General features: G+C 61.1%; 44 protein-coding genes. 32 read left to right on the forward strand and 12 right to left on the reverse strand.

Going from position 1 to position 52190, the window contains the following annotated elements; genetic code table 11:
* Positions 1-132: 132 nt before the first annotated feature.
* The 3 genes from VFO93_RS20325 to VFO93_RS20335 all read right to left on the reverse strand — a co-directional run bounded on the left by VFO93_RS20325 (position 133) and on the right by VFO93_RS20335 (position 3228).
* The gene (locus VFO93_RS20325; protein WP_325136228.1) at positions 133-1260 is read right to left on the reverse strand and encodes an HlyD family secretion protein; all 1128 of its coding nucleotides are present in this window, start codon (positions 1258-1260) and stop codon (positions 133-135) included.
* Positions 1261-1367: 107 nt separating this feature from the next.
* Entirely contained in the window at positions 1368-1757 is a 390-nt protein-coding gene (locus VFO93_RS20330; protein ID WP_325136229.1) for a universal stress protein, read from the reverse strand.
* A gap of 109 nt (positions 1758-1866) precedes the next feature.
* Positions 1867-3228 carry a TolC family protein gene (locus tag VFO93_RS20335; RefSeq protein ID WP_325136230.1) on the reverse strand — a complete coding sequence of 454 codons (1362 nt, stop codon included), beginning with the start codon at positions 3226-3228 and terminating at the stop codon, positions 1867-1869.
* Between the two features lie 193 nt (positions 3229-3421).
* Here VFO93_RS20335 and VFO93_RS20340 point away from each other — a divergent pair, with 193 nt between their 5' ends.
* The 6 genes from VFO93_RS20340 to VFO93_RS20365 all read left to right on the forward strand — a co-directional run bounded on the left by VFO93_RS20340 (position 3422) and on the right by VFO93_RS20365 (position 13163).
* A complete protein-coding gene (locus VFO93_RS20340) occupies positions 3422-5584 on the forward strand; it encodes a sigma 54-interacting transcriptional regulator (RefSeq protein WP_325136231.1) in 2163 nt (720 codons plus the stop codon).
* Between the two features lie 354 nt (positions 5585-5938).
* Positions 5939-7486: a TlpA disulfide reductase family protein gene (locus VFO93_RS20345; RefSeq protein ID WP_325136232.1), complete on the forward strand. Its 1548-nt coding sequence runs from the start codon at positions 5939-5941 to the stop codon at positions 7484-7486.
* 63 nt (positions 7487-7549) lie between these two features.
* Positions 7550-8737, forward strand: coding sequence for a PQQ-dependent sugar dehydrogenase (locus VFO93_RS20350; RefSeq protein WP_325136233.1), 1188 nt, complete (start codon positions 7550-7552; stop codon positions 8735-8737).
* 120 nt (positions 8738-8857) lie between these two features.
* Positions 8858-10255 (forward strand): DNA repair protein RadA, encoded by a 1398-nt coding sequence (radA, locus tag VFO93_RS20355; RefSeq protein ID WP_325136234.1) that lies wholly within the window; start codon positions 8858-8860, stop codon positions 10253-10255.
* Between the two features lie 186 nt (positions 10256-10441).
* Positions 10442-12004, forward strand: a complete 1563-nt coding sequence (locus VFO93_RS20360; RefSeq protein ID WP_325136235.1) for a TlpA disulfide reductase family protein — start codon at positions 10442-10444, stop codon at positions 12002-12004.
* A gap of 133 nt (positions 12005-12137) precedes the next feature.
* Positions 12138-13163 (forward strand): SPASM domain-containing protein, encoded by a 1026-nt coding sequence (locus VFO93_RS20365; protein ID WP_325136236.1) that lies wholly within the window; start codon positions 12138-12140, stop codon positions 13161-13163.
* A 190-nt stretch (positions 13164-13353) separates the two neighbouring features.
* On the opposite strand, the gene VFO93_RS20370 is transcribed toward VFO93_RS20365, so the two are convergent.
* From VFO93_RS20370 to rsmI, 6 genes are all read right to left on the reverse strand, one after another.
* Entirely contained in the window at positions 13354-13695 is a 342-nt protein-coding gene (locus VFO93_RS20370; protein ID WP_325136238.1) for a hypothetical protein, read from the reverse strand.
* Positions 13696-13808: 113 nt separating this feature from the next.
* Positions 13809-14000: a FeoB-associated Cys-rich membrane protein gene (locus tag VFO93_RS20375; protein WP_325136239.1), complete on the reverse strand. Its 192-nt coding sequence runs from the start codon at positions 13998-14000 to the stop codon at positions 13809-13811.
* Positions 14001-14067: 67 nt separating this feature from the next.
* Positions 14068-15120, reverse strand: coding sequence for a TlpA disulfide reductase family protein (locus VFO93_RS20380; protein WP_325136240.1), 1053 nt, complete (start codon positions 15118-15120; stop codon positions 14068-14070).
* A gap of 26 nt (positions 15121-15146) precedes the next feature.
* On the reverse strand, positions 15147-15965 hold the full coding sequence (locus tag VFO93_RS20385; RefSeq protein WP_325136241.1) for an inositol monophosphatase family protein: 819 nt from the start codon (positions 15963-15965) through the stop codon (positions 15147-15149).
* A gap of 127 nt (positions 15966-16092) precedes the next feature.
* Entirely contained in the window at positions 16093-17817 is a 1725-nt protein-coding gene (gene lnt, locus VFO93_RS20390; protein WP_325136242.1) for an apolipoprotein N-acyltransferase, read from the reverse strand.
* A complete protein-coding gene (gene rsmI, locus VFO93_RS20395; protein ID WP_325136243.1) occupies positions 17792-18553 on the reverse strand; it encodes a 16S rRNA (cytidine(1402)-2'-O)-methyltransferase in 762 nt (253 codons plus the stop codon). Before rsmI ends, lnt begins: the two co-directional genes overlap by 26 nt.
* Positions 18554-18720: 167 nt before the next feature.
* Here rsmI and VFO93_RS20400 point away from each other — a divergent pair, with 167 nt between their 5' ends.
* From VFO93_RS20400 to tatC, 6 genes are all read left to right on the forward strand, one after another.
* Entirely contained in the window at positions 18721-19242 is a 522-nt protein-coding gene (locus VFO93_RS20400; RefSeq protein WP_325136244.1) for a hypothetical protein, read from the forward strand.
* 50 nt (positions 19243-19292) lie between these two features.
* Complete coding sequence (locus VFO93_RS20405; protein ID WP_325136245.1) at positions 19293-19463, forward strand: hypothetical protein; 171 nt, start codon at positions 19293-19295, stop codon at positions 19461-19463.
* A 47-nt stretch (positions 19464-19510) separates the two neighbouring features.
* Complete coding sequence (locus tag VFO93_RS20410) at positions 19511-19723, forward strand: hypothetical protein (protein WP_325136246.1); 213 nt, start codon at positions 19511-19513, stop codon at positions 19721-19723.
* Positions 19724-19798: 75 nt separating this feature from the next.
* Positions 19799-20506: a metallophosphoesterase family protein gene (locus tag VFO93_RS20415; RefSeq protein ID WP_325136247.1), complete on the forward strand. Its 708-nt coding sequence runs from the start codon at positions 19799-19801 to the stop codon at positions 20504-20506.
* A 93-nt stretch (positions 20507-20599) separates the two neighbouring features.
* A complete protein-coding gene (glyA, locus tag VFO93_RS20420; protein ID WP_325136248.1) occupies positions 20600-21913 on the forward strand; it encodes a serine hydroxymethyltransferase in 1314 nt (437 codons plus the stop codon).
* A gap of 283 nt (positions 21914-22196) precedes the next feature.
* Complete coding sequence (gene tatC, locus VFO93_RS20425) at positions 22197-23081, forward strand: twin-arginine translocase subunit TatC (RefSeq protein ID WP_325136249.1); 885 nt, start codon at positions 22197-22199, stop codon at positions 23079-23081.
* 87 nt (positions 23082-23168) lie between these two features.
* Here the strand turns inward: tatC and VFO93_RS20430 are convergent, their stop codons facing one another.
* Complete coding sequence (locus VFO93_RS20430) at positions 23169-24593, reverse strand: hypothetical protein (RefSeq protein ID WP_325136250.1); 1425 nt, start codon at positions 24591-24593, stop codon at positions 23169-23171.
* A gap of 232 nt (positions 24594-24825) precedes the next feature.
* Here VFO93_RS20430 and VFO93_RS20435 point away from each other — a divergent pair, with 232 nt between their 5' ends.
* The 20 genes from VFO93_RS20435 to VFO93_RS20530 all read left to right on the forward strand — a co-directional run bounded on the left by VFO93_RS20435 (position 24826) and on the right by VFO93_RS20530 (position 49404).
* Positions 24826-25218: a ribosome-binding factor A gene (locus tag VFO93_RS20435; protein ID WP_325136251.1), complete on the forward strand. Its 393-nt coding sequence runs from the start codon at positions 24826-24828 to the stop codon at positions 25216-25218.
* A gap of 117 nt (positions 25219-25335) precedes the next feature.
* Positions 25336-26145, forward strand: coding sequence for a class I SAM-dependent methyltransferase (locus tag VFO93_RS20440; protein ID WP_325136253.1), 810 nt, complete (start codon positions 25336-25338; stop codon positions 26143-26145).
* Positions 26146-26311: 166 nt separating this feature from the next.
* A complete protein-coding gene (locus tag VFO93_RS20445; RefSeq protein WP_325136254.1) occupies positions 26312-26782 on the forward strand; it encodes a GxxExxY protein in 471 nt (156 codons plus the stop codon).
* A gap of 175 nt (positions 26783-26957) precedes the next feature.
* Entirely contained in the window at positions 26958-28190 is a 1233-nt protein-coding gene (locus VFO93_RS20450; RefSeq protein WP_325136255.1) for an ABC transporter permease, read from the forward strand.
* Between the two features lie 107 nt (positions 28191-28297).
* Positions 28298-31297 carry a DEAD/DEAH box helicase gene (locus VFO93_RS20455; protein ID WP_325136256.1) on the forward strand — a complete coding sequence of 1000 codons (3000 nt, stop codon included), beginning with the start codon at positions 28298-28300 and terminating at the stop codon, positions 31295-31297.
* A gap of 8 nt (positions 31298-31305) precedes the next feature.
* Positions 31306-32418, forward strand: a complete 1113-nt coding sequence (locus VFO93_RS20460; RefSeq protein WP_325136257.1) for an AAA family ATPase — start codon at positions 31306-31308, stop codon at positions 32416-32418.
* A complete protein-coding gene (locus tag VFO93_RS20465; RefSeq protein ID WP_325136258.1) occupies positions 32415-33035 on the forward strand; it encodes a hypothetical protein in 621 nt (206 codons plus the stop codon). The genes VFO93_RS20460 and VFO93_RS20465 overlap by 4 nt, the downstream gene beginning before the upstream one ends.
* 201 nt (positions 33036-33236) lie before the next feature.
* Positions 33237-34550, forward strand: coding sequence for a hypothetical protein (locus VFO93_RS20470; RefSeq protein WP_325136259.1), 1314 nt, complete (start codon positions 33237-33239; stop codon positions 34548-34550).
* A 15-nt stretch (positions 34551-34565) separates the two neighbouring features.
* The gene (locus VFO93_RS20475) at positions 34566-34976 is read left to right on the forward strand and encodes a hypothetical protein (RefSeq protein ID WP_325136260.1); all 411 of its coding nucleotides are present in this window, start codon (positions 34566-34568) and stop codon (positions 34974-34976) included.
* A 145-nt stretch (positions 34977-35121) separates the two neighbouring features.
* Positions 35122-36606 (forward strand): hypothetical protein, encoded by a 1485-nt coding sequence (locus tag VFO93_RS20480; RefSeq protein ID WP_325136261.1) that lies wholly within the window; start codon positions 35122-35124, stop codon positions 36604-36606.
* 179 nt (positions 36607-36785) lie between these two features.
* Complete coding sequence (locus VFO93_RS20485; protein ID WP_325136262.1) at positions 36786-40247, forward strand: hypothetical protein; 3462 nt, start codon at positions 36786-36788, stop codon at positions 40245-40247.
* A gap of 9 nt (positions 40248-40256) precedes the next feature.
* Entirely contained in the window at positions 40257-41618 is a 1362-nt protein-coding gene (locus tag VFO93_RS20490) for a hypothetical protein (protein WP_325136263.1), read from the forward strand.
* 158 nt (positions 41619-41776) lie between these two features.
* Positions 41777-43288: a hypothetical protein gene (locus VFO93_RS20495; RefSeq protein ID WP_325136264.1), complete on the forward strand. Its 1512-nt coding sequence runs from the start codon at positions 41777-41779 to the stop codon at positions 43286-43288.
* Between the two features lie 2 nt (positions 43289-43290).
* Entirely contained in the window at positions 43291-43992 is a 702-nt protein-coding gene (locus VFO93_RS20500) for a hypothetical protein (protein ID WP_325136265.1), read from the forward strand.
* A 19-nt stretch (positions 43993-44011) separates the two neighbouring features.
* On the forward strand, positions 44012-44455 hold the full coding sequence (locus tag VFO93_RS20505; protein WP_325136266.1) for a hypothetical protein: 444 nt from the start codon (positions 44012-44014) through the stop codon (positions 44453-44455).
* A gap of 96 nt (positions 44456-44551) precedes the next feature.
* On the forward strand, positions 44552-45769 hold the full coding sequence (locus tag VFO93_RS20510) for a class I SAM-dependent rRNA methyltransferase (protein WP_325136267.1): 1218 nt from the start codon (positions 44552-44554) through the stop codon (positions 45767-45769).
* 39 nt (positions 45770-45808) lie between these two features.
* On the forward strand, positions 45809-47308 hold the full coding sequence (gene crtD / locus VFO93_RS20515) for a 1-hydroxycarotenoid 3,4-desaturase CrtD (protein ID WP_325136268.1): 1500 nt from the start codon (positions 45809-45811) through the stop codon (positions 47306-47308).
* A 77-nt stretch (positions 47309-47385) separates the two neighbouring features.
* The gene (locus tag VFO93_RS20520; protein ID WP_325136269.1) at positions 47386-48057 is read left to right on the forward strand and encodes a carotenoid biosynthesis protein; all 672 of its coding nucleotides are present in this window, start codon (positions 47386-47388) and stop codon (positions 48055-48057) included.
* A 71-nt stretch (positions 48058-48128) separates the two neighbouring features.
* Complete coding sequence (locus tag VFO93_RS20525; protein ID WP_325136270.1) at positions 48129-48743, forward strand: hypothetical protein; 615 nt, start codon at positions 48129-48131, stop codon at positions 48741-48743.
* Positions 48744-48819: 76 nt separating this feature from the next.
* Positions 48820-49404, forward strand: a complete 585-nt coding sequence (locus tag VFO93_RS20530) for an arylesterase (RefSeq protein ID WP_325136271.1) — start codon at positions 48820-48822, stop codon at positions 49402-49404.
* Positions 49405-49487: 83 nt separating this feature from the next.
* On the opposite strand, the gene VFO93_RS20535 is transcribed toward VFO93_RS20530, so the two are convergent.
* Positions 49488-51170 (reverse strand): alkaline phosphatase family protein, encoded by a 1683-nt coding sequence (locus tag VFO93_RS20535; protein ID WP_325136272.1) that lies wholly within the window; start codon positions 51168-51170, stop codon positions 49488-49490.
* A gap of 134 nt (positions 51171-51304) precedes the next feature.
* Positions 51305-52138, reverse strand: coding sequence for a tyrosine-protein phosphatase (locus VFO93_RS20540; RefSeq protein ID WP_325136273.1), 834 nt, complete (start codon positions 52136-52138; stop codon positions 51305-51307).
* Positions 52139-52190: the final 52 nt, after the last annotated feature.

A 52190-nucleotide genomic window follows, 5' to 3' on the forward strand; every position in this document is an offset into this window, starting at 1 on the left:
GGAGCGCAGCGAAGTCGAAGCATCTCTACCGCTTCATGGCTAGCGGATAGAGTTAGTTCACCGATAGAGATGCTTCGACTCCGCTGCGCTGCGCTCAGCATGACGGCCTTTTTTTACGCTTGTAGCCCAGGGCTACTTCACTTTCACAATCGCGTTCACGCTCATGCCGGTGCGCAGCGGGTGCTCGGGGTCTTCTTTGTTGAGCACGATTTTGACGGGCACGCGTTGGGTTACTTTCACAAAGTTGCCGGTCGAGTTGTCGGGGGGTAGCAGGGCGAAGCGGGCGCCGGTAGCGGCCGAGAGCGACTCGATGTGGCCCTCAAAGTCCTCGTTGGGGTAGGCGTCTACCTCCAGCTTCACGGGCTGGCCTACTTTCATGTTTTCGAGCTGGGTTTCCTTGAAGTTGGCTACCACCCAGGTTTTGCCGCTGCTCACCAGGCCGATGAGCTGCTGGCCGGGCTGCACCACCTGGCCGGGCTGCACGCTCTTGCGGCTTACGATGCCATTGGCGGGGGCCACGAGCGTGGTGTAGCTAAGCTGGAGCTTGGCGTTGTCGAGGTCGGTTTGGCGCTGCTTCACCACGGCCTGGGCCACGGCTACTTGCTGCTGGGCCTGGGCTACCTGCTGCTGCGCGGCCGTTACCTGGTTGCGGGCCACGCTCACCTGGTCCTGGGCGGTGCTTTGCTGGGCGCTGGTGGCTTTCAGGTTGGCCGATACGGCGTCGTACTCGCTTTGCGGAATGATGTCCTGGTTGCGCAGCTTGGTGCTGCGGGCCAGGTCTTGCTGCAAGCGGGCACGGTTGGCGGCGCTCACGCCGATGGTCGTTTGGGCGGTCCGCACGTTGGCCTGGGCGGTGCCTACGCCCGCCTGGGCGGTGCCCACGCCGGCGCGGGCGGCCGTTACCTGGGCCTGGGCGGCGAGCAGGGCGGCCTGGGCGGCGTTCACGCGCTGCACGTAGTCGGCCTTGTCGATAGTTACGAGCGTGTCGCCCTTCTTCACTACCTGGTTGTCATCGACATACACCTTCACGACCGGACCGCTCACGCGGGGCAGCACGGGGTACACGTCGCCTTCTACCTGGGCGTCGTCGGTGCTTTCGTGGGCCTTAGAAAACTGGTAGCGCGTCCAGCCATAGTAAGCGCCGGCTAGCAGCACCACGGCCAGAATAATCAGCACCAGCGGATTGCGCTTCTTTTCGGGTTCGAGCGGCTCGGCCACGGCGGTGGGAGGAGCGTCTTGGAGAGTTGATTGAGTAGCCATTGTCTGTATGAGCTGTTAGCTTTTAGCTGCTAGCTATTAGCCTTTTAGGGAATGGTAAGGAAAAACGTAAAAAATAAAGCTGAGAAGCTAACAGCTTAATATAAAATCTATTCGCGCACCAGCATCGTGGGGCAGGGCGCGGTACGCACCACTACCTCGGCGGTATTGCCCATCAAAAAGCGGCTGAGGCCCGTTTGGCCGTGCGCCCCGATGACGATGAGGTCGGCGTGCTGGCGGCGCGCCTCGGCCACGATGGCCGGGGCGGCCTCGCCGCGCAACGTGGAGGTGCTCACGCGGCTGGCCCCGGCCGCCTGCGCGGCGGCGCGGTGGGCGCTCAGCTCGGCCTCGACGCCCGCCGTGGCGGGCACGGCGGGCTCCTGCACGTAGAGCAGCCGCAGCTCGGCCCCGGTGCCCACCGCCAGCGCGGCGGCATACGCCACCAGCGCCGCCGAGGCAGCCGAAAAATCGAGCGGGCAGAGAATGGTGGTGAGGGTCATTATTAGTAGCTGTTAGCTTATAGCTGCTGGCTTTTAGCTTTTTAGATTATGCTGGCCGTGGCCTTGTGAGGAGCCAACAGCTAGCAGCTACTAGCTAACAGCCAAAAAATTATTGCCAAATCTGCTCGCCGGTGGCGCGGCGCAGCTGGTACTGGCCCAGCGTGTAGTTGTACATGGCCTGGGCGCGGGCCAGGCGGGCCTGGGCGAGCTGGGTTTCGGCGTCGAGCACGTCGAGGTTCTGGCCCACGCCGTAGCGGTAGCGGCCCTGGGCGCGGTTGAGGGCGTCACTGGCCTGGGCTATCTGCTGCTGCGCATTGTCGTAGCGCGCCTGGCTGAATTCGAGGTTGTTGGCGGCCTGGCGCACGTCGGCGCGGATTTGCTCCTGCGTGTCCTGGGTTTTGGCCTGGGCGGCGCGGTAGTTGGCGGCAGCTTCCACGCGCTGCTTTTTGTTCTTATTGCCGTCGTAGATGGGCACGCTCAACTGGGCCACGCCTACCGTGTTGAAGCGCACGCGGTTGATGTCGGGCAGGATGTAGCCGTTTTTGCCGCCTACCTGCGCGCCCACGCCCAAGCTGGGCAAGTTGCTTTTGGCAATGAGCTGGGCTTGCAGCTCGGCGGTTTTCTCGGCATCCTTCGAGAGCTTCACCTCGGGGCGGTTTTCGGCGGCCTTGGCCAGCTCGCTTTCCAGGTTCACGGGCTGCGGGTTGTAGTCGAGGCGGCCTTTCACCGGAATGTCTGCCTGCGCAGGCTTGTGCAGCAGGCGGGCCAACTGTACCTGCTGATTGCGCAGCTGGTTTTGCAGGTCGAGCCGGGTGTTTTGAGCCTGCGTAATGCGCACGTCGGTCGTCGTTACGTCAAACTTGGTGCTCACGCCGGCTTCCACCCGTTTCTGCATCTCGTTGCGGTGCGCCACCAGCGAGGCTATCTGCTGGTCTTGCACCCGAATGCTTTCGCGCATAAACAGGATGTTGTAGTACACCTGCGCGGCGCTAAAGGCTAGGTCGCGGCGGGCCACCACGATGTTGTCCTGCGCGGTTTGCACCTGCGAGCGCGAGAGGTTGGTACTCGCCTCGCGCTTACCAAAATCGAGCAATTCGTACTGCGCCGTAATGTGCGCGTCGAAGTTGTTGTTGGGCGCAAATTGCAGCGTTTCGCCGTTGAACGGCAGCTTCACTACCGGGTCGATGCGCGTGTAAGTAGCCGTGCCCGTTACGTAGGGCAGGAAGCCGGCCTGGGTCTGGCTCAGGCGGCTGCTGGCCGCGTTGGCCAGTTCGGTGAGGTTGGTAATGCCGGGGTTGGCGTCGAGCACGGCCTGCACCGTGCCGCCGAGCGTCAGCGAGTCGCTGGCCAGCCCGATGGGCTGGGCGGCGGCCGGAATGCCGGGCTGGTTTTGGGCCAGGGCGGGCTGCGCCAGCAGCGCCCCCGCCAGCGAGAGCCCCGCGAAACCAGCTAATTTATATCGTGAGAACATAAGCCAAGTGGCGTAGTAGTGTTGCCCTCCCCTTACCGAAAGTTGTGCCAATAGGTTATCGACGGGTTTACTTAAAGCAGAGCGCTATGAGTCAGCCGCTTATTTTTATTCCAGCTTATTTGAAAGGTAGCAGAAACAATGTGCAATCACTAGGGTTTCCTTAAATAACAGGAATTATCCTGCTTGCGCGCCCATGTCTACTTCCAAAACCGACGACCTGCTACTGTTGCATCTCAACGAAGCCATCGCCACGATTCGCGATAAAGAGGAGCTGTTTCAGATTATCGCCCGCAAGCTGCGGCTGATTTTTCCCTTCGATATGATGGGTATCAGCATCTTCGACGAGGAACTACTGAATAAGCGGCTGTTTTTCAAGAGCTATACTACGCCTAGCCAGCCCGTGCCGGTGCCAGCCGACTTGGTCAGCTTCACGCCCATTGCCGGCTCGCCGGTCGAGCTGCTGTTGCAAGACCCACGCATTCAGCACATCGAGCTGCAAGACTACGTGCGCCAATACGCCGATTTTGAGCCCTTCCAGCGGCTGCTGCGCCAAGGCATTCAGCACATGACGATGGTACCCATGTGGCTTAATGGCCACCTCACGGGCTACCTCATTCTGGCCACGGCGCGGCCCCCGGCCTACTCGGCAGCCGACGAGCAGCTACTCGAAAAAATAACCTCACTGGTGGCCGTGGCCGTGCGCAATACCCTTGATTTTGAAGAAGTAGCCCGCCGCGAGCAGCAGCGCACCTTGCAGCTCAACGTCACCAACGCTCTACTCAGCATCAAGCAGCGCGAGCCACTCTTTCGGGCCATTGCCGAGGAGCTAACCCAGGTGGTGCCCTTCGACTACTTTGGCATCCGGGTGCAGCGGCCCGGCGAGCGCCCCGCGTTTGAGGGCTTCGCCGAGTTTGCCCGCCCCGACGACCCCAGCGGCGCGCTGCTGGCCCTCGACCCGCAGCGCCACCAGCCGGCGCAACAGCAGGAGATAACCGCCATGTACCAGCAGGTCGGCGGCCTGCTGCAAGCCGCCGGTCTCTACGCGGGCGACGATTTTCGGCAGCTCGCCGTGCGCTACCCGGCCATGCGCTACGCCTACGACGAGCACCACGTGCGGGCCATGCTGGTGGTGCCCATCTGGCAGCGGGCCGAGGGCGCGGCCGTGCTACTGCTGGCCTCGCCCAGCGCCAACGGCTTCACGGCCAGCAGCCTGGCCACGGTGCAAAGCCTGGTGCCCCAAATCACGCTGGCTCTCGAAAACCTGTTTGCCTTCGAGCAAATAGAGGAGCTGAAAGCCCAGGTCGAGCAGGAGCGCACCTACCTGATGGACGAAATCAACACCGACCGGCCGGCCGCCGACGGCCTCATCGGCAGCAGCCCGGCCTTGCGGCAGGTGCGCCAGCGCATCGGGCAGGTGGCCGGCACCGATGCCACGGTGCTCATCACGGGCGAAACTGGCACCGGCAAGGAGGTAGTGGCGCGCGCACTGCACCACGCCTCGCCCCGGCAGGCGCGGGCGCTGGTCAAAATCAACTGCGCGGCCCTGCCGGCCCAGTTGATTGAAAGCGAGTTATTTGGGCACGAAAAAGGCGCTTTTACGGGGGCCGTGGAGCGGCGCATCGGCAAGTTTGAGCTGGCCGACGGTGGCACTATTTTCCTGGATGAGGTGGGCGAGCTGCCCCTCGACCTGCAAGCCAAGCTGCTGCGCGTGCTGCAAGAAAAGGAGTTTGAGCGCCTGGGCGGCAACCGCGTGCTGCACACCGATGCCCGCGTGCTGGCCGCCACCAACCGCGTGCTCGAAGACGAGGTGCGCGCCGGCCGCTTCCGGGCCGACCTCTACTACCGCCTCAACGTGTTTCCGATTCAGCTGGCACCCCTGCGCGAGCGCCCGCAGGACATTGCGCCGCTGGTGCAGCACTACCTGGGCAGCCTCAGCAAGCGCCTGGCGCGGCCGGTGCGCGCCGTGCGGCCCGCCGACCTGGCCGCTCTGCAAGCCTACCCCTGGCCTGGCAACATCCGCGAGCTGGAGCACGTGCTCGAGCAGGCCATCATCGTGAGCCAGGGCCAGTGGCTGGAGTTTGGGGGCTTTATGGCGGCCCCGGTGCTGCGGGCGCTGCCGGCCGCGCCAGTGGCTACTGCGCCCGCGCCCGAAGCCCCTACCCCACCCACCGACGACCACGCGCCCCTCAAAACGCTGCGCGAGCAGGAGCGCGACCACATTTTACTGGCCCTGCGCCGCACGGGCGGGCGCGTGAGTGGCACGCAGGGCGCGGCCGCGCTGCTCGACATCAACCCCAAAACGCTGGAAGCCCGCATGAAAAAGCTCGGCATTCGCCGCACGGTAGTAGCTGACTAGCGCGGTTTGGGCGGTGCCTATGCAGGAGTTTCGGGCCCTACTGGCGCACTAGCGGCTGCCCTACGGCCTGGTTTTCGTCGGCCTCAACCTCACTGCCCAAAAATCGACCTGCTAGCGGCAGTCCTGCTGGCACCGTGGCTCGCAGTCGCCCTGTACCAATTGAAAAGAGACGCTCGCAAAGTGTCTCTTTTTTTAGCTAAATGAGTATGCGTAGTACAATTTTACTAAATAATTAAACATTTTGTATATTTGCACAGTATCTGAGGCTATTTATCCTCTTTGAGAAAACGCAGCAGCGGCGCGGCCACCCCTGGGCCAGCGCGGCGGCTGGCTTGGCTAGCGTGGCTTATGGACTTGAAATCACTACCAAAGCACGCCTTATTGCTGGCCTTGTATTGTCTGCTGGGGCTGGCGGCCCGAGCTCAGGTGCCCGCGGCCCCGGCGGTAGCCATCGTCACGGGCTACGTCCGCAACCCGACGCAGGACACCATCGCGGTGTCGGTGCGCGATAATTTTCTTGATACCCAGGAGCGTATTATTTACACCCGTCTTAGCGCGGAGGGCGCATTTCGGCTGGCGGTGCCGGTAGCGGGGGCTACCCTGGCCGACCTCGTGTATGGCGACGATGTGGCCGACCTGTACCTGGAGCCCGGCGCGACGCTCGACGTGCGCTTTCGGGGCCGCGACATGGCCCGCTCGCTACGGTTTGGGGCCGAGGGCCTGCCGCGCAAGAACACGGCCAAGGCCAGCAGCCGCCTCACGGCCGGGCAGCGCCGCTACCAGCAGCTGGCGAATGCGAACACCTACCTGGCCGAGTTTAACCTGCAATTTATTCTGAACGAGGGCTTTCAGGTGCTGCCGGAAAACATCGCGCTGGGCGAGCGGGAGTTTGTTTCGTTTCTGGATTATCGCCTGAAGGAGCAGCGCCGGTTTTTGAAAGACCACGCGGCGGCCGAGGCGCTGGCGCCGGCTTTCTACGACTACGCCCAGGCCGAAATAACCTACGCCGACGCCAACGACCGGCTCACGTTTCAGGACTTGCGCGAGCAGGTGATTCGCACCGAGCCGCGCCTCAAGCTGGCGCCCGGCTACTACGGTTTTCTCAGCGACTCGCTGCTGCTGAAGGGCCCGCACACGGCGCACAGCGAAAGCTTTCAATACTTTACGCTCAATTTTATTTACTTCAGCGCCGCCCGGCACCACGCGCGCACCGACCCCGGTTTTTACCCCTACTGCTACCGGCTGGCCAGCCGCTACCTGCGGGGCCCGGCCCGGCTGCTGGCGCTGGGGCGCATCTTGCAGGAGTCGTTTCGGTTTGGGCACGTGCGGCAGTCGGAGGCGCTGCTGGCGCACTACCGCACGCTCGATACGCAAAGCCGCTTCTGGCCGGCGCTGGCTACCGAGCTTACCCGGCCGCACACGCCCGACATCGGAGAGACTGCCCCCGGGCTGCGCCTACCCACCACCACCCACGACACCCTAAACCTGAGTGACTTGCGCGGCAAGCTGGTGTATTTAAGCTTCTGGAAATCGACCAGCGGCCCCTGCCTCTACGACCTGGTGTATCAGCAAGACCTGGTGCAACAGTTTGCGGGCCAAGACATTGTGTTTGTGAGCATCAACCTCGACGATTCAGCAGCGGCCTGGCAGCGCGTGGTGGCGCAGCGCCAGCTGGCCGGCGCGCAGCTGTGGGCCGCCGGGGGCTTGCAGTCGGCCGCCGCCCGGGCCTACGCGGTGCAGGCCGTGCCGGCCTACGTGCTCATTGCCGAAGACGGCACCATCCTGGACCCGCGGCCCAAGCGGCCCAGCAGCCGCGCCGCCGTAGACGACCTGAACAAGGCCTTCGGCAAGGCCGCCCGCTACCGCGCCACGCTGCCGCTGCTAGTAGAAGCTCAGCCCTGACGCGCCGCGCAACCCCCGGCCGCTGAATGCAGTTGAACAGCGCAGTTTATACGCCCTGTTCTTATGACTTCTGGTTTCCGCCTCCTGCCCGCCGCGCTGCTCGTGGCCTGCTCGGCCGCTGCCCAAAACGTGCCGCCGCCCGCCACGCCCTTCAAGATGACGGGCAACATCTACCTGCCCAACAAGCTGCCCGCTACCGACGCCCGCGTAGCCGCCCTGAAGGTGCCGGCCGGCTTCACCATCAGCAAGTTTGCCGAAGGCCTCGACATGCCCCGGATGCTGGCCGTGATGCCCAACGGCGACCTCTACGTGAGCAACCGCGTGAAAGGCACCATCACGCTGCTGCGCGACGCCAACCGCGACGGGAAAGCCGAGGTAGTGCGCCAGGTGGCCCAAAAGCCCCACCTGCACGGCCTGGCCTTGCAAGGCAATAAACTTTATATCAGCGCTATCCGCGAAGTATACGTGGCCGACGTGCAGCCCGATGGCAGCCTGGGCGAGCTGAAAGAGCTCTACCACGACCTGCCCGACGCCGGCCAGCACGCCAACCGCACGCTGCGCTTTGGGCCCGATGGCAAGCTCTACCTCTCGGTGGGCAGCACCTGCAACGCCTGCGACGAGGACAACCCCGAAAATGCTACTATTCTGCAACTTAATACCGATGGCTCGGGCCGCCAGGTGGTAGCCCACGGCCTGCGCAATACCATTGGCTTCGACTGGCACCCGGCTACCAAGCAGCTCTTTGGCATGGACCACGGCATCGACTGGCTCGGCGATGAGGACCAGCAGGAAGAGCTGAACCAGATAAAGCCCGGCGCGGGCTACGGCTGGCCGTCCATCATCGCCGATGGCAAGCACTACCCCGCCAACAAGCCCAAGAGCGGCGAAAGCTACGAGGCCTTCGACGCTAAGAATCAGCGCCCGCTCCTCTTATATAAGGCCCACTCGGCCCCGCTCGGGCTGGTGTTTAACGCTGGCAAGCAGTTTCCGAAAGAGTATCAGAACGACGCCTTCGTGACCATGCATGGCTCCTGGAACCGTGCCCAGCCCAGCGGCTACAAGCTGGTGCGCGTGCATTTCAACGCTCAGGGTCAGCCCGAGAAGTTCGAGGATTTCATCACCGGCTTCCTGGTCGATGGCGACAAATCGGAGTTTGGCCGCCCCTGCGGGCTGGTGCAGGCCCCCGATGGCTCGCTGCTAATGGGCGACGACGACAACGGCGTGATTTACCGCGTGGCGTACAAAAAGTAAAGCCAAGCTCCAGCTTGGTGAATCGTCGGTGCGCGCTCAACGATTCACCAAGCTGGAGCTTGGTGTTACGGCAACTTTTTCGCCGTTTTCCGCCTTATTCTTGCGAAATATTTTAGCAAAATGGCGAAGGCAAGAACGGTTTTTTTCTGTCAGAACTGCGGCGCGCAGTCGGCAAAGTGGATAGGGCGCTGTCCCTCGTGCGGCGAGTGGAACACCTACGTAGAAGAAGTAGTGCAGAAAGAGGCGGCCCCGGCCGCCGGCACCTGGAAGCCCGCCAGCACCGTGCCGGGCGGCAACCTGCAAAAAGCCGCCAAGTCGCGCCCCTTGGCCGACATCCGGCACGAAGAAGAGCCGCGCATCCTCACGCCCGACGGCGAGTTGAACCGCGTGCTGGGCGGCGGCCTGGTGCCGGGCTCGCTGGTGCTCATCGGCGGCGAGCCAGGCATTGGCAAAAGCACGCTGATGCTGCAAATCGCGCTGGCGCTCAAGAAGCTCAAGGTACTGTACGTGAGCGGTGAGGAAAGCGAAGCCCAGATAAAGATGCGCGCCGAGCGCCTGGCCGACGGCCAGCACCCCGGCTGCTACATCCTCACCGAAACCGGCACTCAGAATATTTTTCGGCAGATAGACCAGGTGCAGCCCAACGTGGTGGTCATCGACTCCATCCAGACGATGCACTCGACGCTGGTGGAAAGCGGCGCGGGCTCGGTGAGCCAGGTGCGCGAGTGCACCGCCGAGCTGCTGAAATTTGCCAAGGAAACCGGCACACCGGTGCTGCTCATCGGCCACATCACGAAGGACGGCAGCATCGCGGGCCCCAAGATTTTGGAGCACATGGTAGACACGGTGCTGCAATTTGAGGGCGACCGGCACCTGAGCTACCGCATTCTGCGCACCATCAAAAACCGTTTTGGCTCGACCTCTGAGCTAGGTATTTATGAGATGCAGGGCAGCGGCCTGCGGCAGGTCAGCAACCCCTCGGAAATCCTCCTTTCGCAGCGCACCGAAAGCCTCAGCGGTATGGCCATCGGGGCCACGCTGGAGGGCAACCGCCCGCTGCTGGTGGAGGTGCAGGCCCTCGTGACGCCCGCCACCTACGGCACTCCGCAGCGCAGCAGCACCGGCTTCGACGCCAAGCGCCTGCAAATGCTGCTGGCCGTGCTGGAAAAGCGCGCCGGCCTGCGCCTGGGCCAGCACGACGTGTTCCTCAACATCGCGGGCGGCCTGCGCCTCGACGACCCCGCGCTCGACGCGGCCGTGTGCGCGGCCGTAGTTTCTTCGCTGAATGATTTGCCGATTCCGGGAAATATTTGCCTGGCCGCCGAGGTTGGCCTCAGCGGCGAGATGCGCGCCGTGCCGCGCCTCGACCAACGCCTCTCGGAAGCCGAAAAATTGGGCTTTAAGGAGATGTACGTATCACAATTCAATGGAAATAACCTGGCAAACCAGGACCGCAGCAACTTGCGCGTGCAGCCCGTATCGCGCCTGGACGAAGTTTTGCAAGGTTTGTTTGGCTGATAAGCTCGGCGGCCCGCGCATTTTTTCGCGCGGGCCGCACTAGTATTATTCGTAGCAATTGCAGTTTAGTGCGCCGCGTCTGCTATCTTCGAATCGGGAATTGACTTTTCCCGCGAATTCGATTTGCTAACTACGTTATTTTTCCGGGTGGTCTAACGGGTACTACCTCGATTTATTAGGTGCGCTATGACTATTAAGTTTACTTCTATCCTTACGTGGGCAACCGGGCTGCTGCTGACCAGCGCGGTACCGGCGGCGGCCCAGGCGCCGCAAGCAGCTGGCGTTGCTATCCTGACCGGCCACATCAGCAATCCGCAGCAGGATACCGTGGCCGTTACGATTAAGGACAGCCCCTTCGACGCCAAGGAGCGCATCACGTATGCGCGCATTGACGAGAAAGGCGACTTCCGGCTCAGCGTGCCAGTAACGGCTTCTACCAGAGCCGATTTGGTGTATGGCGACGATGTAGCGGACCTCTACCTCGACCCTGGCACCGACATGGATGTGCGCTTTAAGGGCAACGATATGTCGAGCACGGTGAAGTTCAAGGCCAATGACGTACCCACTGGCTTTGGCACCAAGCTACGCAACGGCGGCAACCTCACCGACGAGCAGCGCCACCGCCAGCAAATGGCCAACGCCAACAACTACCTGTCGGAATTTGACGCGCAGTTCGTGTCGAACGACGGTTTCCAGGTGCTGCCCGACAATATTCAGCTCTACGAAGCGCCGTTTATTTCCTTTATTGAGTACCGCCTCAAGCACGAAAAAAACTTCCTGGAAGACCGCGCCGCCAAGCAGTCTTTTACCATTGATTTTTATAATTATGCCAAGGCAGAGGTTACGTATTCCAACCTCAATGACCGCCTGACCTTCCAGGACCTGCGCGAGCAGGTAGTGAACACCGAGAGCCGGCTCGCAATGACGCCGACCTACTACGACTTTCTGCGCGACCCGCTGCTGTATACCGACCCCACGGCCGCGCAAAACGAGCAGTTTCAGGAGTTTTTGCTCAATTACATTCACCACACCGCCGCGCAGCAGAAGCATCTGCGCTCCGACCCCGACTTTTACCCGTTTTGCTACGCGCTGGCCAGCAAGCGTTTCAGCGGCATGGCCAAGCTCATCACGCTGGGGCGCATTTTGCAAGAGTCGTTCCGGTTTGGGCACATCCGGCAGTCGGAGGCCATGCTGGCCGACTACCGCGCCCTCGATACCAAGCAGCGCTTTCTGGCTACGCTTGAAAACGATTTTAGCAGCCACCGTGCGCTGGCCATCGGCGCGCCCGCCCCAGATTTCCGCCTCGTGACTTCCAACGGCGACACGGCCAGCCTGCACAGCTTTCAGGGCAAGCTGGTGTACCTGAACTTCTGGAAAACAACCAATGGCCTGTGCTTGCGCGACTTGGCCTACGCCCAGGATTTGGCCAAGCGGTTTGAGGGCAAGAACATCGTATTCGTAAACGTGGCCCTCGACGATGTGGAGCTGCCCTGGAGCCAGCTCGTGAAGGTGAAAAAGCTGCCCGGCGTGCACATGCGCCTGGTGGGCGGCTACCAGTCGGCCACGGCGCGGGCTTATGGCTTGCAGGAAGTACCGACCTACTTGCTCATCGGTGAAGACGGTACTATTCTCAATCCCAAGCCCAAGCGCCTGAGCAGCCGCGCAGCGGTAGATGAGATTAATCAGTCGTTTGGCAAGGCCAGCACCTACACGGCGGCCATTACCCAGCTTTCGACGGGCGGGAAGTAGTCTTTTTCAGAGCCAGCTGCCTCGGCAGCGCTACCGGCGGCAGTTGGTGGCGCTGCCGAGGCTTTTTTTTAGGGTTGTGGTACAGCCCAAAACATTCGGCGCTCGCCCGGGCTTACCGACCTTTACGACCGTGATGCGCCTTTCCTCTTTCCGCGATGCCCGCTCCTTTATGGGCAAGGCCACGCCCCGCCGCGTGGCCAATGGCCTGCAAGTGGTGGCCAGCTACATCGTGAGCCGCCTCACGGGGCGCGCCCGCGCCTGGGGGCTGCCGGTGGCCATGTCGTTTGAGCCTACTACCAGCTGCAACCTGCGCTGCCCCGAGTGCCCGAGCGGCCTGCGCTCCTTCACGCGGCCCACGGGCATGCTGCCAGCCGAGCTGTTCCGCCGCACGATGGACGAAGTAGCGAGCCGACTGTGGTATCTGATTTTTTACTTTCAGGGCGAGCCGTATTTGCACCCCGAGTTCCTGGATTTGGTAAAATACGCCAGCCAAAAAGGCCTCTACACGGCCACCAGTACCAACGCCCATTTTCTCACCGACGACAACGCCCGCCGCACGGTAGAAAGCGGCTTGGACCGCCTCATCATCTCGCTCGACGGCACTACGCAGGAGGTGTACCAGCAGTACCGCGTGGGCGGCAAGCTGGAGAAAGTGCTGGCCGGTACCCGCAACGTGGTGAAGTGGCGCAAGGAGCTGAAGAGCAGCACGCCGCGCATCATCTTCCAGTTTTTGGTAGTGCGCCCCAACGAGCACCAGATAGAAGATGCCAAAGCCTTGGCCGACGCCCTCGGCGTAGACGACGTATGGTTTAAAACCGCCCAGATTTACGATTACCAGCAGGGTTCGCCGCTCATCCCCACCATCGACTACTACTCGCGCTACCAGAACAACGGCAATGGCACCTTCAGCCTCAAAAACAAGCTGGTCAACGGCTGCTGGAAAATGTGGCACTCCTGCGTGGTCACCTGGGATGGCAAGGTAGTGCCCTGCTGCTTCGACAAAGACGCCGAATATCGGCTGGGCGACAGCCAGCACGAGAGCTTCAGCACTTTATGGCACGGCCAGAAATACCAGGGATTCCGCCAAGCCCTGCTCAAAGGCCGCGACCAAATCGAAATGTGCCGCAACTGCACCGAGGGCACCAAAGTGTGGGGCTAAACCTGACCGCAGATTCGAACGGATTTGTCGGATTAAACGGATACGCCCGCTGCACGGGCTGACTACTCGAACGCAGGAGCGGCTTTGCCGACTCATATTATGGTTAGCCGAAGGCTACCCTGCGTTCGAGTAGTCAGCCCGCGCAGCGGGCGTATCCGTTTAATCCGACAAATCCGTTCGAATCTGCGGTCTATTTGGTGCCTTTTACCAGGTTTTTACCCAGCGATTCTACTTTCAGAATAAACTGGTCAACATCCTCATTGGCATAGGTGCCATAAGCCGACGAGATGGTGCCCTTGGTGCCGTCGGCCGTTTCGATGGCGTAGAGAATGGCCATGTCATCGGGGTTGCTTTCGCCCTCAAAGCGGAAGTAGTCCACAATAGTCGTTTCCTCGGGGTCGAAGGAGCGGGCGCTGTCGTTGTCCATCGTGGTGAGGCGGCCGTCCTGCACGTTGAAATCGTGGGTGTAGCCCTGGCTTTTCAGCTTTTTCTCGACCGTGGTCATCGACGTCATTTCTTCTTTGTCCTGCATGGCGGTGGTGTTTTCTAGGTGTGTTGGGAAAGGGCCAAAAGCAGGCCGCCCCGGCTATACGGGGCCGGGGCGGAAGTGGGTTATGGTCGGGGTTAAGTTTTGTAAAAGCTGGGCTACCGGCCCGCCGCCCGCGCCTCAATCGTGCGCTGCAAGGCATCCACATCGAGCGCCGCGCCGCAGGCCCCGCCGCAGCCTTTGGCGCAGCCCGCCTGGCTCTTGGCGGCGAAGGTCAGCCACACGCGCCGGCCCAGGTAAAAGGCCGCAGCGGCGCAGAGGGCGATGATAATGAGCAATTGAACGTCCATGATATGGGGAGAACTACGGGCGCAACAGGAAAGTTTGGCAGTTGGTCGCTCCTATCGCTCGGCGGCGCTACAAGGGCCCTAGGGCCACTAGTTTTTTAGCAATATCGTCCATGTCGTTGGTACGCAGCACTAAGGCACCGGCAGGGTCGAGTAGCATGTAAGTTGGAAATGCAGTAACATTATAGCCCGAAATAACCGGCCCAGTATCCTGTTGCAACTCCGAGAGCTGCAAGCCTGGTACCTGATGCTGGCGAATGGCTTTTTTCCACTTTGCCGCGTCGCGGGCGTCTTCCATTGCCAGGCCAATAATGGCCACCTTAGCCGCGTACTGCTGGTGCAGCGCCCGCAGCTTGGGCATCGAACTGATGCAAGGCCCGCACCAATGGCCCCAAAAATCGAGTAGCACGTATTTGCCCCGGTAAGTAGCCAGCGAATGCCGGACGCCCGCCGTGTCGGCCACCGTAAAATCGGGTACCGGGCGACCCACGGTGGGCTGGTTTAGCAGGATGAGCAGCCGCTTGGCCATCAGCTGGCCCGGTGGGCTTTGGCGCACGGCGGGCGTGAGCTGCTGCGCCAGTGCCGCGTATTGCGCCACTGGGTACTTTGGCTGCGTCAGCAGCTGCCAGTAGAGTTCGTAGGCGCTGGTGCGGGCCGCCGGGTGCGCCTTGATAAACTGCCGGGCGGCTTGGCCATTCAGCTGGCGCACCGAATTGTAGGCCGCGCTGCTTTTGGCGGGTGTGGCATCGTACCGCCAGTCTACGGTGCGGTTATACTCGTAGAGCAAGTCGTTTTCGGGCGTGCCCGTCACCCGGATTTTGCCGGGCCGCGCGGCGTCGCCCTGCACCCGCATCGTGCCCGGCTCCACCCAGAATAAAATATAGCGCGAAGCCCCCGCCACGTAGAGCGAGCCCATGCCATCGTCGCCAGCGGTGGCCAGATGCGTAAACTGCCCGCCCGCCGCTACTTGCACGGTATCGGCCAAGTGCTCGCCTTGCCGCATGTAGCGATACAGCAGCGGCTTATTACCTAGCCCGGTAATAGTACCCACGAGCTTACTGGTTTGAGCGAAGGCAGGGCTGGCCAGCAGCGCGGCCAGCCCTAGGGGTAGCAGACTTTTCATGAAGCGCGCATTAAGTGCGCCCCAAACTACGACCGAAAGCCTTCCCGCCAATGCCGCTTCATCACGGCCTGCATCTGGTCGTGCACCAGGCCGTTGGTAGCCAGCGTTTCGCGGCTGAAAACCGGGTCGCCGTCCTTGAGCCACTGCGTGACGCGGCCGCCCGCCTCGCGCACCAGCAGGATGCCCGCCGCCACGTCGTAGGCGTTGATGTTGAACTCGAAGTAGCTGTCGAAGCGCCCGCAGGCTACGTAGGCCAGGTCGGTAGCCGCCGAGCCCCAGCGCCGGATGCCACGCGAGTGTTGCGCATACTCGGTGAGGATGGCCATGTAGGCGTCCATGTGGTCGAACTTATAGAACGGCAAGCCCGTGGCAATCAGCGTATCCTCGGTGCTGGCGGCAGCGCTCACGCGGATGGGCTTGTCGTTCAGGAACGCGCCCTGACCCTCGGCCCCGCGGAAGCACTCGTCGCGGCTCACCTCGTAGACTACGCCCAGCACGGGCACCACGCCGCGCGCCAGCGCCACGCTCACCGCAAAGCACGGCAAGCCGTGGATGAAGTTGGTAGTGCCGTCGAGCGGGTCGATTATCCAGCGGTATTCCACGCTGTCGTCGTCGTTGGCCACGGTGCCTTCTTCGGTCACGAAACCCGCTTCGGGGAACAGCTTTTGCAGGCCTTCGACCAGCATTTTTTCCGACTCCTTATCGACGTAAGAAACGAGGTCATGCAGGCCTTTGGTGATGATTTTTGACTGGTCGAACTGGCTTACTTGCTCACGGATGAACGCGCCCGCCTGGCGGCAGAGGTCGGCTACGGATTGTGAAAGCTGGAGAAGGTCGGGGGTCATTGGTTGGGTATTCAGTTGAAAAAGAAATCGTGTGTCATGCTGAGCTTGCCGAAGCATCTCTACCGCTTCATCCAGACCGTTCGACGGTGCGGTAGAGATGCTTCGGCAAGCTCAGCATGACGGTTAGTTATGGCTTGCGCACCAGCGGCCCCACCACCGCGCCCAGCAGCAAGAGCACCGCCAGCGCTTGCGCGCCGCGCCCGATAACCTCGCCGTGGCGCACGTAAAAGGTCTGCTCGTCATTGAGATGCACCACGCCACGGCTGGCGGTGGGCACCCAGGTAGGCGCGAGCTGCGTGATGTCACCTTTCTGGTTGATGAAGCCGGTATAGCCGGTGTTGGCGGCGCGGGCCAGGTCGCGGCGGGTTTCGATGCAGCGCAGGCTGCCGTAGCGCAGCAGCTGGCGGTAGCCGGGCGAGTCGTGCCACCAGGCATCGTTGGTGCTGAGCGTGAGCAGGGTAGCGCCGTTGGGTACGTACTCGCCCACGAAGTCACCGTAGATGCTTTCGTAGCAGATGAGCGGCGCGGGGCGCAACGCCGGCGCGCCGGCCGGGGCCGCGTACACGGTGCGCTCGGCCTGGCTGCCGTAGGAGCCCACGTAGCCGCCCAAATCGATGTTACTGAGCACGCTGCTGAGGATGGGCGGTATTTTCTCGACGCCCGGCACCAGCCGCGACTTGTGGTAGAGCGCCACCGGCGCGGTAGCATTGGCGAAGTAGGCGGTGGCGTTGTATACGTCGTAGTAACCCAGGTCGTCGCGGTAGCGGGCGGTTTCGCTGGCCGCCTCCTTGTTGGGATAAGTGCCGATGGTGGTGATGCCCGTGAGCAGCGCCACGCCGGGGTGCTCGCCCAGCCACTGCCGAATGCGCTGAATATCAAAGCTTCGCTCGATGGTGCTTTCCCAGTGGTTTTCTTCCAGCGCCGTTTCGGGCCAGACAACGAGGCGGGTTTGGGGGGTGAGGTATTGCGCCGACAAAGTCAGCATCCGATTCAGTTGCTCGGGGTAGGGCACGTAGCTCGGGCTACCCGCAAATTTCTCCGCGTAGGGGTCGAAGTTGGGCTGCACTACCACGACCTCGGCGGCCGGGCCTTTCTCTTTATAGAGCGAGCCGATGAGCTCCGACCAGCCCAGCGGCAGCACCACCGCCAGCACGGGCAGGGCAAACCACAGGTTTACCTTCACCTTAGTGCCCATCACTTCCTTTAAATTCTTGGGAGCCAGCGTATCTACCAACCCGTTTTGGGTGTTGGTATAATACTCAAAAACTGCCTGGCGCTTCATCCAGGCCGTGAACACCAGTAGGTTCACCACCCACACCCACAGCGAGCCACCCAGAAAGCCCGTGTACTCGTACCACTGCACCCACTGCGGCGCGGCGGCAAAGCCGTTGCCCAGCGTGAGCCAGGGCCAGGTTACGTCCCAGTGCAAATGCAGCTGCTCGAAGGCTAGCCAATACACCGGCAGCGACAGGTAGCCGATGCGGCTACCCAGCCGCTCCTTAGTGCGCCGGAAGGCCATGAGCGGCAAACACATAAGCGCGGCATTGAGCACTACCGCCGCAATGCCGCCGCCCAGCGTACTGTAGCTAACCCACCAGGTAGTGAGCGCATTCCACAGTACCAGCATGAGGTAAGTGGTGGCAAAAACCCGCCCCTTGCGCGCGCCTTGCCGCGTAAGCTCTTGCTCCAGCAACAGGTAGGGCACCCAGGCCACGAGCAGAAGCAGCGACGGCAAAGCCACCGGGTGCGGCAGCCAGCCGCAGCTCAGCAGCAGCGCGCCGAGCACGGCCAGCGCGGGCGGCGACTGCCCCAGCCGCCCCAGGGCGCTAGTCGGCGTCGTTGTCGTCGGCATCGGTTGATTCGTCGTCGGCGTCATCGTATTTGTTGCGGCGTTCGGGTTTTTCCAGTTTAATGCCTTCTACTACCAGCACGATTTCGCCCTTAACGGCGGGGCGGGCGGCCAGCGTGGCGGCCAGCTCGCCGAGCGGAGCGGTGAGGGTTTCTTCAAAAAGCTTGGTCAGCTCGCGGCTGACGGAGGCCGGGCGCTCAGGACCAAACACCTCAGCCAGTTGCGCCAGCGTCTTCACGATGCGGTGCGGCGACTCGTAGAAGATTAACGTCCGCGTCTCCTTCGCTAGTTCGCGCAGGCGGGTCTGGCGGCCTTTTTTGGCGGGCAAAAACCCCTCGAACGAAAACCGCTCGGCCCCGAAGCCCGACTTGAGCAAGGCCGGCACGAAGGCCGTGGCCCCTGGCAGGCACTCCACGCGCAGGCCGGCGGCCAGGCACTCGCGCACCAGCAAAAAGCCGGGGTCGGAGATGCCCGGCGTGCCGGCGTCGCTCACGAGGGCCATGCGCTCGCCCTTGGCCAAACGCTCGAGCAGGCGCGGCACCTGCTGGTGCTCGTTGTGCAGGTGGTAGGCTTGCAGGGGTTTCTTGATTTCCAGGTGCTGCAAGAGCCGGCCGCTGGTGCGGGTGTCTTCGCAGAGGATGAGGTCGGCCTCTTGCAGCGTGCGGATGGCCCGCAGCGTAATGTCTTCGAGGTTGCCGATGGGCGTGGGCACAAGGGTCAGGGCAGCGGCTTCGGGCATAGGGCAAAGGTAGCGGCTGGTGCTTAGTGCTTGGTGCTTAGTGCCTAGGCTCGTATAGCCCCTCGAACACTAAGCGCTAAGCACCAAGCACTAAGCACTACTCCAACAACCCAAACGGGCGAACCTAAGTAAACTCCCCTACCAATTTGCTAAGCTCCTCCCCCACCATGTCTGTCGACCCTAATAACCGCCCCATCCGCGTCATCAACGACGATACGACTGAAGAAGAATTTGCCGCTGGCCTGCGCATTCCCAATGCTGACCCGCCCAAGAATGAGGCCGCCCGCGGCGGCTTCGGTAACCGCGAAGGCAAGGAAGGCTACGGCACCGACAGCAGCGAAGGCGTAACGGCCGTGGCCATGAACGCCCGCACCGACGCCCCTGACGACCAGCAGCCCGGCGACAACATGCGCCGCGCCGACGAAGGTGCCGACCAGCGCCGCAACCAGGACCTGCCCAGCCCTGACGACGAGCGCGACGAAGACGGCCGCCGCCCCCAGCGCGGCCCCGTCGATGAGCTCGAAGCCGACGACCTGCGCCAGGGCCCCGATGAAATGGAAGACCCCCACTCGCACGTAGGCATGGGCCAGATGGCTCCCAAAACCCCGAAACCCATCACCGGCACCGATACCAACGCCGAGCTCACCGACCCCGGCGCGCAAGATTCGGCCATCGACCAAGGCTATTAAGTGAGTTATGAGTTTACTCTTAGCTCAAAACTCTCAACTCCCCTATTCTCATGGCAGACCATAAAACCAACAAGCAAGGCGAATCGCACCAGGGCGGCCCCAGCGTAGCGCAGCAAAGCGCTGGCACCGGCGAAACCAACGACGCTGGCCGCGACGAAAAAACCGAAAAGCGCCTGCGCGAAGAAGCCCAAGACGCGCCCCACACGCACCCCAACCGCTAGCGCTCGTCACCCGGCGCGCTGTTTTCACTCTCTAATTTCCTTTTCCAATGGCTACCCACCACACCGAGCAGAACCAAGAGTCGCAAACCAATAAAAACCAGCCCGGCCTGCCCGAGCAGCACAAAGCTGACGCGCTACCCGCCGGCGACCGCGACGAGGCCACTGAAGAGCGCCTCGCCAACGAAGCCGAAGACGCCGGCACCACACACCCCAACCGCGGCCACAACAAGCCCGACAACGGCAAAGGCAGCTACGCCTAGCCAGTTGTCAAACTGAAAATATTGCCCCGCGCCGCTTCGGCCGGGGCTTTTTCGTGTCGTTTTAATCTCCTTGCAATGAGCCGTCGCTTCGCCGCTACCGATATTCATGGCTGCCTCGCCACCTTCCGCCACTTGGTAGAGGTAGAGTTGCGCCTGCAAGCCACCGACCAACTCTACCTGTTGGGCGACTACGTGAACAAGGGACCGGACAGCGCGGGCGTGCTCGATTACGTCATGGCGCTGCAAGCCAGTGGCTACCAAGTGCATTGCCTGCGCGGCAACCACGAGCAGGAACTACTCGCCACCATCCACGGCACGCCCAATGCCAATGATATGTGGAAGCTGGAAGCCGAGCGCAATATGGTACTGGCCAGCTTCAGGGTGGCCAAGGCCACAGCCGTTCCGGCCCGCTACGTGGCCTGGATGGCCGCGCTACCGCTGACGCTGGACTTGCCCGATTTTGTTTTGGTCCACGCCGGCTTCGATTTTGCCCTGCCGCCCGCCGACCTGCGCCACGACGAGCACAGCATGCTTTACACCAAGAGCTTCGTCTTCGACCCCTCACGATTGGGCGGCAAGCGCCTGCTGCACGGCCACGTGCCCACGCCCGTGGCCGAGATAAAGGCCGCCGTGGCCGCTCGCGCCGGGGCCATCGGGCTGGATGCGGGCGGCGTGTACCGCCACAACCCCGAGCTGCGCCACCTGGCCGCGCTGAACCTCGATAGCTGGGAGCTGCATCTGGTGGAGAATCGGGAAGCGCCCTACCCGATAACTGTGCGGTAAGCTTCAGCTTGCCGTTTCAAACAAAACTTAGTTTGCCAAGCTGTTTTTCGGCAAGCTAAAGCTTACCCTACTCCTCGTCGTACTTTTGGGGCCATGCAAGCCACTGCCCCTACCCTCGCCCCCGCCGCCTTGCGCGACACCGCCGTTTTCTCGCTCATCGAGCAGGAGCGCCAGCGCCAAACCCATGGCCTGGAGCTCATTGCCTCCGAAAACTACGTCTCCGACCAAGTGATGGTGGCGCAGGGCTCGGTCCTCACCAACAAGTACGCCGAGGGCCTGCCCGGCAAGCGCTACTACGGTGGCTGCGAAGTAGTTGACCAGGTAGAGCAGCTGGCCATCGACCGCATCAAGGAGCTCTTCGGCGTGGCCTGGGCCAACGTGCAGCCCCACTCCGGCGCGCAGGCCAACGCGGCCGTGATGCTGGCCTGCCTCAACCCCGGCGACAAGATTCTGGGCTTCGACCTCAGCCACGGTGGCCACCTCACACACGGCTCGCCGGTCAATTTTTCGGGCAAGCTCTACCAGCCTTCTTTTTATGGCGTGGAGAAGGAAACCGGCCTCATCGACTGGGATAAGGTAGTGGACACCGCCCGCCGCGAGCGCCCCAAGCTCATCATCTGCGGGGCCTCGGCCTACTCGCGCGACTGGAACTACGCTGCCCTGCGCCGCGCCGCCGACGAGGTGGGCGCCCTGCTGCTGGCCGACATTTCGCACCCCAGCGGCCTCATCGCCAAGGGCTTGCTGAATAATCCCTTCCAGCACTGCCACATCGTCACCACGACTACGCACAAGACCCTGCGCGGCCCCCGCGGCGGCCTCATTATGCTGGGCCAGGACTTCGACAACCCCTTCGGCCTGAAGACGCCCAAAGGCGAAACCCGCCCCATGTCGGCCCTGCTCGACTCGGCCGTGTTCCCCGGCACCCAGGGCGGCCCGCTCGAGCACGTCATCGCGGCTAAAGCCGTAGCCTTCGGCGAAGCCCTAAGCGACGACTACACCAAGTACGCCCACCAGGTACAGAAAAACGCCCAGGCGCTGGCCAAGGAGTTCCTGAACCGGGGCTACGACATCATTTCGGGCGGCACCGACAACCACTTGATGTTGATTGACTTGCGCTCGAAGGGCATTTCCGGTAAGCTCGCCGAGAACACCCTGGTGCAGGCCGACATCACCATCAACAAGAACATGGTGCCCTTCGACGACAAGTCGCCGTTCGTGACCAGCGGAATCCGAATCGGCTCGGCCGCCGTAACTACCCGCGGCCTGGTCGAAACCGACATGACGCGCATCGTGGAGCTCATCGACGAGGCCCTCACCCACCACGCCGACCCGGCCCGCCTCACCAGCGTGCGCGGCCAGGTCAACGAGTGGCTGCAAAACTACCCCCTGTTCAAGACCGCAGATTAAAACGGATTTTTAAGATTTAACGGATACGCCTGCTAAAGCAGGCTGACTGAGCGGCCGGCGCCGCTGCCTCGTTGGCGGCGTTGGCTTCGCTTCGCCGCTTCGTTGCCTTCTGCGTAGCGGCGTTCAGCCGTTTTCCTCCTTTTTCTGCTTTCTCTCGTTCACTGACCAGAATCTGCGCCGCAGGCTACTACCAGCCGCGGCCACCTCACAACCCACCAGGTAGTCAGCCTGCTTTAGCAGGCGTATCTGCGAAATCCGTTTAAATCTGTTTTAATCTGCGGTCTTGGCATCTCCCACTCAAAAATTTCAGCAGAACCGCGCCGCCGCCGAGGGCGAGGCGGAGATGTCGTTTATCGACCACCTGGAGGCGTTGCGCTGGCACATTATCCGGTCGGCCATCGCGGTAGTGGTGTTTTCGCTGATTGCGTTTTTCAATAAGAAATTCCTGTTTCACGACCTACTGTTGGCTCCGTCGCGCCCCGATTTCTGGACCTACCAGATGTTTTGCCGCGTGGGCCACTTCTTCGGCTCTACCGGGCCATGCGAAGACCAAGTGCATTTCATCATCCAAAACCGGGAGATGAGCGGGCAGCTGGCCATGCACATCAGCACGTCATTTATCGCGGGTATCTGCCTCACCTTTCCTTATTTGTTTTGGGAATTGTGGCGTTTTATCAAGCCCGGCCTATACCCGCACGAGCGCAAAAACTCGCAAGGTGCCGTGTTTTTTGTATCGATACTGTTCATTCTAGGCTTGTTGTTCGGCTATTACATCGCCGCGCCGCTCAGCATTCAGTTTCTGGCCGACTACAACGTAGACCCCAGCGTGCAGAACCAGATGGACTTGCAGAGCTACTTCAGCACGCTCACGACGATGACGCTTTCGTGCGCCTTCGTGTTTGAGCTGCCAATGATAGTCTTCTTCCTGGCCAAAGCCGGCCTCGTGACGCCCGAGCTGATGATACTCTACCGCAAGCACGCCATTGTGGTCATTCTCATCATCGCGGCTATCATCACGCCGCCCGACATCTCGGCCCAGATTATCGTTACTATTCCCATCTTATTGCTTTACGAGCTAAGCATTTACATCGCCCGCGCCGTGCGCCGCGACCGCACCGCCGAGCTCAATGCCGAGCTGGCCCGCACCCAAGGTACCGGCGCAGCGTAGAGCAGCCAAATCGCTTTAAAAAGAAGGCTCACGCTACCTTAATCGGATGCGTGAGCCTTCTTTTTTGCTTGCAAAAAGCAGCCTTTTTTAGCGCCGTTGGTACACGCCCGGCTGGTTGGGCACTACCTCGTAGCGCCCAAACAGGCCCGGCAGCAGGTAGCGCAGCACGGCCATTTTACCTTGCTGGTCAATGATGTAAGCAGGCGGCTGCGCATCGAGGCTGGCCGCGATGTGCACCACGGCCGCGTACTCGTTGAGGCGGCTAAAATCTTCCTGCGCCAAGGGCCAGTCGAGGTAGGGCCGGGCGGCAGGGTGCGTAAGGTAGGGCCGGCGGTCGGGGCCAATCACCAGCACCGAGCCGCTGCCCAGGCGGCTATACGCCGGCGCGGGCTGGGGGGCAAACTGGCTTTCGGCAGGCAGGCGCAGCAGCCCTTGCAGGCCCGGCACCAACTGGCGGTAGCGGATGGTGAACACGCTGCCCAGCACCACCAGAAACAGCAGCTCGGGTGCCCAGCCGGCCCGGCCCGGCACTTTTTGCCACAAAAACAACCCGAAATACGTGAGCGGCGGCAGCAGCAGCACCGGCGAGCCGGGCGCCAGCCCGCGCCCCACGGCCAGCACCGCCAGCGCCACCACCAGCCACACCAGCATCAGCTGCCGAAACTTGGCTTGAAACACCAAGCCCAAGGCCGTGCTACCCGTGCGCAACAGCGCCAGCAGCAGCAGCGCAGCCGAGCCCGCCAGCAGCGGCCACGCCACGGCGGGCGGCAGCCCATCGACGCTGGCCAGGCTGGGCGTGAGGCCGCGCTCGAGGTGCATCTGGGCAAAATTGGGCAGCGCGCCTACGTAGGAAAACACGGTAGCCACCAGCGCGTGCGGCGACCCAAACCCGCACAGCAGCAGCAGGGCGCTGCGAAAAGAATTGGCCGCGAAGATGACTACTGCAAATAGCCCCAGCCCCACAAACAAGCCTAGCGGCAGGTAGCACAGCGCCGCCAGCCCAATCAGAAACCCCGCCCGAAACAGGCGGCGGTTGTCGTAGCCCTCGCGCGAGGTAGGCAGCAAAGCACTGAGCGATAAGATAATAAACGTATGCCCTATAAGCAGCGGCGACAGCGCATCGAGCTGCGTGCTGAGGCTACCCACCACCAGGTAGGTGAGCGCCGCCAGGTAGCCGCGCTCGGGGTGCACGTCGGCCCGGTTGAGCACTTTGTTGAGGCGCAGGGCCTGGAAAAGCAGAATCAGCAGCGCGCCGGCGCGGTACAGCAGCACGGGGCGGTTCCAGGCCAGCTCCAGTGCCCCGGCAGCGGCGGCGGCCAGCGGCGCGGTGCCGTCGAAGAGGTCGCGGTAGGGCCAGGCCCCAGCCCCGATGCCCTCGCCCAGCAGCAGCAACCGCAGCTCAGCTGCCGACACGGGCAGGCCCAGCCACAGCAGCGGCAGCCGCAAGGCCATCACCAGCACCAGCAGCACGAGCAATTGGGCCGGCAAAGTGCTTTTGAAAAAACGCAGCATGTAGGTAGTACTTGGTGCCGGGTGCTTAGTGCATCGGCTGACCAATCATTTGCAAAGGTCGTTTTAGCAGCTTCAACTTTGGTAGTCTGCCTACCTCGCTGTACTACCCATTGCCGCCTGATGCCGCTCACTCAGCCCCAGGCTACCCACCCTAGGCACCAAGCACTAAGCACCAAGCACCAACCAAGAGTACCTTTGTTCCTTTAATATGGAAAGCAAACGACAACAAAAAATGGCCAGCCTGCTCCAGCAGGAGCTGGCCCAGGTGCTCCAGCGCGACCTGCCGCACCTCTTTGGCGGCGGGCTGGTGCCCAGCATCAGCGCCGTGCACATCACGCCCGACCTGGCCGTGGCCCGCGTGTACCTGAGCCTGCTACTCGGCAACGACGCGGCCGAGCGCGTGGAAATTATCCGCGAGCACACCAAGGAAATCCGCCACGCGCTGGGCAAGCGCATCCGCAACCAGGCCCGCGTGGTGCCCGAGCTCCACTTTTTCCACGACGACAGCGCCGCCTACGCCGCCCACATGGACCAGGTGCTGAGCAAGCTCGACATTCCGCCCGCCCCGCCCGAAACCGGCGACGACGACGAGCCCGAAACCCCGCGCCCACGCTTGTTCAATTAGTGAGTTGGGGATGAGTGGATGAGTGGATGAGTGAATGAGTGGTTAACTCAGTAGCTCATTTGCCCATTCATATCCATCCACTCATTCACTTATCCACTCATCCACTCATCCATTACCTTGTACTACGACCCGATTAAGCGCAGCCTCGGCAACGTGTTCAACCGCTCGCCGTGGCTGCGGCGCTTATTTTATAACCTGCTCGACCTCTTGCTACTACGCACCTGGCACGTGCACCGCGAGTTGCGCCAGTGGGCCAAGGGCCGCACCCGCGAGCCGCTCGACATCCTGGATGCCGGCGCGGGCTACGGGCAGTATTCGTACTGGCTCAGCGGGCTCAGCAATCTGTGGCGCATTCTGGCCATTGATGTCAAGGAAGAGCAGGTAGCCGATTCCAACAACTTTTTCCGGGCCATCGGCCGGCCGCAGGTGCAGTTTGCGGTGCAAGACCTGGTGCTGTACCAGGAACCCAATTCCTTCGACCTGGCCTTGTCGGTCGATGTGATGGAGCACATTCTGGAAGACGTGGAGGTGTTTCGCAACATCCACGCCTCGCTGCGTGATGGTGGGATGCTGCTTATTTCGACGCCCAGCGACCAGGGCGGCTCCGACGTGCACGCCGACTCCGAAACCAGCTTTATTGAGGAGCACGTGCGCGATGGCTACAACATCCACGAGATTCAGCAGAAGCTGCGCACGGCTGGTTTTGAGCGCATTGAGGCGCGCTACAGCTACGGCGAGCCGGGCCAGATTTCGTGGCGGCTCAGCATGAAGTACCCGATTCTGATGCTCGGGCAGTCGCGGCTGTTCTTCATCCTTCTGCCTTTCTACTACCTGGTTACGTTTCCGTTCTGCCTGATTCTGAATTGGTACGATGCGCGCACTACCCACGACTCGGGCACCGGCCTGATAGTGAAAGCGTGGAAGTAAGACCGCAGATTCAAACGGATTTTTAGGATTTAACGGATACGCCTGCTGCGCAGGCTGGCTACTCGATAGTTAAATTGGGTTGGCTCTGTTTTGCTTTGTTGTAGTAGCGGTTGGGTGTGGCTGTCTGCTGGATTGAGTTTCGGGCTTTTGATTTCTTCGTTTGAGTATGTATCAGCAACTGGAAGAATGGCTAGCTGTCGACAGCTTGGTGGCGGAGCCGAGCAGCGGCTACGCTGTCGACCTGGCTGCCTATAACCCGCTCACCCACCGCATTATCGGCTGCGCCATGCGGGTGCATGTACTGCTGGGCCGGGGCTTTCCAGAGGTTATTTATCAACGGGCGCTGGCCATTGAACTGGAGCGCGAGCAGGTAGTGGCCCAGGGCGAAGTGGAAACCCCCATTTTCTTTCGGGGGCAGCAAATCGGGACCCGCCGGGTCGATTTTCTGGCCGCCGGCCCTACCGACGACCAGCCCATACTGCTGGAGCTAAAAGCCATCCCCGAACTCACCGAGGCTCATTTTGCCCAAACTATCAACTACCTCGAAGCCTACCGCCTGCACGTAGGCCTGCTCCTCAATTTTGGCACCACGTCTCTGCAATACCGCCGCTTAGTCAAAACCAGCTTCGCTACGTAAGCATCCCCAAGCGACGCTACTTTACTCCAGCAACCAAGCCACCAACCTCACGGCGCAGCCAAACGCCCCCCAACCCAAAAAGTAGCGAAGCGCAGCGTAGCCCAGAAAAAAAGCAGATAGCCAGCCCGCGCAGCGGGCGTATCCGTTAAATCCTAAAAATCCGTTTGAATCTGCGGTGAATGTACCTCTCCTGATTGCCAAGCGCTATTTTCTCTCCAAGAAAAAGCGCAACATCATCACCATCATCTCCAACATTTCGATGGTGGGCGTGGCGGTGGGCACGATGGCGCTCATCGTGGTGCTGTCGGTATTCAACGGCCTCGAAGACCTGGTGCGCTCGCTCTACGGCAAGTCGGACCCCAACCTGGCCATCACCGCCGTGCATGGCAAGTCCTTCGAAATGACACCCGCCCTGCGGGCCACGGTGCAAAACACGGCCGGCGTGGCCCTGCTCACCGAAGTCATCGAAGACAACGCCCTGCTGCAATACCACGACCGGCAGATGGTAGTGAAAATGAGGGGTTTGTCGGATAATTACTTCGGCCAAAGCCCCATCGACTCCAGCATCGTGGCCGGCGACCACCGCCTGCGCCGCGGCGACCTCGAATACGCGCTGGTGGGCGAAGGCGTGCAGCACGAGCTCAGCATCACGCTCGATAACCGGCTCGCCCCGCTCAAGCTCTTGTACCCGCGCCAGGTGCCGGGCCGCAAAACGCTGTCCATCAACCCCGACCAGGCTTTCAACGAAGAAAATATCCTGGCGGGCGGCATCTTCCACATCGAGCAAAAGCTGGACGATAGCTATTTATTTGTGCCCTTGAGCTTTGCGCAGCGCCTACTGGGCTACGGCAACCGCCGCACCGCGCTCTATGTCAAGGCAGGCGGTAACTACCAGCTCGATGACGTGAAGGACGCGCTGCGCGAAAGCCTGGGCAGCGACTTCGCGGTGCAAGACTCGGACGAGCAGCACGTTAGCTTGCTCAAAGCCATCAAGATTGAGAAGCTGTTCGTGTTCATCACGTTCGCTTTTATTCTGCTCATTGCCTCACTCAACATCTTCTTTTCGCTCTCGATGCTAGTCATCGACAAGCGCAAGGACATTGCCGTACTGCTGGCCATGGGCGCGAGCGAACAGACGGTGCGCCGCTCGTTTTTGCTGGTGGGGGCCATCGTGGCGCTGGTGGGCGCGGTGTCGGGGCTGGTGCTAGGGGTTAGCATCTGCTGGGTGCAGCAGACGTTTCACCTCGTGAGCATGGGCATGGCCACGAGCATTGTCGACTCGTACCCGGTAAAAATGCAAGCCAGTGACATTTTCTTTATCTGTCTGGCTATCATTGCTATCACATTAGCCGTTTCCATTCGCCCCGCGCTGAATGCGGGCCGTATGGACGTGAAAGAGAACTTGTAAGGCGCGGTAAGCCGGAAAATAGCCCGGCTGGCTGGGTTAAAACAGTAAGCTGAGCGGCGACGCATTGTTGGCTTTGACAGTTAACTTGCACGTTCTCGTGTTCGGCTATGACTGTTTCTACTGCGTTACCTTTTCAACTCGTTTACTCGCTGTTTGCCCATGAATACCTGGGCCACCTGTTTACGGCGCACGTCGTGCAGCTGGGGCCGCGCGGGCAGCTCACGCTCCAGCACCAGATGGTTTCTTCCAAAAACGCGGCCGAGTTTGCCGATGGCCTGGAAGACGATGATTACGAGCTGATTAAGCTCTGCGACGAATTGCAGCAGGAGGCCGTAATCAAGGAGTTCTGGCCGCGCAAAATCACGACGGCCGAGTTTTTTCTCAAAACCTACCACCCCGAAAAAGGCGACAAGCCGCTGCAGGAGGCTGTGGCCCGCTACGTGCAAACGCGGCTGGCCCGCCTGCTGGCAGGCTTGCAGGAAAAACAGGTGTTTGTGATGGGCCGCGATGGCGAGCCCACCTGGCGCGAGCTGGCGCTGGCCCCCACGCCGGCCTCCATCCTGTTTCACTTTCGGCGCAACGAGGAAAGCACGCACTACTTCCCCACGATTCAGTACCAGACTCAAAAGCTTGATTTTCAGTTTAAGAATGCCGTACTAGTGTGCCAGCAGCCGGCCTGGCTGCTGGTCGACAACGTGCTCTACCACTTTCGCCACGCCGTAGACGGGCGCAAGCTGCTGCCGTTTCTGAATAAGAAATTCATCGTAGTGCCGCGGGCAGTAGAGAAAAACTACTTCCAGAAGTTCGTGGCTCCGCTCATGGAGTCGTTCGACGTGCACGCCCGCGGCTTCGACATCCGTACCGAGCGGTATCTGGCGCGGCCGCAGCTCACGTTTTCCGACGTGCCGCCCGTGCCAGCTGGCGGCGTGCCCGTGGCTCCCGTGCGCCCGCCCGGCCCGCCCAAGCGCGGCCGCGTGCCGCAGCCCAAGCCCGTGGTAGTGCCCGGCCTGGGCACCGACGAGGCCCCGCTGTTTTTCACGCTCACCTTCCGCTACGGCGCCTACGACCTGCCCCTGACGCCGCCCCGCGCCATGAGCGTGCAGCTGGAGGAAGACGCTGATTCTTACATTTTTCGCCGCCTACTGCGCTCGGCCAAGGAAGAAAGTGACCGCGCCGACGAGCTGCGCCAGCGTGGCCTGCCCCTCGACGCCGACGGCTACGCCTCACTGCCCAAAGCTGAGGCTTTCCGCTGGCTACACGACCACGCGCCCGAGTTGGGCACGCTCGGCTTCCAGGTGCAAGGCAGCGAAACGGCCAGCCAGGACTATTTCATCGGCCCGGTGCGGGTGGAAGTTGGCATTGAGGAGCGCGGCGACTGGTTCGATGTGCGCGGCACAGTCTGGTTTGGCGAGTTTGCGGTGCCGTTTATCCGGCTGCGGCCCTACATTTTGCAGCGCCGCCGCGAGTACCGGCTGCCCAACGGGCAGGTGGCGTTTATCCCCGATGAGTGGTTTACCGACTACCTAGAGCTATTCGCGTTTGCCGAAGAAACTGAAGGCCAGCCACTGGCTTTGCGTCGCCACCACCTGTCACTAATCAATGACTTAGAGCAGGATAACCTAGCTACCGTCACGCTCACGCGGCGGCTGGAGAAGCTACGCGACTTCGCGGCCGTGGAAGACCGGCCGCTACCGGTGGGTTTCCGGGGCACGCTACGGCCCTACCAGCAGGCGGGCTATAACTGGCTGCGCTTTGTGCAAGACTACCACCTAGGTGGCTGCCTGGCCGACGACATGGGCCTAGGCAAAAGCGTGCAAACGCTGGTGATGCTGCTAGAGCGCCAGGAAAGCGGCGCCAGCCAGGGCGCGGCCTCGTTGCTGGTACTACCTACATCATTGGTTTACAACTGGATGGCTGAGGCACGCAAATTCACGCCTAGTCTGCGGCTGCTCGTGTACACGGGCACTTACCGCGATAAAAACGTAGAGCAGTTTGCCGATTACGACATCGTGCTGACCAGCTACGGTATCGTGCGGCTCGACACCGAGCTGCTGGCCAGCTACCAGTTCGACTACGTGATTCTGGATGAATCGCAGGCCATCAAAAACCCCAGCTCGACCACGGCGCAGGCCGTGCGGCAGCTGCGGGCGCGGCACCGGCTCATCCTCACCGGCACGCCGGTTGAGAACAGCACGATGGATTTGTGGTCGCAGATGACGTTTATCAACCCTGGTTTGCTGGGCACGCAGGCGTTTTTCCGCAAGGAGTTCGTGAAGCCCATCGAGAAAAATCAGGATGAGAGCCGCACCAAGAAGCTGCACGCGCTCATCAAGCCCTTTGTCCTACGCCGGCACAAAGCCCAGGTAGCCAGCGAGCTACCCGAGAAAACCGAACACCTCAGCTACTGCCCGCTGACGGAGGAGCAGGCGCAGTTTTACGAGGAAACGAAGAGCTTTTACCGCAATAAAATTCTTGAAAGCCTGGAGGGCCACGCCCCTACCCCGGCTGGCGGCACCCAGCTGCTACTGCTGCAAGGCCTCACGCGCCTGCGCCAGATAGCCAACCACCCGCGCCTCGCCGACGACAAATACGAAGGCGAATCGGGCAAGATGCGCGAGATACTGCGGATGCTGCGCAGCGTTATTGCCGAGGGGCACAAGGTACTAGTATTTAGCCAGTTTGTGCAGCACCTGGCCCTGGTGCGCGCGGGCCTCGACGAGCGCCAGCTCAGCTACGCCTACCTAGACGGCCATACCCGCGACCGTCAGGCCGAGGTAGAACGCTTTCAGCATGATAAGAACCTTAAAATATTCCTTATCAGCCTCAAAGCGGGCGGCGTGGGCCTCAACCTCACGGCGGCCGACTACGTGTTCATCCTCGACCCCTGGTGGAACCCGGCGGTGGAAGCCCAGGCCATCGACCGCGCCCACCGCATTGGGCAGCAGCGGCCGGTGTTCGTGTACAAGTTCATCAGCCAGAATACGGTAGAGGAAAAGATTCTAGCCCTGCAACGCCGCAAGCTGCAACTGGTGAGCGACTTGATAACAACCGATGAGGCCGTGATAAAATCGCTGACGCGGGAGGATATCGAAGAATTATTAGGATAACTTTAGCCATGCTTACTTCCATCCGCATTCAAAACTTCCGCAGCATCCGCGACGCACAGGTGAAGCTGGGGCAGGTGAACCTGTTTATTGGGCCGAATAATTCGGGGAAGTCAAATTTCTTGAAGGGTATTGAGTTATTTTCGGAATCTATCTTCACTTTACCCAAAAGAAAAGAAATAACTCTACAACATTTTAGCAAAATATTTACCAGAGGGGCAAAGCGTAGCAATCCATTCGCTGCAATAGAATTTGATGTAATTTTTAGCGATATACAATACGGAAATTATGCTAAATTTAAGCATATAGTACAGACGCCTACGTCAGAAACAAAAGACGCTTCTCTTGTTGAGTCTCTCGAAATATCGGAAAGCGATGAAGCCATTTATAACGGACACGAATTTTCGGGTGAAGCAGCATATAAAGCTGGCGCTGTGATATTAAAGGATTTTTTATCAGGCAGCAAAGTATATAGACCTGACCCAGGGAAATTTATCCATAGCGAGAGCATTGAATCTGACGATTATTTAAATTCAGATTGCTCTAATCTTGTTTCTTTCTTATTTAACCTAGGACAGAATCATAAAAAGAAATTTCAGCAATTAGAAACAGATTTAAAAACCTGTGTTGGCAATATTGATAGCCTTTCTACACCAGCTGAGCCAGGGTCTAGAGGAAGAATAAAGCTTAAATTCTTTGACCAGAACGGTTACGATTTTTGGGCTGAAGAAGTATCTGAAGGAGTACTTTACTTTTTAGCACTATTATGTATTATTCATCAACCACATCCACCAAAAATTCTTTTATTAGAAGAACCTGAAAAAGGTATCCATCCGCGGCGCATTAAAGAAGTAATGGATTTCATTTTTGAACTAGCGCGTTTGCGCGACATTCAAATTATTATTACTTCCCATAGTCCCTACGTAGTTGACCATTTCGCTGATATGCCCGAGTGCATTTCAGTTTTTGACCGGGAGAATAGTGAAACAGTAATTCACAATGCTGCTGACCTCATCGAAAAAACTAATGAGGAATATGCTGCACAAGGATTACCGCCTACTAGCTACAAAGATTCGCTAGGTGAATATTGGTTATCCGGATTTTTGGGAGGCGTGCCGCTATGACATTGACCTATGGCTTCTTTGGGGAAGATGAAGGACAAGGACGATTTTTGGAGCAATATCTTTTGAAAATAGCCGCACTGTATCCGGTGGAGTTTCAAGCTCACGCTTGGTACAGTAAGAAGTTTAAAGGCCTCAATAATAAGGGGGTTGATAAGGGATTCCGCGAAGCTTGGCTAGCTGGTTTTGGCCAGGCTCAATACCGGCTGGACTGCTTATTTGTCGGCCGCGATTTAGATGCTGCTACCTCCTCAATTCGAGCCGAGCGCTTGAAGTGGTTTGCAGACCAAATTGCTGGCATTGACCGCAGTGATTGGAAAGCAAGCACAATATTTATACTACCCATGCAGTGCATAGAGCATTGGCTGCTAGCCTTGCAGCGCCATGCTGATGGGAAACTTGCCAAAGATTGCCGAGGTCTAGAATCTATTGTGAATGAATCCGTAAAGCGGGAGGTGTATGAGGAGCATTCTCGCTTACCTGCCGAGCAAACCAAGGATGAGCTAGTAGCTGAGCTAGCGGCAGGCTTAGATATAGCTTGGCTGGCCGATGTATCTGAGAGCTTCCGATTGTTTCATCAAGACGTAAGCAATTATCTATCTGCTCGCTTACCTATTTAGCCCGCCGTATCTATATAGCTGACGCGAGAGGCTATATAGATAAGGTAAGCGAAAATAAGAAGGCAGGCCTTTAGGGCGTTAGGAAGCGGAATGGCCCGTTTTCTAACGCCCGTTTTTTTGGCGCGTATGTTGTAAATCCGTCGCTTGTCGTTACTTGCGGCTTCAACGGTAGTTGTTACTGCCAAGTAGCTGGTTTTACCTATGCACACTGCACTTACGAAAGCACTACTGATGGGCGCGCTCGGCGGCGTCTTACTTAGTAGCTGCGGGGAAGTTGACGATACAAAAACAACGGCTGAGACTGCGACCGCCCCAGCCAAGCCAGCGGCAGCTACTACCAAGCCCGACGCCGCGGCTCCCATCCAAGCCAATATCTTTCTGGAATTATCGGGCGGCATGCGCGGCTTCATGCCAGCCAATACCACGGCCACCGAGCCCACCGCGTTTCAGCAACGCGTGAGCTTGCTGGCCTCGCGCACCAACAGCAGCCCAGCCGTGGCCGACACCAAGTTTTGGCTGTCGCTGAACAAGGCGCCCCAGGCCAGCACCTACGCGCACTTTCGGGAAGTGGTGCAGGGCGACACCCACGAGGCCGCCCTAGGTACCGAGCTACCCACGATGCTTGAGAATATCCTGGCCCTGCCTCAGGGGGCCGATAAGGTTAACGTGATTATTTCCGATTTTATCTACGGCCCCAAAAATCAGGCAACCAGTGCGTTGATGAACGTCAACATCACCGACGCCTTAGCGCCCGTTACCAAGAAAGGGCTAGCCGTAGCCGTACTTGGCGAAACGTCGAAATTTTACGGCACCTACCACCCGGCCGTGAAAACACCGCTCAAGCAGCGGCCGCTGAAGGGCGAGACCCTCCCCTACTATATCTGGGTAATTGGGCCGCCCGCCGCCGTGGCGCGCTACGTGAATGAGGTGCTACCGGCCGCCTCGGCCGCTACGCAGCAAGCGTACTTTGGGCTGACCTTCCCTAGGGTGCCCTACGCGGCGGTGCTGACGCAGGTGCCAGCTGGCAGCCCGCTAGCGCCGGGCGGCGATGGGTCGATTTCCTACGGCGGAGCCGGCGTAAGTACGAATCTGGAGGTTGACGACGTTAAGAAAGGTGTGGAGTTTACCGTGGCCCTCGACCTGCGCCAACTGCCCGCCGCCTGGCGAGAGCCCGCCTTCTTGGCCCAGCACTTGCAAGCCCAGGTGCCTAACGGCCGCGTGCAGCTGTTGCCTACTTCCATCAAATCGACTACCGGCGTGCCCGAACTGCAAGCCTACACCCACACCTTACGCCTGCGCCTCAGCGACTTCCCCAAGGCGGGCGGCCAGCTTAGCCTGACGCTGCCTGCACCCGGTATGCCGGCCTGGGTAGCCCAGCGCAGCACCGAAAACGACAACCAGCCCACCGCCGCGCCGCATACCTACCGCCTCACCGAAATTATGAACGGCGTACGTGGGGCCTTTCCGCAGGCCCTGCCGCCCGTCTTTACCACCACCTTTGCCCTCGCTCAATAAAACGCCTTTTCCGCTATGCAACAATTCTTTAATAGCCTGTACACAAACGGTATTGGGCTCTTTTACGACCGTAAATCGCCGCTGTACGGGCTGTATAAGGCCGAGATTTTTAACACCACTGGCTTCTACACCCTGCTTACGGCGCTGGCGCTGGTATTTGTATTTTACTACATCTTCAACCACGCCCTCCCGGCTCTTACGCACCTAGGTATGTACAAGCCTGTGCACTGGCTGTTGGTGCTGCTGCTGGTAGCGGGCCTAGGCGCCCTGCTAGCCTACCAGGTAAGCATGGGTGCAGGCGCAGTGCGCGACCCCTATATGCGCTACTTCATCATTACCAACACCTTGGTAGCGCCGCTGTGGTTCGTACTATTCTCGGTGGCCTTGAAGTGGGGCTCAAATCACGCCCGCCGCACGCCGTTTTAGTTAATTATCAATTCTGTCATGCTGAGCGCAGCGAAGCGGAGTCGAAGCATCTCTACCGCACCGTTGAACGGTTTGGACGAAGCGATAGAGATGCTTCGGCAAGCTCAGCATAACAGACGTTCTCATACTTCCTTTTCCTCTGTAAATGGCTCGTCTATTCATATTTGCCGTGGGCGGCACCGGGGCGCGAGTGCTACGCTCGCTCACCATGCTGCTGGCCGCCGGCATGCGCCTGCCCGACTGCGACCAAGTAATCCCCGTCCTGGTAGACCCCGACACGCAAAACGGCGACGTAACCCGCACCGTGGACCTACTCAAGCGCTACAAGCGCATCCACGACGCGCTGTACCAGGATGGCCAGCACGCCAAAAACGAAGGCTTTTTTGGCCAAGATTTGACTACGCTGGCCCAGCTCAATACCTCCGGCGTGGAGGGGCTACGCGACTCGTTCGTGTACGATTTTGGCGGCATCAATCAGTCGTTCAAAGACTTCATGCACTACAACGAGGCCAGCGTGGAGACGCGGGGCCTGCTCGATTTGCTCTTCACCCCCGATAGCCTCAATGCCAGCCTCGACCTGGGTTTCCGCGGCTCGCCTAATGTGGGCTCGGTGGTGCTCAACTCGCTGGTGCAGGCCAAGGAAATGCGCTACCTCGCCCAAAGTCTGAATTCCGACGACCGGGTGTTTTTCATCAGCAGCATCTTCGGGGGCACGGGCGCGGCGGGCTTCCCGCTGCTAGTCAAGAACCTGCGCGACCCCGGCGTAGACCTGCCGCAGCCCTCGGTGCGGGCCGCCGTGCCGGCCGGCGCGCTGGTGCTGCTGCCCTACTTTAAGCTGCAACAGCCTTCGGCCGAGGAAAAGCAGAACGGTCAGGATTTTATTGATTCCAACACCTTCATTACCAAGACAAAGACGGCACTCAGCTACTACGCCGAGCACCTGGAAGGCATCGAGGCCATGTACTACCTAGGTGACCAGGCCGGCCAGCCGCTGCCCAACAACCCCGGCCGCGCCGAGCAGCGCAACCAAGCGCATCTCATGGAGGTGCTAGGCGCGCTCGCCATCCAGCACTTCGTAGGGCAGCCCACCAGCCAGCTTGACCGCGGCAACCCGGCCTACCACGAGTTTGGCCTGAAAAGCGACGCCCCCACAGTGGACTTTGGACAGCTCTCGCCGGCCCAGCGCCGCGAGGTGGCCCGGCCGATGATACAATTTCACTACTTCGCCCGGTATTTCCGACAGCACTTGCTGGAAGAAAAAAGCGCTCCGCTCTACAAGGGCGGCAAGCTGGGCCAGCACCTGCCCGCCAGCACCGGCCCGCTGGCCGACCTCACCGATTTCTTCACCGAGTACGAAAGCTGGCTGCGCGAGCTCGGCGTGAACGAGCGCCGCTTCGCCGCCCTGCACCCCGACGAAACGGACTTCAACAAGATGGTGGCGGATAAGATTATCAGCACCGGATTCTTCAATAAAGGCCTGACCGACGACGTATTACGTGCTGAGCTGAACGACGCGGTGGGCAAGACCAACCTCGACAACCCCGACGCGGCGCGGGCGCTGCGCTGGCTGGTAGAGGCCTTTAATACGGCTACCGCGAAGGTGGTCGAGAACAAATTGCAGTACTCGTAAGAAGGCAGTTGCGCGGACTTTGCAGTCCGCGAGCGAGCACCGCGAGCAATTTGCGCGAAGATTCTCGCAGGTGCTGATACTCGCTTCGCTCATACACGGACTACAAAGTCCGCGCAACAACAGCCCCGAAACTCATTAAAAAACAGCTACTAGCCACCGGCTAACAGCTCAAACTATACATGGCTAAAATCCTTCGCCTGCACCGCACGGGCTCCAGCACCCACGAGGGCTGGGGCCGCACCGGCAAAATCGGTAAAAATGAAATCGAAGGCCCCAGCGGTATCCTCGACCCCGAGGGCGGCCGGGCCGAGCGCGTGGCGGTGGCCATCCCGTCGCCCTTTGCGCGCATGCACCTGGTCGAAACCGCCCTGGCCTACGTGAGCGCCAACCCCGGCCAGACCGACTCGGTGCACCACCGGCTGGTGGGGCAGTTTTGGGACTTGTGGGAGCTAGTGTTCAACTATTACCAGAGGCGGCAGGCCAACCAGCGCCTCAGCGTGCGCACCTGGAACAAGGCCAACGAGCTAGCCCGCCTGCAAGCCAACCCGCAGACCAAGCCGCTGGCCCAGGCGCTGTCATTATACCTAAATGACAAGCGCTTTGCTAACATCACCGACCTGAACCTACTGTACTTCCCCGGCGCGACACCGCAGGAAGCACCGCAGCTACTAGGTGGCACATCGCCGCTCACGGTGTTCTTTCCGGCGCCAGCGGTGCGAGCGCTGCCGGTGCAGCGGCCCGAGGGCGGCGGCCACTACTTCGATGGCCGCTACGTGGCCCTAGGGCAGCGCGAGCAGGCGTTTCAAGACTACATCTACCAGCAGTTTGTGGCCGACCCGGCGCTGAGCCGGCTGACCCCGGCCGTGCGCAATGCGCTCGACCCGAACATCTTGAACAAGTGGGGCCTGGATGGCAACGCCCAGCTGGCCGACTACCCCTACCTCGCCGACCAGGCCGGCAACCCGGTGGCCGTGGCGGGCGTGGCCGTGCGCGTGCGCCCCGACGAGGGCGTGATTCGCAACTCCGACTTCACCATTCGGCCCGACCGGGTGCCGGTGCCGGGCTGGCCCCTGCCGAGCCCGCTGCCGCTGGTGCTGCGCCCCGGCCTGCAAGCGCCGGGCAAGTTTTACTACAACAACTCGCTGCTCGGCGACAGCGGCAACAAGGTGCCCGCCAGCGACGCCCGCGCCCTGCCCGACCGCACACTGCCGGGCCCTGACCTGGCCTACCCCTACCTCACCCTCAACGACTTACTCGAAGAAACGCTGCTCACCGTGCCCTACGAGGTCGATAGCAGCCGCTTCCTCACCGGCCAGCTCAAAACCGCGCCCGGCTACCGGCCCACCTGCTGGCCGCTGCTGCCCATCAAGCCGCTGTATTTCGACTACTTCACGCCCCAGGAGCTGGCCACCCAGCTCACGATGGAGCTCGACCCGGCCTGCGTGCGGGTGCGCCTGCGCATCCCGGTGGCGGGCGGCTTCACCGTTGATTATGAGCGCGCTTACTACCCCAACCCACGCACCGAGGGCCTAGGCCGCCTGCTGGTGACCAACGTGGGCTTGTCGGTTTTTCCCTTCGTAAAAATCGCCGATGCGCCGCAGCTCAACGACTTCTACAAGGTGATGCTGGTCGATGCTAACAATATCGACCCCAGCCTGGTACACAAGCCGGTGGAGCTGCAATTTGGGGTGCAGGGCCGGCTGCTGTCACCCACCGGCACCGAGCAAAGCGCCACCGCCTACCCCCGCACCCGCAAGAGCAGCACCGACGAGGGCAGCACGTACTACGAAATCAAGGGCACGCCCTTCGACTATGTGGTGGTGACCAACCCCGCGCCGGCCGCCGGGCAGGCGCTGGTGGTGCCCAAGTGGCGCGAGGTGCGCCAGGGCACCAAGGAGTTCCGCTTTGCCATCGACTTTGGCACCACCAACACCCACGTGGCCTACCACGACGGGCCCAGCCAGCCGCCGCAGCCCTTCAATTTCGGGCCGGAGGATACGGCCGTGGCCTTGCTCAAGAAATCATCGGAAGAGACTGACTACCAGGCCTACGAGCAGCTGTACCGGGGCATCGAGGAAGACCCGGCGCACGGTATTCAACTGCGGCGCTGGCAGCGCTACCAGCAGCGCGAGTTCGTGCCCTCGTTTGTGGGCGCGGGCGGGTCGCCGTACCAGTTCCCAATTCGCACGGCTACCAGCGAGGCCGCCAGCTTCTCCATCGAGCCGCCGCGCCTACTGGCCAACGTCAACGTGGGCTTCGGCATCAACACCGAGGAAGAAACCAACGACTCCTACCACACCAACCTGAAGTGGGGCGAAACCGGCGAGGCCGCCCGCCACCGCGTGCGGATGTTCTTCCGCGAGATGTTGCTGTTGTTCAAATACAAAGCCGCGCTGCATGGCGGCAACGTGTCGGCCACGCAGGTGGTTTGGTTTGCGCCGCTCAGCTTCTCGGCCTTCAGCCGCGACCTGTACCAGCGCGAGTGGGACACGCTTTTCAAAGAGATTTTCCACACCCAACGCGGCACTACCTACCTGCCTGAGTCGTCGGCCCCGTATTTTTTCCTGACCCGGCGCGGCCTCGTGACGCCCGGCCCCGGCGAGAATGCGGCCTTCATCGACATCGGCGGCGGCACGTCGGATGTGCTCTTTTACTCCGACCAGCAGGCCAATCCCAGCGGCCCGCGCAAGCACCACCCAGCGTTCAGCACCTCGTTCCGCTTTGCGGGCAACGAGCTGTGGGGCGACGGCGCGGCCGACGTGCGCGGCACCAAAGACAACGGGCTGGTGCGCTTCGGGCTGGACAGCATTCGGGCGCATCCGCTGCCGCATACCAAGGCCGCCGAGCTGGCCGTGAAGTGCCTGGCCGTGGTCGAAGCCAACCCGGCTTTCGGCTCGGAAGAAGTTGCCAGCCTGCTCTTTAACTACGAGCGCGAGTTCCAGTTTGGCGAGCGGCTGCTGATGGCGCAGCACCTGCGCGTGCTGTTCTACCTGCACTTCGGGGCCATCGTGTACCACCTAGGTCAGGTGACGGCCCTGCGCGGGCTCACGGCGCCGCGCTACCTGTGCTTCACGGGCCGCGGCAGTTTGTACCTGCGCTTGCTGTGCCCCAGCAACTTGCGTCCGCTAGAGCAGGTTGCCAGCCTCATTCTGAGCAAAGTAATGGGTACGCCCGCGCCAGCCAATTTCAAAATTGTGCTGGCCGACGACCCCAAGCAAACCACCGCCAACGGCGGCGTACTGGCCACCGGCGTCGATGCCGAAAGCACCGCCGAGGTGCCGCCCATCGTGCAGCCCGTGGGCACCGGCACCGAAGACGCCACCGAGAACCGCCCGCTCTACCCCAGCGACATCACGGAGGAAGTCAAAAATGCCGTTATCGCCAACGTCGAGAAGTGCCTCACGCTGCTGCTCACCGACTCCGACCTGGTAGCCGCCATGCACAACCTGGGCATCAAAAACCCGCCCGGCCTGGTGCTACGCGAGCTGACGGGCGCCCTGGCCGACTCGTTCAACCTAGGCCGTCAGCGCTACGCTAACACGCTGCCCGCCGGCGAGCCCATCCCCGAAACGCTGTTCTTCCTGCCGCTCAAGCACGCGCTGTATGTGCTGTCGCAGGTGCTGCATGGCTCCGCTCACTAAGCTCGCACCATGCACATTCACCGCATTTTAAGCTTGACCATCTTGCTGGGCGTAAGCCGGGTGGGGCTGGGGCAAACCGCTCCGGCCCCCACCCGCGAGGACAGCGTGAAGGGCCAGATTTGGACGGCCACCGCCCGGCGCGTGTGGGCCGATGAAAAGGCCACGCCGCCCGCCACCAAATGGGCCACGGGCACCGATTTCAGCAAATGGGTGCTCACCCAGCTCAACGACAAAGCCGAGCTAGGGTCGCTCTGGAAAGCTGTACTCGCCCGCGTCGGAAAAGGCCAGCCAGCCACGCCTACGCAAGTGGTCCAGGCCATTATAGCCGAGGTCAGCCAACGCAAGACCAGCAAGACCGGCGCGTTAGCGAAAGTTAATCTGCAATCCTTGCAGGTTGACCTAGAGCCCTTCGTACCCGCGGGCAGCACTACCTCGGCGGTGGTAGCCGCCGCTGACTCAACCTCGCCAGCGGCAGCCCAGCCCGCAAGTGCCTCTCAAACGGTGGCCGAAGATGAAAACCCGGCTCCGGAAGGGCAACTGCCCGCCACCCCAAGCTACACCGAACAGCCGCTAGAGCCGCGCTATTTCGGGATGCCGCCGGGGCTAGCCGGGGCGGTGCTGGCCCTGCTAGGTGCGGCGCTGGGCTTTGGCGTTGCCTCCAGCCGCTCGAAGGGCAAACGGCGTCATCACCGGCAACACGCGGCCCCGCTGGCGCCAGTCGAAACCGAAACTTCTTCTGATATGAATCCTGTGGAATTTCGCAAGCTCCAAAACCAAAATCAGCAGCTTCGCAAAGAGCTTCAGCAGCTTAAGCAGCAGTTGGCTGACTTGCAGAAGCAGTTCGTAGGCGCTCCCACCACGCCTGCCGCTCCGGCACCAGCGGCAGCAGCGCATATTTCAGCTACGTCGCTAGCGGCCGCGGCGGCGGCCGCACAGGCAGCCGAAATGCAAGCCCCCGCAGCTCCAACGCCTCCGGCTGCCGCAGTGTCGCCAGCCGCCGAAGAGCTGTCGATAGAGGAAATGGTTGGTGCCGCGCCCGCTGCCCCGCAGCCGGCTGCCACGCGCTACGGCCCGGTGCAGGAATCAGCCTTTTTGGAAGAGCGCAAAATCGTGGATACGCCCCTCCCCCAGCTGGCCCTGATGCTGACCGTGAACCCGCGCACCCCCAACCAGGCCGCATTTACCCTCAACCCCAACGTGGACCAGGCCCGCCTCATCGGCGACGGGCTGACGCGGCTGCAAAAGTTTTTCGACTACGACCCGCCCCTAGGTGGCCGCATTACGCTGGTAACGGCGGCGGCCCCCGGCCAGCTTCAGCGCCACGCCGATGGCTGGCAGGTGGTGCAGCGCGCCCGGCTGAACATCAGCTAGCTTATACGTTTTAGTAGAGACGCAATACGTTGTGTCTTGCGTCTGGACACGTAACCTAACGCAAGACGCAAAATATTGCGTCTCTACGTCGTTCAAGCGTATTCACTCGCAAGCAGCGCTAAACGAAGCCGTTTCAAACGGGTTATCCTAACCGAATTATGCTTTTACAACTACTCGAAGTCGTCCTGATTCTGGGGCTTATTGCCTGGCAAGTATTCGTTTTCCTGACGAATCGCCGCCTCATTGCGCGGGTGCAGGCCATGTACCCCGAGGTGGCCCAGCTCGGCGTGCAGGCCGTGGATGCCAACGCCGAGCTGCGCTACACCGACAGCTACGTGCCCCAGGAGTACGACGCCCTCACCGTGAACCGGCCCAGCCCCGAGTTTGCCCAAATCATTACGGACACCAATGACTACCTGCGGGCCAACAAGGGCGCGGCGGCCGACTTCAACACGTTGCGCGACATCTCGGAGCGCGAGGCCGCGCTACTCGACCAAGAGATTGAGGCGCAGATTTCGACGCCGCTCTACCTCGGGCTGCTCGGCACGTTCCTAGGTGCCATTTTGGGCTTGATAGCGTTGGTTAACCCATTTGGGGGTGAGGCAGCAGCGGGCGAATCGTCGTTCAACAACGCCGATGTGACGCACTTCTTGGGCGGTATTCTCATCGCCATGAGCGGCAGCTTTATTGGTCTGGCCCTGACCCTAGGTGGCAACCAGCTGCTAAAATCGGCCCGCGCCCAACGCGACCGCTACAAAAACGGCTATTATAACTTCTTGCAAAAGGCACTGCTGCCCCGGCTCAACTCGGACATGCAGGCCAGCATGAGTAATTTGAAGGCCGTGCTGGACACGTTTAACCAAGACTTTTTCTCGAAGATTCAGGCCGACTTTTTCTCTAAAATTGCGGAGTTTACGCCGCTCATCAGCCGCATCACGGAGAATATCAGCATTCAGAAGAACTTCCTCGAAAAGCTGCAACAGATAGGCTACACCGAATTAGCGAACGCCACCATCAAGGTATTTGACCGCGTAGATGAGAGCGCGGCGTCGTTCGAGAAGTTCCTCGGGTACCAGCAGAGCCTGAACGTGGCCGTGAGCAAGGGCGCCGACACGGCCATCACCATCACGAGCCTGCTCGACCGCCTCGGCAGCCTAGAGGCAGCCCTGAAGCAGGTGCCCGGCTACCTGGAGCAGCACGATGCCCGCATTCGGGAGCAGGCGCAGTTTTATGGTGAGCACCAGGCGCTGCTCTCGCAGATTAGCCAGGGCGTGACCCAGGCGCTGAGCGAGGACGCCCACAAGATGAATGAGGTACTGGAGAAACGCCGCGAAGAGTTTGTGGCGCAGGCGCAATCGGCCCACGTGCAATGGGATGCCTACTTCCGGCAGCTCAACAAGGACAACGTGTACCAGAAGATAATCGAGTACCTGAATCCGTTTCAGCAGCTGCCCGCGCAGCAGCAGGCCCTCAATCAGTTGCAGGAGGCGCAGGCCCGCCGCAGCGCCGAGGCGCTAGCTGGCTTGCAGCTGCGCCTAGAGCGCGATGAGCAGGTGCAGCGCGAGCTCCTGCGCCAGCTCGACCGCACCAACGCGGTGCTAGAGCAGCTCACCGAGCCCAACTGGTTTCAGCGCACCGTTTTGGGTAAAAAAGGCCGCCCCGTTCGCTAGCCATGAAGCAAAGCAAAGACTTTTTCTGGCCCAGCTACGTCGATTTGATGACGGCCTTGTTTCTGACCATGCTAGTTCTGTTTGTGCTGAGCTACAAGCTATTTCAGGACAAGCAGCAAGGCCTGGTGCGCGCCAACGCACAGCTGAAAGTGCAGCTCCGGGAGAAAAAGAAAATCGACGAGATAAAGCAGGCCTTGAAGCGGCTGGAGAACCCGAAATACTTTATTTACAATAAGGACTTCAAGCGCTACGAGCTGAGCTTCGACGTCATTTTCGACCCGAGCAGCCCGGTGCTAAAAGAAGCGTATAAGCCGAAGCTCATCCAAGCCGGCCGATTTTTAGTTAGTCAATTGAGCTCGCTCAATGAGCAGGATAACATTCAATACCTGGTAGTTATCGAAGGGCGCACCGCCCGCTACGCCACCCGCCAGGCTGATGGCACCTACTCCTACAACTCACCGCAGAACTACGACGGGGCCGCCACGCGCCAACTCAGTTACCTGCGAGCGCTGGCCGTGTACCAGCTGTGGCGCGAGGCAGGCATCGTCTTCCCCGCGCCGCGCTACGAGGTGGTGCCGGCCGGCAGCGGCTTTGGTGGCGTGAACCGCTACCGCGACGCGCAAGAAGAACTGAATAAGCGCTTTATCATCCAAATTCAGCCCAAAATCGGCTCGCTCGATGCGGCCGCCGTACCCGCCCGCTAGCCCGGCCGTATAGCGGGCTATGCATCTCGTTCTCCGTTTCTCGGTGGCCCAGCCGCCGGCTGTGGTTATCGCCGGCTTCACCCAAGAGCTTTTCGTGGCCCTGGCCCCGCCGTTCCCGAAGTTTCACCTCATCCGCTACGACGGCAATCGCCCCGGCGATACGGTGATTATCGAGCTGCAAGTCGGCCTCAAGCGCTGGCGCTGGACCTCGCTCATCACCAACAACGGCGTGCTCCCCGATGGCACGCACTACTTTGTGGATGAGGGTCAAACGCTGCCCGCGCCGCTGCGGCAGTGGCGGCACCGCCACCTGCTACAACCTGCGCTGGGCGGCGGCACTGTCATCGTAGAAGATATTTATTTCAGCACCGGCCGCCGCTGGCTCGACTGGCTGATTCGGCCCGCTATGTGGGCGCAGTTCAAGCTGCGCGGGCCGGTGTATCGGCGTTTTTTTGGTGCTTAGCTGCTAGTGCTTGGTGTTTAGATATGGGGCGGCAGAAAGGTGCGACCTTTGTATTCAAATACCAAGTACCGATAACTAAGCACCAAGCACTACCACATGCCCGCCACCATCGTCCTCAAAAACGGAAAAGACCACTCCCTGCGCCGCCGTCACCCTTGGGTATTTTCGGGGGCCATTGCCCGCGTGCAGGGTGAGCCCACGGAGGGCGAAGCCGTGCGCGTCGAAACCCAAGCGGGCGAATTGCTAGGCGTGGGCCACTACTCGGGCGGCGGCTCCATCGCGGTGCGGATGCTTGATTTTGGGGCGTCGGCTGAGCTACCTACCCCCGATTTTTGGGTAAAAAAGCTTGCCAACGCTTACGCCCTGCGCCAGCGCCTGGGGCTGGTTGAGCCCAAGCACCAAGCACCCGGCACTAAGCACCAAACCAACGTTTTCCGGCTGGTGCACGCCGAGGGCGACGGCCTACCCGGCCTCATCATCGACGTGTATGGCGACGTGGCCGTGGTACAGGCGCACAGCGTGGGCATGTACCGCGCCCGTCCCGAAATAGCTAGTGCCCTGCAAGTTATATTCGGCGACAAGTTGCGCGCCATCTACGATAAAAGCTCGGAAACTGTGCCCGGCAACGCCGTGGGCGACGCCAAAAACGGCTACCTCTTCGGCGAAAGCACCGGCGCCGAACACATTGTGAGCGAAAACGGCCACCAGTTTGCCGTGGATTGGGAAACGGGCCAGAAAACCGGCTTCTTCATCGACCAGCGCGACAACCGCGCCCTGCTGGCTCGCTACGCGCCCGGCCGCCGCGTGCTCAATACCTTCTGCTACACCGGCGGCTTCTCAGTATATGCCCTGGAGGCCGGGGCCGAACTGGTGCATTCCGTCGATAGCAGCAAAAAAGCCATCGCCCTCACCGAGCGCAATGCCGAGCTATCGAACCACGCCGAGCGCCACGCCGCCTACCCCGAAGACGTACTCAGCTTCCTCAAAAGCCACTCGGCCGAGTACGACCTGCTGGTGCTCGACCCGCCCGCCTTTGCCAAGCACATGGGCGCCCGCCACGCCGCCCTCATGGGCTACAAGCGCCTCAATGCCTCAGGCATCGCGCATCTGGCGCCGGGTGGGTTGCTTTTCACTTTCTCGTGCTCGCAAGTCGTTAGCCCCGAGCTATTTGAAGGTGCAGTACTGGCCGCTGCCATCGAGGCTGGGCGGCCGGCGCGCATTCTGCACCGCCTCACCCAGCCCGCCGACCACCCAGTGAGCTTGTTTCACCCCGAGGGCGCGTATTTGAAGGGCCTAGTGCTGGCGGTGGAATAAGCACCGAACTTTAGCAGCCTCTTCTTCGGTACTACTAGCGTGTTTACTAAAAAGCAGAAATCTCCGCCCTCTCGCCAACCGGTCGCCGTTATTGGCGCGGGGGTAGCGGGGCTGGCTGCCGCGGCGCGGCTGGCGGTGGCGGGGCACCCAGTCACGGTATTTGAGGCTAGTAGCTCGTTTGGGGGCAAGATGCACCAGTTTGAGCTGCCGGGTGGCTACCGCTTCGACGCGGGGCCGTCGCTGTTCACGCTGCCGCAGCTCGTGGATGATGTTTTTCGGCTGGCCCATCGCGAGCCGGCCGACTACTTCCGCTACGAGCGGCTCGACCCGATTACGAATTACTTTTTTGCCGATGGCACGCGCCTCACAGCCTGGGCCGACAGCCAAAAGTTTGCCGCCGAGGTCGAGCAAAAGCTGGGCACCCCGGCGGCGGCGGTTACGCAGTTCCTAGGTCGCAGCGGCCGGGCTTACGACGCCACGGCGGGCACGTTTCTGCACAAGTCGCTGCATAAGGCGGGCACTTATTTCAGCCCCGAAACACTGAAGGCCGTGGCCGCACTGCCCTCGCTGGGCCTCACCGGCACCATGCACGCGCGCCACGAAAAGGCATTTGCGGGCGACCCGCGGCTCGTGCAGCTATTTGACCGCTATGCTACTTATAATGGCTCAGACCCCTACCAAGCGCCGGCCACGCTTTCGCTCATTCCGCACCTGGAGCACGGCATTGGGGCGTTTTACCCGGAAGGTGGTATCTATGCCATCGCCCAAAGCTTGCATCGCCTAGGTGAGGAGTTTGGCGTGAAGTTTCGCTTTAACGAACCAGTACGCGAGATTCTGACGGCCGGCGACCTCGTTACGGGCGTGCGCACCGACCAGGATATTTATGATTTTGGGCTGGTGGTGAGCAACATGGACGTGGTGCCCACTTACCGCAAGCTGCTGCCGCAGCAGCCCGCCCCCGAGCGCACCCTAGGGCAGCCGCGCTCGTCGTCGGCGCTGATTTTCTACTGGGGCGTGGCCCGCGAGTTTGCCGAGCTGGATTTGCACAACATCTTCTTTTCGGCCGACTACAAGCGCGAGTTCGACGCCATTTTCCAGGAGAAAACCGTGGCCGACGATGTGACGGTGTACGTCAACATCACGAGCAAGAAAACACCCACCGACGCCCCCGCCGGCCACGAAAACTGGTTTGTGATGGTGAACGTGCCCCACGACGAAGGCCAGGACTGGGCTACTCTCACGGCCCACACCCGCCGCGTAGTGCTGGCCAAGCTCAGCCGCATGCTGGGCGCTGACCTAGAGCCGCTTATCGCGGCCGAAAAAGTGTGGACGCCACCCGGCATCGCGGCCGACACGTCCTCGTTTGGGGGCGCGCTTTACGGCAGCTCTAGCAACAATGCGCTGGCAGCTTTTTTGCGGCACCCCAACTTTTCAAGCCGACTTCACGGACTGTACTTTTGTGGCGGCTCGGTGCACCCGGGCGGCGGCATTCCGTTATGTTTACTTTCGGCTAAAATAGTCGCCGACTTAATTAGTTAAGAGTTGAGAGTTAAGAGTTAAGAGTTAGCCAAATAGCCAACTCCTAATTCTTAACTCTCAACTCTTAACTCCTACCTATGGAGTTTTCGAATTCATCGACGCCCTCGGCCGCGCCTGCTTCGCGGCTGCGCGTGGCGCAAGGGCTGATTTTGCTGTTTCACCTCACGGGCTTCGTGGGGCTGGCTTTTGCCCAGGATAAGGCGTTTTACCTCAAATACACGCCCCTGACGCTGCTGCTCACGGCAGGGCTGCTGGGGGTGTTTCAGCCCGAGCGCAACTGGTCGTTCTGGCTGTTTGTGATGCAGACCTTCCTGCTTGGGTTCACGGCCGAGTTTGTGGGCGTCCACACCGGGGCGCTTTTTGGCAGCTATACCTACGGCGCCACCCTAGGGCCCAAGTACGTGGAGGTACCGTGGCTCATTGGCCTCAACTGGGTGATTGTCACGTACTGCGCAGGCGTGCTCACGACCTACTTGCCCCTGCCCATGCTGTTTCGGGTGCTGGTGGGCGCGGCCCTCATGGTGGGCTTCGATTTGTGCCTCGAGCCCGTGGCCAGCCGCTACGACTTCTGGCACTGGACCGGCAACGTGATTCCGCTACGCAATTTCCGCGACTGGTTTCTGTTGTCGTTGGTGTTGCAGCTGCTGTTTCAGCGCAGCTCCTTCATCAAGCGCAACCCCTTGGTGCCGCTAGTTTACCTAGTGCAGCTGCTCTTCTTTTTCGTGCTCGGCTTGCTGGCGGGCAAGTAGCCGGCCGGGCGCAACCTTACCCGGAATTATGCCGTTCGGACAGCACTGGCCCTGCTGCGCCAGGCTTCCACATGTCTACCCTTCCCCCTTTTGCGGCTACGGCCTTCTCGGCGAGCATGGCCGTATTTCGCCGTAAGGGTATCCACGCACCTACCGATACCGAATTAGCCGCTGCTCTGGGCATCGCGCCAGGCGCGCTGGCCGCACAATACCCCGACCGGGCGGCCCTGCTGCTGGATAGCCTATACACCGACCTCGAGCGCCAGAAACATGACCACGTGCGCCTGTATGCGCGGTTTGCGTCGGCGGTCGAGCGGCTCTACGCCCTCATCAATTACTCTATTGAGGATTTGGTTGTTACTGACACAGCCTACCTCACCGATTTGACGCAGTTTCCAGCGGCCTGGCAGCTAGTGCAAGACCATCTGGCTACTTATTCTACGCCGCAGCTGCATCAGTTGCTGAATGAGGGTATCCTGCAAGGACTGTTTCGGAGCGATATCAACATCCGGCTCGTCACCATTATCCTGATTCAGCAGGTCAATATTGCCATTACGCCGGGTCTTTTTCCGGCCGGCAGCTTTCAGGCAGCGGAAATTTTTCGCAGCATCTTTTTGTATTATATCCGGGGCCTATGCACCGAGCAGGGGGCGCACCTGGCGGCCGAGCATTTTGCCCGGATGTAAGCTTTTCAGTCTTTTTTAGCAACAGTGCCCCGTCGCCGCCTCTTTTAGAGGCGGGCGGCGGGGCAGCTTTTTATTCATGAAAAATATACTTTTCTTTGGCGACAGCCTCACGGCGGGCTACGGCCTGCCGGCGGCCGACAGCTTTCCGGCCCAGATTCAGCAGAAGCTCGACGCGGCTGGGCTCCAGTACCGCGCCCTCAACTACGGCGTGAGTGGCGAAACCAGCGCTGGCGGCCGCCAGCGCCTACCCAGCGTGCTGGCCCGCCAAGCGCCCGACATTTTTGTGCTGGCCCTAGGGGCCAACGATGGCCTGCGCGGCATTGCGGTGCGCGAAACGGTGGCCAACTTACGCTACATCTTGACCGAGGTGCGGCGGCAGTTTCCGCAGGCACAGTTGGTGCTGGCGGGCTTAGAGTTTCCGTTTGACCTAGGCCCGCTGGGTGTGCCTGGTCTGGCGCGCTACGCCCAGGAGTTTGCGGGCCTGTTTCGCTCGTTGGCGGAGGCAGAAGGCATAGCCTTTGTACCCTCGCTGCTGGCGGGCGTACTGGGCCGCCCCCAGCTCAACCTACCTGACCGCGTGCACCCCAACGCGGCTGGCCAGCGCCTACTAGCTGCCAATGTGTGGACCGTGCTGGAGCCGCTGCTGCAAGTGGCGGCGTAGCGTGCACTACACGACAAAGCCCCGGCATCAGCTCTGATGCCGGGGCTTTGTCGTGTAGTAGCACTAGCGATAAGAATCGCCGCTTACTTCTTTTTCAACTGCATAACAGCCCCTTGCGGGCTCAGCACCTCCACGATGGGCTGGCCGGTGCAGGCGCTGGGCAGCTTGCTGTTGAGCAGCATGGCGGCCGTGGGCGCGATGTCGGTGATGGTGTGCGGCGCGTAGCTGACCACGCCGGCCGGGATGCCCGGCCCCCACCACAGCAGCGGCACGTGGGTGTCATAGGCGTAGCCGGTGCCGTGGCTGGCGCCTACCCCGATGTCGCCCGTCCAGCCGGGCAGCAGCTCAAAGCGCACGTCGCCGAAGCGCGGGTAGTAAAGGCCCATTTGCAGGCGGGCCTCCAGGCCGGTGGTGTAGCCGCCGTTCAGCAGTTGCGTGGTGGTGTTTACTTGCGCAATGCCGGGCTGGTCGCGCAGAAACTCGGCCAGCACCGCCTGGGCGTGCGCCAGGTCGAGCTTGCGCTGGGCCAGCAGCGGGCGGTTGAGGTAGTACATGTGGTTGCGCTCGGCTTCTATCCACTGGCCGGGGCCGAGTTGGGCGGCGAGGTAGGCATTGGCGGCCTTGTTGAGGTCGGCCTGCGAGAAGGCACCCACCGGGGCCTGGTGGTCGGCGAGGTAGCGCGTCACCTCGCTCGCGCCGTGGTCGGCGGTCAGGAACACGGCGTAGTTGCCCTTGCCCACGGTTTTGTCGAGGGCTTGCAGCAGGCGGGCTAGCTCTAGGTCGAGGCGCAGATAGAGGTCGTTTTCTTCCTTAGAAAGCGGCCCGAAGGTGTGGCCCACCGCATCGGGACTGGAGTAGCTGATGGCCAGCAAATCGGGCACGTCGTCGCGGCCCAGGTCGGTATTTTGCAGGGCGGTCAACGCCAAGTCCGTCAGCAGGTTATTGCCAAACGGTGAGGTGTACATGCACTCGTAGGGCGGCGGGTTTTGCGGAGCGAGTTTGGAAAGGTCGTAGGGAAAGGTAGCGGCGGTTTTGCCCTTGAAAATGCGCTCGTAGCGGTTCGAGTCGGGCAGGCTGTTGCGGTAGGCTTCGGGGCCGCGCAGGGGCGTCCAGGTCTGGCTGCGGTAGGCGTCGGCCTTCTTCTGGGCATTAAAGCTCTGCACCCAGGCCGGCAGCGTGGGCATATAGAACGTGCTCGAAATGAAGTTGCCCGTGCCCGTATCAAACCAAAACGCGCCATCGGCCATGTGCCCGGCCGGCAGGGCCGAAGCCCGGTCTTTCAACGACATAGCCAGCACGCGGCTGCGGCCGCCGTAGGTCATTTTGAGCTCGTCGCCGAGGGTGGTGCTCACCTGGTTGCGGGCCGATACGCCCATGCCCTTGGTGGCCGGGCCCACGAGCGTCACGGTGGTGTCGTCGGTGCAGTACACGTCGCGGCGAAGCTGGCGGCTGTACCACGAGTTGCCCACGATGCCGTGGTAGCGCGGCGTAGTGCCCGTGTACACGCTGGAGTGCCCCGGTCCGGTCACGGTCGGGATGTAGTTGTAGTGCGTGTTGCGGCACTCCAGGCCCTCGCGCCGCAGCCGGTTGAAGCCGTCCGGCCCAAAGTCGTTGGCGAAGCGGGTGAGGTAGTCGGGCCGCATCTGGTCGACCATGATGCCCACGAGCAGCTTGGGCGCGGGGCGGTTTTGGGCGAAGGCTAGCGGGGCGCTTAGTAGCAGGCCGGTGGATAATAGTAGCGTGCGGTTTATAGAAAAGAATTTCACGTAGGTTTTCTCTGGTAGGTAAGCCAGCCGGATTCCGGCTGGTTTTTAAGCTGTAGAGACGCATACTTGCGTCTCACGTCATTCGGCTGCCAGGCGGGCTGAACAACGTGAGACGCAAGTATGCGTCTCTACTTCTAATTTGTTAAATACTTGGCGCGCAGCGCCGCCAGCTTCTTAGGCGTCAAGTCCATCTCCTTCGCCAGGTACTTATCCACCGAGCCATATTGCTTGTCGATGGCCGCAAACGTACCAGCCAGATAAGCCGGGTTGGCGGTCATCAGCGGGCGGTAGGCATTCACGGCTTCGGCCGACAAGCCGGCCTGGCTCAGGCGCTGCAAGCTTTGCTCGCGGCCGGCCTGCCAGTACACGTCGGTGGCGGCGTAGTCCTTAATGATGGTAGGCCGGGGCACGCCCAGCGCCGACAGCACCAGTGCCGCCCCGATGCCGGTGCGGTCCTTGCCCGCCGTGCAGTGGAAGAGCATGGCCTCGCTGGCGGGCAGCGCCAGCAACTCGTCAAACATGGGCTTGTACTTGGCCGGGAAGAAGCTGAGGTTGGTGTACACGGCCCGCATCAGCGAGTCGCGGTTCACGTTTTTGCCGCCGCTCATCATCGCGCGCGGGTCGATTTTCTCGCTGCCGGCGGGCAGCTCCACGCGGCGCGCGCCGGGGGGCAGGCGGTCGGGGGCCTGGGCCACTTCCTGGGGGCCGCGCAGGTCGCACACCAGCGCCACATGCCGGCTTTGCAGGGCTTGCAGGTCGCTGTCGGTCAGCTTACTGATATCGGCCGAGCGGTAGATGTGTCCCCACTTCACGCGCTTGCCGCCCGCGGCCGGGTAGCCGCCGAGGTCGCGAAAGTTGCTGCTGCCTTGCAGCGTCACGGCGCGGCGGGGGTTGAAAACGATGGTATCGGGGGTGGTTTGGGCCAGGGCGGGGGTGGCGAGGAGCAGGAGGAAAAGGAGCTTTTTCATTTCATGAATTATTGGGTACTTCCCTGGCGTGGGAACCTCACCCCCCGGCCCC

The organism is Hymenobacter sp. (genome assembly GCF_035709525.1).
Classification (GTDB): Bacteria; Bacteroidota; Bacteroidia; order Cytophagales; family Hymenobacteraceae; genus Hymenobacter.

Excerpts from the sequence above, each read along its gene's own strand:
- VFO93_RS20505 (WP_325136266.1), top strand. The coding sequence starts at position 44,012 with ATGCATCTCGTTCTCCGTTTCTCGGTGGCCCAGCCGCCGGCTGTGGTT.
- VFO93_RS20465 (WP_325136258.1), top strand. The coding sequence starts at position 32,415 with ATGACATTGACCTATGGCTTCTTTGGGGAAGATGAAGGACAAGGACGA.
- VFO93_RS20530 (WP_325136271.1), top strand. The coding sequence starts at position 48,820 with ATGAAAAATATACTTTTCTTTGGCGACAGCCTCACGGCGGGCTACGGC.
- VFO93_RS20405 (WP_325136245.1), top strand. The coding sequence starts at position 19,293 with ATGGCAGACCATAAAACCAACAAGCAAGGCGAATCGCACCAGGGCGGC.
- VFO93_RS20375 (WP_325136239.1), bottom strand. The coding sequence starts at position 14,000 with ATGGACGTTCAATTGCTCATTATCATCGCCCTCTGCGCCGCTGCGGCC.
- VFO93_RS20460 (WP_325136257.1), top strand. The coding sequence starts at position 31,306 with ATGCTTACTTCCATCCGCATTCAAAACTTCCGCAGCATCCGCGACGCA.
- VFO93_RS20510 (WP_325136267.1), top strand. The coding sequence starts at position 44,552 with ATGCCCGCCACCATCGTCCTCAAAAACGGAAAAGACCACTCCCTGCGC.
- VFO93_RS20430 (WP_325136250.1), bottom strand. The coding sequence starts at position 24,593 with ATGCTGCGTTTTTTCAAAAGCACTTTGCCGGCCCAATTGCTCGTGCTG.
- VFO93_RS20370 (WP_325136238.1), bottom strand. The coding sequence starts at position 13,695 with ATGCAGGACAAAGAAGAAATGACGTCGATGACCACGGTCGAGAAAAAG.
- VFO93_RS20480 (WP_325136261.1), top strand. The coding sequence starts at position 35,122 with ATGGCTCGTCTATTCATATTTGCCGTGGGCGGCACCGGGGCGCGAGTG.
- glyA (WP_325136248.1), top strand. The coding sequence starts at position 20,600 with ATGCAAGCCACTGCCCCTACCCTCGCCCCCGCCGCCTTGCGCGACACC.
- radA (WP_325136234.1), top strand. The coding sequence starts at position 8,858 with ATGGCGAAGGCAAGAACGGTTTTTTTCTGTCAGAACTGCGGCGCGCAG.
- VFO93_RS20350 (WP_325136233.1), top strand. The coding sequence starts at position 7,550 with ATGACTTCTGGTTTCCGCCTCCTGCCCGCCGCGCTGCTCGTGGCCTGC.
- VFO93_RS20500 (WP_325136265.1), top strand. The coding sequence starts at position 43,291 with ATGAAGCAAAGCAAAGACTTTTTCTGGCCCAGCTACGTCGATTTGATG.
- VFO93_RS20330 (WP_325136229.1), bottom strand. The coding sequence starts at position 1,757 with ATGACCCTCACCACCATTCTCTGCCCGCTCGATTTTTCGGCTGCCTCG.
- VFO93_RS20475 (WP_325136260.1), top strand. The coding sequence starts at position 34,566 with ATGCAACAATTCTTTAATAGCCTGTACACAAACGGTATTGGGCTCTTT.
- VFO93_RS20325 (WP_325136228.1), bottom strand. The coding sequence starts at position 1,260 with ATGGCTACTCAATCAACTCTCCAAGACGCTCCTCCCACCGCCGTGGCC.
- lnt (WP_325136242.1), bottom strand. The coding sequence starts at position 17,817 with ATGCCGACGACAACGACGCCGACTAGCGCCCTGGGGCGGCTGGGGCAG.
- VFO93_RS20385 (WP_325136241.1), bottom strand. The coding sequence starts at position 15,965 with ATGACCCCCGACCTTCTCCAGCTTTCACAATCCGTAGCCGACCTCTGC.
- VFO93_RS20525 (WP_325136270.1), top strand. The coding sequence starts at position 48,129 with ATGTCTACCCTTCCCCCTTTTGCGGCTACGGCCTTCTCGGCGAGCATG.
- VFO93_RS20455 (WP_325136256.1), top strand. The coding sequence starts at position 28,298 with ATGACTGTTTCTACTGCGTTACCTTTTCAACTCGTTTACTCGCTGTTT.
- VFO93_RS20520 (WP_325136269.1), top strand. The coding sequence starts at position 47,386 with ATGGAGTTTTCGAATTCATCGACGCCCTCGGCCGCGCCTGCTTCGCGG.
- VFO93_RS20470 (WP_325136259.1), top strand. The coding sequence starts at position 33,237 with ATGCACACTGCACTTACGAAAGCACTACTGATGGGCGCGCTCGGCGGC.
- VFO93_RS20335 (WP_325136230.1), bottom strand. The coding sequence starts at position 3,228 with ATGTTCTCACGATATAAATTAGCTGGTTTCGCGGGGCTCTCGCTGGCG.
- VFO93_RS20360 (WP_325136235.1), top strand. The coding sequence starts at position 10,442 with ATGACTATTAAGTTTACTTCTATCCTTACGTGGGCAACCGGGCTGCTG.
- VFO93_RS20495 (WP_325136264.1), top strand. The coding sequence starts at position 41,777 with ATGCTTTTACAACTACTCGAAGTCGTCCTGATTCTGGGGCTTATTGCC.
- VFO93_RS20435 (WP_325136251.1), top strand. The coding sequence starts at position 24,826 with ATGGCCAGCCTGCTCCAGCAGGAGCTGGCCCAGGTGCTCCAGCGCGAC.
- VFO93_RS20410 (WP_325136246.1), top strand. The coding sequence starts at position 19,511 with ATGGCTACCCACCACACCGAGCAGAACCAAGAGTCGCAAACCAATAAA.
- VFO93_RS20340 (WP_325136231.1), top strand. The coding sequence starts at position 3,422 with ATGTCTACTTCCAAAACCGACGACCTGCTACTGTTGCATCTCAACGAA.
- VFO93_RS20400 (WP_325136244.1), top strand. The coding sequence starts at position 18,721 with ATGTCTGTCGACCCTAATAACCGCCCCATCCGCGTCATCAACGACGAT.
- VFO93_RS20490 (WP_325136263.1), top strand. The coding sequence starts at position 40,257 with ATGCACATTCACCGCATTTTAAGCTTGACCATCTTGCTGGGCGTAAGC.
- VFO93_RS20365 (WP_325136236.1), top strand. The coding sequence starts at position 12,138 with ATGCGCCTTTCCTCTTTCCGCGATGCCCGCTCCTTTATGGGCAAGGCC.
- VFO93_RS20485 (WP_325136262.1), top strand. The coding sequence starts at position 36,786 with ATGGCTAAAATCCTTCGCCTGCACCGCACGGGCTCCAGCACCCACGAG.
- VFO93_RS20445 (WP_325136254.1), top strand. The coding sequence starts at position 26,312 with ATGTATCAGCAACTGGAAGAATGGCTAGCTGTCGACAGCTTGGTGGCG.
- VFO93_RS20380 (WP_325136240.1), bottom strand. The coding sequence starts at position 15,120 with ATGAAAAGTCTGCTACCCCTAGGGCTGGCCGCGCTGCTGGCCAGCCCT.
- rsmI (WP_325136243.1), bottom strand. The coding sequence starts at position 18,553 with ATGCCCGAAGCCGCTGCCCTGACCCTTGTGCCCACGCCCATCGGCAAC.
- VFO93_RS20415 (WP_325136247.1), top strand. The coding sequence starts at position 19,799 with ATGAGCCGTCGCTTCGCCGCTACCGATATTCATGGCTGCCTCGCCACC.
- VFO93_RS20540 (WP_325136273.1), bottom strand. The coding sequence starts at position 52,138 with ATGAAAAAGCTCCTTTTCCTCCTGCTCCTCGCCACCCCCGCCCTGGCC.